The sequence below is a fragment of the Photobacterium sp. TLY01 genome (assembly GCF_021432065.1).
Lineage (GTDB): Bacteria > Pseudomonadota > Gammaproteobacteria > Enterobacterales > Vibrionaceae > Photobacterium > Photobacterium halotolerans_A.
Window position 1 is genome coordinate 1268515 of the sequence record NZ_CP090365.1, and the last position, 57671, is coordinate 1326185.

The 57671-nt window shown below is 50.2% G+C and carries 47 protein-coding genes (2 of these 47 only partly in view); 24 read left to right on the forward strand and 23 right to left on the reverse strand.

Features of this window, described 5'->3' with window-relative positions; all coding sequences use genetic code 11:
* The 5 genes in view from LN341_RS21425 to LN341_RS21445 are tightly spaced (at most 55 nt apart) and all read right to left on the reverse strand, a layout consistent with a single transcriptional unit that may run on beyond the window.
* Positions 1 to 471, reverse strand: the beginning of a protein-coding gene (locus LN341_RS21425; protein ID WP_234205764.1) for an XrtA/PEP-CTERM system-associated ATPase. It extends 696 nt beyond the left edge of the window; the window shows 471 of its 1167 coding nt (coding positions 1–471); its start codon is at positions 469 to 471; its stop codon lies beyond the left edge, outside the window.
* A gap of 2 nt (positions 472 to 473) precedes the next feature.
* Positions 474 to 1847 (reverse strand): TIGR03016 family PEP-CTERM system-associated outer membrane protein, encoded by a 1374-nt coding sequence (locus LN341_RS21430; protein ID WP_046220262.1) that lies wholly within the window; start codon positions 1845 to 1847, stop codon positions 474 to 476.
* Positions 1848 to 1902: 55 nt separating this feature from the next.
* Positions 1903 to 2904 carry an XrtA-associated tyrosine autokinase gene (locus LN341_RS21435; RefSeq protein ID WP_234205766.1) on the reverse strand — a complete coding sequence of 334 codons (1002 nt, stop codon included), beginning with the start codon at positions 2902 to 2904 and terminating at the stop codon, positions 1903 to 1905.
* Positions 2901 to 4457: an XrtA system polysaccharide chain length determinant gene (locus LN341_RS21440; protein WP_046220260.1), complete on the reverse strand. Its 1557-nt coding sequence runs from the start codon at positions 4455 to 4457 to the stop codon at positions 2901 to 2903. Before LN341_RS21440 ends, LN341_RS21435 begins: the two co-directional genes overlap by 4 nt.
* 11 nt (positions 4458 to 4468) lie before the next feature.
* Positions 4469 to 4993, reverse strand: coding sequence for an XrtA/PEP-CTERM system exopolysaccharide export protein (locus tag LN341_RS21445; protein ID WP_200896190.1), 525 nt, complete (start codon positions 4991 to 4993; stop codon positions 4469 to 4471).
* 252 nt (positions 4994 to 5245) lie between these two features.
* Between LN341_RS21445 and LN341_RS21450 the strand changes: the two genes are divergently transcribed.
* From LN341_RS21450 to LN341_RS21485, 8 genes are read left to right on the forward strand one after another with little or no spacing between them, the layout of a single operon-like run.
* Positions 5246 to 6724, forward strand: a complete 1479-nt coding sequence (locus LN341_RS21450; RefSeq protein WP_200896189.1) for a TIGR03013 family XrtA/PEP-CTERM system glycosyltransferase — start codon at positions 5246 to 5248, stop codon at positions 6722 to 6724.
* A 1-nt stretch (position 6725) separates the two neighbouring features.
* Positions 6726 to 7661 (forward strand): XrtA system polysaccharide deacetylase, encoded by a 936-nt coding sequence (locus LN341_RS21455; protein ID WP_234205768.1) that lies wholly within the window; start codon positions 6726 to 6728, stop codon positions 7659 to 7661.
* The gene (locus tag LN341_RS21460) at positions 7594 to 8637 is read left to right on the forward strand and encodes a FemAB family XrtA/PEP-CTERM system-associated protein (protein WP_234205770.1); all 1044 of its coding nucleotides are present in this window, start codon (positions 7594 to 7596) and stop codon (positions 8635 to 8637) included. Before LN341_RS21455 ends, LN341_RS21460 begins: the two co-directional genes overlap by 68 nt.
* Positions 8638 to 8656: 19 nt before the next feature.
* On the forward strand, positions 8657 to 9901 hold the full coding sequence (locus LN341_RS21465; protein ID WP_234205772.1) for a TIGR03087 family PEP-CTERM/XrtA system glycosyltransferase: 1245 nt from the start codon (positions 8657 to 8659) through the stop codon (positions 9899 to 9901).
* A complete protein-coding gene (xrtA, locus tag LN341_RS21470) occupies positions 9894 to 11339 on the forward strand; it encodes an exosortase A (RefSeq protein WP_234205774.1) in 1446 nt (481 codons plus the stop codon). The genes LN341_RS21465 and xrtA overlap by 8 nt, the downstream gene beginning before the upstream one ends.
* Before the next feature lie 22 nt (positions 11340 to 11361).
* Positions 11362 to 13245 (forward strand): XrtA/PEP-CTERM system amidotransferase, encoded by a 1884-nt coding sequence (locus tag LN341_RS21475; RefSeq protein WP_234205776.1) that lies wholly within the window; start codon positions 11362 to 11364, stop codon positions 13243 to 13245.
* Entirely contained in the window at positions 13245 to 14435 is a 1191-nt protein-coding gene (locus LN341_RS21480) for a glycosyltransferase family 4 protein (RefSeq protein WP_234205778.1), read from the forward strand. The genes LN341_RS21475 and LN341_RS21480 overlap by 1 nt, the downstream gene beginning before the upstream one ends.
* Entirely contained in the window at positions 14432 to 15595 is a 1164-nt protein-coding gene (locus LN341_RS21485) for a glycosyltransferase family 4 protein (protein ID WP_234205780.1), read from the forward strand. Before LN341_RS21480 ends, LN341_RS21485 begins: the two co-directional genes overlap by 4 nt.
* Before the next feature lie 72 nt (positions 15596 to 15667).
* Here the strand turns inward: LN341_RS21485 and LN341_RS21490 are convergent, their stop codons facing one another.
* The 3 genes from LN341_RS21490 to LN341_RS21500 all read right to left on the reverse strand — a co-directional run bounded on the left by LN341_RS21490 (position 15668) and on the right by LN341_RS21500 (position 19863).
* Entirely contained in the window at positions 15668 to 17011 is a 1344-nt protein-coding gene (locus LN341_RS21490; protein ID WP_046220252.1) for a putative O-glycosylation ligase, exosortase A system-associated, read from the reverse strand.
* A gap of 413 nt (positions 17012 to 17424) precedes the next feature.
* Positions 17425 to 18891: an oligosaccharide flippase family protein gene (locus LN341_RS21495; RefSeq protein ID WP_234205782.1), complete on the reverse strand. Its 1467-nt coding sequence runs from the start codon at positions 18889 to 18891 to the stop codon at positions 17425 to 17427.
* 12 nt (positions 18892 to 18903) lie between these two features.
* Positions 18904 to 19863 carry a hypothetical protein gene (locus LN341_RS21500; RefSeq protein WP_046220250.1) on the reverse strand — a complete coding sequence of 320 codons (960 nt, stop codon included), beginning with the start codon at positions 19861 to 19863 and terminating at the stop codon, positions 18904 to 18906.
* Between the two features lie 482 nt (positions 19864 to 20345).
* Between LN341_RS21500 and LN341_RS21505 the strand changes: the two genes are divergently transcribed.
* Positions 20346 to 21905 carry a right-handed parallel beta-helix repeat-containing protein gene (locus LN341_RS21505; RefSeq protein ID WP_234205784.1) on the forward strand — a complete coding sequence of 520 codons (1560 nt, stop codon included), beginning with the start codon at positions 20346 to 20348 and terminating at the stop codon, positions 21903 to 21905.
* On the opposite strand, the gene LN341_RS21510 is transcribed toward LN341_RS21505, so the two are convergent.
* Entirely contained in the window at positions 21814 to 22986 is a 1173-nt protein-coding gene (locus LN341_RS21510) for a GNAT family N-acetyltransferase (protein ID WP_234205785.1), read from the reverse strand. The genes LN341_RS21505 and LN341_RS21510 overlap by 92 nt on opposite strands.
* Positions 22987 to 23184: 198 nt before the next feature.
* Here LN341_RS21510 and prsT point away from each other — a divergent pair, with 198 nt between their 5' ends.
* The 5 genes from prsT to LN341_RS21535 all read left to right on the forward strand — a co-directional run bounded on the left by prsT (position 23185) and on the right by LN341_RS21535 (position 29773).
* Positions 23185 to 25953, forward strand: coding sequence for an XrtA/PEP-CTERM system TPR-repeat protein PrsT (gene prsT, locus LN341_RS21515; protein ID WP_234205788.1), 2769 nt, complete (start codon positions 23185 to 23187; stop codon positions 25951 to 25953).
* A 69-nt stretch (positions 25954 to 26022) separates the two neighbouring features.
* Positions 26023 to 26811, forward strand: coding sequence for a serine protease (locus LN341_RS21520; RefSeq protein WP_234205790.1), 789 nt, complete (start codon positions 26023 to 26025; stop codon positions 26809 to 26811).
* A complete protein-coding gene (locus LN341_RS21525; RefSeq protein WP_234205791.1) occupies positions 26808 to 27248 on the forward strand; it encodes a hypothetical protein in 441 nt (146 codons plus the stop codon). Before LN341_RS21520 ends, LN341_RS21525 begins: the two co-directional genes overlap by 4 nt.
* A gap of 82 nt (positions 27249 to 27330) precedes the next feature.
* A complete protein-coding gene (locus LN341_RS21530; RefSeq protein WP_234205793.1) occupies positions 27331 to 27813 on the forward strand; it encodes a CreA family protein in 483 nt (160 codons plus the stop codon).
* Positions 27814 to 28120: 307 nt separating this feature from the next.
* Complete coding sequence (locus LN341_RS21535) at positions 28121 to 29773, forward strand: AMP-binding protein (protein WP_234205795.1); 1653 nt, start codon at positions 28121 to 28123, stop codon at positions 29771 to 29773.
* Between the two features lie 91 nt (positions 29774 to 29864).
* Here LN341_RS21535 and LN341_RS21540 read toward each other — a convergent pair whose 3' ends face one another.
* On the reverse strand, positions 29865 to 31709 hold the full coding sequence (locus LN341_RS21540; protein WP_234205797.1) for a beta-ketoacyl synthase: 1845 nt from the start codon (positions 31707 to 31709) through the stop codon (positions 29865 to 29867).
* A 210-nt stretch (positions 31710 to 31919) separates the two neighbouring features.
* Here LN341_RS21540 and LN341_RS21545 point away from each other — a divergent pair, with 210 nt between their 5' ends.
* Positions 31920 to 32897, forward strand: a complete 978-nt coding sequence (locus LN341_RS21545; RefSeq protein WP_234205798.1) for a GlxA family transcriptional regulator — start codon at positions 31920 to 31922, stop codon at positions 32895 to 32897.
* A 170-nt stretch (positions 32898 to 33067) separates the two neighbouring features.
* The gene (locus LN341_RS21550; RefSeq protein ID WP_052729942.1) at positions 33068 to 33610 is read left to right on the forward strand and encodes a hypothetical protein; all 543 of its coding nucleotides are present in this window, start codon (positions 33068 to 33070) and stop codon (positions 33608 to 33610) included.
* Positions 33611 to 33713: 103 nt separating this feature from the next.
* On the opposite strand, the gene LN341_RS21555 is transcribed toward LN341_RS21550, so the two are convergent.
* Positions 33714 to 33941 carry a hypothetical protein gene (locus tag LN341_RS21555; protein WP_046220242.1) on the reverse strand — a complete coding sequence of 76 codons (228 nt, stop codon included), beginning with the start codon at positions 33939 to 33941 and terminating at the stop codon, positions 33714 to 33716.
* 294 nt (positions 33942 to 34235) lie between these two features.
* On the opposite strand from LN341_RS21555, the gene LN341_RS21560 reads away from it, so the two are divergent.
* From LN341_RS21560 to LN341_RS21575, 4 genes are read left to right on the forward strand one after another with little or no spacing between them, the layout of a single operon-like run.
* Complete coding sequence (locus LN341_RS21560; protein WP_234205800.1) at positions 34236 to 35765, forward strand: ABC transporter substrate-binding protein; 1530 nt, start codon at positions 34236 to 34238, stop codon at positions 35763 to 35765.
* Positions 35758 to 36711 carry an ABC transporter permease gene (locus tag LN341_RS21565; RefSeq protein ID WP_046220240.1) on the forward strand — a complete coding sequence of 318 codons (954 nt, stop codon included), beginning with the start codon at positions 35758 to 35760 and terminating at the stop codon, positions 36709 to 36711. Before LN341_RS21560 ends, LN341_RS21565 begins: the two co-directional genes overlap by 8 nt.
* Positions 36708 to 37505, forward strand: coding sequence for an ABC transporter permease (locus LN341_RS21570; protein WP_046220239.1), 798 nt, complete (start codon positions 36708 to 36710; stop codon positions 37503 to 37505). Before LN341_RS21565 ends, LN341_RS21570 begins: the two co-directional genes overlap by 4 nt.
* Complete coding sequence (locus LN341_RS21575) at positions 37502 to 38884, forward strand: ABC transporter ATP-binding protein (protein ID WP_234205802.1); 1383 nt, start codon at positions 37502 to 37504, stop codon at positions 38882 to 38884. The genes LN341_RS21570 and LN341_RS21575 overlap by 4 nt, the downstream gene beginning before the upstream one ends.
* Positions 38885 to 39020: 136 nt before the next feature.
* Here the strand turns inward: LN341_RS21575 and secF are convergent, their stop codons facing one another.
* The 4 genes from secF to LN341_RS21595 form a co-directional block, all read right to left on the reverse strand.
* Complete coding sequence (gene secF, locus LN341_RS21580; RefSeq protein WP_234205804.1) at positions 39021 to 39947, reverse strand: protein translocase subunit SecF; 927 nt, start codon at positions 39945 to 39947, stop codon at positions 39021 to 39023.
* A gap of 2 nt (positions 39948 to 39949) precedes the next feature.
* On the reverse strand, positions 39950 to 41797 hold the full coding sequence (secD, locus tag LN341_RS21585) for a protein translocase subunit SecD (RefSeq protein WP_370643773.1): 1848 nt from the start codon (positions 41795 to 41797) through the stop codon (positions 39950 to 39952).
* A 72-nt stretch (positions 41798 to 41869) separates the two neighbouring features.
* Entirely contained in the window at positions 41870 to 42337 is a 468-nt protein-coding gene (locus tag LN341_RS21590) for a hypothetical protein (protein ID WP_234205808.1), read from the reverse strand.
* 115 nt (positions 42338 to 42452) lie between these two features.
* Complete coding sequence (locus LN341_RS21595) at positions 42453 to 42908, reverse strand: potassium channel family protein (RefSeq protein WP_234205810.1); 456 nt, start codon at positions 42906 to 42908, stop codon at positions 42453 to 42455.
* A 362-nt stretch (positions 42909 to 43270) separates the two neighbouring features.
* Between LN341_RS21595 and ylqF the strand changes: the two genes are divergently transcribed.
* Together ylqF and LN341_RS21605 are read left to right on the forward strand one after the other, a co-directional pair.
* A complete protein-coding gene (ylqF, locus tag LN341_RS21600) occupies positions 43271 to 44218 on the forward strand; it encodes a ribosome biogenesis GTPase YlqF (RefSeq protein WP_046220291.1) in 948 nt (315 codons plus the stop codon).
* 731 nt (positions 44219 to 44949) lie between these two features.
* Positions 44950 to 46110: an MFS transporter gene (locus LN341_RS21605; protein WP_234205812.1), complete on the forward strand. Its 1161-nt coding sequence runs from the start codon at positions 44950 to 44952 to the stop codon at positions 46108 to 46110.
* Between the two features lie 673 nt (positions 46111 to 46783).
* Here the strand turns inward: LN341_RS21605 and LN341_RS21610 are convergent.
* Positions 46784 to 47689 carry an ROK family protein gene (locus LN341_RS21610; protein ID WP_234205814.1) on the reverse strand — a complete coding sequence of 302 codons (906 nt, stop codon included), beginning with the start codon at positions 47687 to 47689 and terminating at the stop codon, positions 46784 to 46786.
* Between the two features lie 91 nt (positions 47690 to 47780).
* Between LN341_RS21610 and LN341_RS21615 the strand changes: the two genes are divergently transcribed.
* On the forward strand, positions 47781 to 47996 hold the full coding sequence (locus tag LN341_RS21615) for a hypothetical protein (RefSeq protein ID WP_046220290.1): 216 nt from the start codon (positions 47781 to 47783) through the stop codon (positions 47994 to 47996).
* Here the strand turns inward: LN341_RS21615 and LN341_RS21620 are convergent.
* From LN341_RS21620 to LN341_RS21650, 7 genes are all read right to left on the reverse strand, one after another.
* Positions 47993 to 48619, reverse strand: coding sequence for a membrane integrity-associated transporter subunit PqiC (locus tag LN341_RS21620; protein WP_046220230.1), 627 nt, complete (start codon positions 48617 to 48619; stop codon positions 47993 to 47995). The two genes, LN341_RS21615 and LN341_RS21620, sit on opposite strands and share 4 nt — an antisense overlap.
* The gene (pqiB, locus tag LN341_RS21625) at positions 48619 to 50265 is read right to left on the reverse strand and encodes an intermembrane transport protein PqiB (protein ID WP_046220229.1); all 1647 of its coding nucleotides are present in this window, start codon (positions 50263 to 50265) and stop codon (positions 48619 to 48621) included. The genes LN341_RS21620 and pqiB overlap by 1 nt, the downstream gene beginning before the upstream one ends.
* Entirely contained in the window at positions 50262 to 51599 is a 1338-nt protein-coding gene (locus LN341_RS21630) for a paraquat-inducible protein A (RefSeq protein WP_234205816.1), read from the reverse strand. Before LN341_RS21630 ends, pqiB begins: the two co-directional genes overlap by 4 nt.
* Before the next feature lie 404 nt (positions 51600 to 52003).
* Positions 52004 to 53788 carry a class I poly(R)-hydroxyalkanoic acid synthase gene (gene phaC, locus LN341_RS21635; protein ID WP_234205818.1) on the reverse strand — a complete coding sequence of 595 codons (1785 nt, stop codon included), beginning with the start codon at positions 53786 to 53788 and terminating at the stop codon, positions 52004 to 52006.
* 71 nt (positions 53789 to 53859) lie between these two features.
* On the reverse strand, positions 53860 to 54207 hold the full coding sequence (locus LN341_RS21640; protein WP_046220227.1) for a phasin family protein: 348 nt from the start codon (positions 54205 to 54207) through the stop codon (positions 53860 to 53862).
* A 71-nt stretch (positions 54208 to 54278) separates the two neighbouring features.
* Complete coding sequence (locus LN341_RS21645) at positions 54279 to 55484, reverse strand: acetyl-CoA C-acetyltransferase (protein WP_046220226.1); 1206 nt, start codon at positions 55482 to 55484, stop codon at positions 54279 to 54281.
* A 24-nt stretch (positions 55485 to 55508) separates the two neighbouring features.
* Positions 55509 to 56249 carry an SDR family oxidoreductase gene (locus tag LN341_RS21650; protein ID WP_046220225.1) on the reverse strand — a complete coding sequence of 247 codons (741 nt, stop codon included), beginning with the start codon at positions 56247 to 56249 and terminating at the stop codon, positions 55509 to 55511.
* Between the two features lie 785 nt (positions 56250 to 57034).
* On the opposite strand from LN341_RS21650, the gene LN341_RS21655 reads away from it, so the two are divergent.
* Positions 57035 to 57671, forward strand: the 5' portion of a protein-coding gene (locus LN341_RS21655) for a MoxR family ATPase (RefSeq protein WP_046220223.1). 329 nt of this gene lie beyond the right edge of the window; only the first 637 of its 966 coding nucleotides appear in the window; the start codon lies at positions 57035 to 57037; its stop codon lies beyond the right edge, outside the window.

The following is a 57671-nucleotide window of genomic DNA, read 5'->3' on the forward strand; positions in this document are numbered from 1 at the left end:
CTGTAATAACGGCTTATCATGGAACTGAAAATTCGACAGCATTCTCAGCTCTTCGACGGTTTCCGGAGGCAGGTTCTGCGCTTCATCGACCAGCAACACGGCGCGTCGGCCTTGCTGCCTCAACCCATAGAGATGCTGTTCAAACCGCTTCAGTATATCGGCTTTGCTCATCCCTTCTGTGGGGACGTTAAACTTAGCGGCAACCAATTTCACCAGTTCATCTGGCGAAAGCCGGGTGGTGGCAATTTGGACCGCAGTGACAGATTCATCCAGGCTGGACATCAACCGATGAACCAGAATGGTTTTCCCTGTGCCTATCGGCCCTGAGACCACAATGAAGCCTTCTTCTAAAGACAGTCCGTATTGCAGATAGGACAACGCTTTCTCATGGTGCGGACTTGCGAAGAAAAAGCGTGGGTCGGGACTTAACTTGAACGGTTTATCCGTAAATCCAAAATGCGCTTCATACATAACTAAAACTCCACCCTTACATCGATGAAAATCCGGGTTTCATCGTAATCATTTACCGAGTCCGACGATGAACGCGTGTAATATTCCACCCCGGTCTGAGTGAACAGCTCAGGCCGGAAAAAATAGGTAGTGTCCAGACTGAACGTATGATAATCATCACTTTCATCACCGGTTGAAAGATACGTAAAGTCATAACGTTCGTAGGCATAGCCAATATGGCCGGACAACACACGAGACAACTGATGATTCACATCCAGTTCAATACCCCGGGAGTTGTCGTCTGTCAGATCAGACAACGACTCCAAGGTTTCCCTGTCTATCTGGTAGAGAGAGAAACTGTATAACGTGCGACGAAGTGTCAGTTCAGACAACCAGCGCGCCTCTTTTCTCAGATAGATTTCATCAATGCGCCCGCCATCAACAAATCTGTCCCTTTCATAGCTGTCCGGCGATTCCGTGTAAGTCAGGGTATTGGTCCAGCGCCGAGTGCGGTTTCGGATTTCAGCGGCATAGCTGTCCCCTTTAATTCGCTTGTCGTATTCGAAATAAAGGCGCGTTTTATCTGTCGGATTTAAGTTGATTGCACCGGCCCAGAAATCACTGTTCACATCGTCTTCTGAGAAGTTGTAACTCACTTCACCGTAGGAATAACGGTCGATAAAATAGCGGACACCGCCGCCCCAGTTGAAAATTTCATTCTCGGAGGAATCCGTTACACCGTCGTAATTCTCATAATTCAGTCGCAAAAAGGGCGAAAATCCGCTGATGGTCTGCAAGCCGATGATTTCATTCAGCCGGGTGAATTCAGTGGCAATACCATCATCACGGCCTTTCCGGTAGTCATAAAATGCCCCCAAACGCCAGAATGTATCCCGTACCGAACGGCCATTGGCGTATACAATATTTCCGCCCCAGCCCGTGTAGTTACCGATGTCATCTTCGTTATTAATCACATTGGTATAGATTCTGGAACGTAAATCCATGGTGCTCAACGGGTTGGTCTGATAGCTCAGGCCCACTTCGGCTTCATTGCTCTGTATCGTGTCCCCGCTGATCACATCGGCATTTGCATCGGTTGCAATGTCGCTGGCGATGTTATCGATAGACGCGCTGGCATCCACCTGAAACCCACTACGCCCCAGACCTTTGTAGGCAATAAAATCTAAATCCTGATACAGTTCATCGCTTTGTTCGCCCTCGGTGTAATACAGATACCCCAGCGCGTAATCCAGGCTGATTAATCCCCGATTCCCTTCGATGGTGCCTTCGATGCCAGCTTCCAGCTCAGTAATAAAACTGCTTTGCGGGTTGCTGGCGGTTCTGTCTACGTTGTCGGTAAAAGTGAATTCTGTTGCTGCGTATGGCGTTAACTTCACATCCGCCGCCTGACTGGGTTGCCCTAACAGTGAAAGGCTTCCCAGCAAATATAAACTAGGATTGATCCTCTGTAGCGCCATACTCATGTCCATGTCTGTATTGACCAAATACATTGCGCACGGCTTTGTTCATCACAAACCCGATTGCCATATCCTTATTCAGTTGAGACACCGCGACTTCTACATCGTCCAACCTTGATCTGTCCTGCTCCACCACAACCAGTGCCTGTCCCAGCAACTTGGACAAGGTCATGGTTTCCACAATGCCCAGTAATGGCGGGCAATCAAAAATCACCATCCGATCCGGATACCGGTGCGCCAGTTCATTCATCAGTTTTTCCATCTTATTACTGGCCAGCAACTCATTGCTCAGATGGTGCGGTTTACCGGCCGGAATCAGACGCAGATTCGGGATAGACGTCGGATAAATGATTTCCGACAGGTTCGTGACGTTCCCCTGCAAAAAATCGATTAACCCGGCCTGCGCCTGTATGCCCAGCATGTCACTCACCCCGGGTTTCAGCACATTGGCATCCACCAGTAATACAGTTTTGTCTTTTTCAGATGCCATGCTGAGCGCCAGATTAACCGCCGTAAAGGTTTTGCCTTCCCGCGGTGATGCGCTGGTCACCATCAATAAATTGGCTCTTTGCTGAAACTGAGCCCCACTGCCGAATGCGGTATGAAATATTTTTTGTTTTATGGCTCTGAACTCATTGGTGATCGCCGCATTAACCTGCTTGTCTGTATGCGAAACCATGCCCAAATCCCGAAGCCGCTCGCTATCGATTGCGATGGTTTCCGGCCGTCGCCAGGCTTGCGGAAATCCGTCTGACATCACGGGCTGATGAACCGGTTGATACAGGGCGTCCGGTGCCACTTTCTGACCCAGACTCTGAACCTTAGCTGAGTCGGTTTCATGGACGAGATCCTGAATCAGTGACTGACCAGACAGCAACTCTGCGCTCTCAGCCATGTCGTTTTCTGATGGTGTTTTTGCCGTTTTCTGATTCCGATCAGCCGACTTTTTCTCCATCGCTTTCTGAATAATACTCATATCCAACCCATCTCCTGCATGATCAGCGTATGAATTGAAGTCACGACATTCAACGCCATGAAACCCAGGAAACACACAACCAGCGCTGCACTCACCCAGACAAAACGCCATTTTTCTTTCCGTGCCACAGCGGCAAGGCCAGACTGCTCTGTCGGTGAAATACCGCCCAGTACGGGTAAGCCTGTCAGCTGATACAATTGGTTAGCAGAGCTGGCAACCGGGTAGAGCTGGCTGGTCAGGAAAGCAAGGCCTACCCCTACTCCCAGGCCCGCAATCAAAACCAGGGCTAAGAACAAGGGACGGATTGGCCCGGATGGCTTCAGCGGTGCTCGCGGCGGATCGACAACCCTGAAGGTGATGTCATCCGACGCCGCGCCCACTTTCTGGGATATCAGTGCGGATTCGCGCCGGGATAACAGTTCTTCATATTTATTTTTGGTAATGTCGTAACTGCGGGTCAGCCCTGTCAGCTGCGCTTCGACATCTGGCATACGAACCAGTTTATCCTGCAGGAACAGCGCTTTCTCTGTTTGCGCCTTTTCGCGAACCTGCAGCGAGGCCACTTCGTTCTCCAGCTGGCTGATCAGCAATTTCAGGTTCTGAAAAAATTCAGTGCTTCTGAAATCACTGTTGCCATCATCGGTGGACAAGGCCAGCCATTCGCGTTTTTGCCCTTCCAGCTCTGCGATCTGACGCTTGGTTTCTTTCACATCCGGATGCTTGTCTGTAAAGCGGAATAACAGACTGTCCAGCCGGACCTGAAGCGCATCCAGCCTGTCATCATATTCGGTACGCTGTGCCCCCTGATTTTTGGCAGCCAGTGCCATTTCCTCATTCAGCTTGCGCTTGGCCGTTTCCAGTTGCGTCTGACGTTCCTGCAATTCAAGCTGGGTGTCTTCGATGTCGCCGTTCACGGCATCTAACTGACCTCTGAAGCCCATTTCGGAGCTGGGTAAGTAACCGGCATGTTCCCGCTTGAATTCAGCCAGCTTTAACTCGGCATCCGCCAGCCGTTTCTCATAATCAGTTAACTGGCGCGCAATGAACTCACTGGCTTTATCCGTATCCTGCCGGTTTTTCCCCAGGGTATTTTCAACAAACACATCCAGGGCCGATTGCACGACGTTTTTGACATAAACCGGATCGGTTCCGCTGTAGCTGATACTGAACAGGTTTTCCCTGCCCGCGGACTTGATCTCTATGTTTTCTTTTAATTCGGCAAGAATATCTTCATATTCCTCGTTGGTGGTGGCTTTTAAATCGGCATCGGTATAGCGGGCAATGGTTTCCAGGTTCTGCCGGCTCAGCAAGGTTTGCACCATCAGGCTCAATTCCTGATTCGAATCATTCGGTATCGCCAGGCCTTTCAGCAAAGGTTGCAAGATCGAGCGGGTATCGGCATACACTCTGGCTTCAACTGTGTATTGGTTTGGCCACAAGGTCACCACAGCCCATCCAAGGGGACAGATGACCCAACTGGCGATGATGATCCATTTGCGGCGTAGCCACACACTGTGCAGATACTCAATCAGGTTCTGAAATTGTTCCTGCATGTAACCTCCAGTTAGAACCAGGCTTCCGGAATAATAATGATGTCACCCGGCAGTATGTCGACGTTATCCCCAATCTCGCCGTCACGCAGCAAGTTCCCCAGATTCAGCCCGTAGGCCCTTTGCTGACCATTCACCACGCGGATCAAACGTGCGTCATTGCCGTCTGCGAAGTCTGTTAATCCGCCAACAGCCACCATCACATCCAGTAGCGTCATGTTTTCCCGATAGTTAATCGCCATGGGGCGCTGGGCTTCCCCAATCACGCGCACCTGTTCACTGTAAGGCCCGACAAACCCTTGCACGATCACGCTGACGATCGGATCCCTGACATATTCCGCCAAACGGGCTTCAATGCTACCTGCCAGTTCTGTGGGTGTACGCCCGGACGCCGGAATGTCATCCACCAGAGATGTGGTTAACATGCCGTCAGGACGAACCGTGTAGGCACCGGATATCTCCGGATTCCCCCAGACAAAAATATTGAGGGTATCGCCGGGGCCAATCAGGTATTTGTATTGATTGATGTTTTTTGTCAAAGAAGGCTGAGGCGTAGCCTTAGGTAAAGAGGGCAACGAATTTGACGTACAGCCAGTCACTAGCACCATCGCGGCAGCCGTCAAACAGGTTAACTTCAATCGGTGACCACTTCTTGTCATATCAGCATCCATCCTGCGTATAAGTCCGTGTCTCACATACCTTTTCCAAGGTTCAGAAGCGTCCAACTAAGTTGCAATTACAGCAGGCAAAAACGTCATTGAACTAATTTAACTATATATGATTTTTTTATTTTGCAGATTTTTTATGCTTGTCGATACTCAATACAGGAAGGGGCATTTTATTTATTTACACCTGGGACAAGGGTGATTATGACTTACTCAAGATTTCACGACTTAAATTTAAGCAACGCCGTGCTTATTTTTGCAGATATATTAATGCTTTCTGCTACTTTTGCAGGGACACAACTATTTCTTTTTTATTTCAATCCGGCCTATTTACAGCATACCGACATTCTAATAAATGTCCTGAATCTCATTTATTATACACTTCCAATACAATTAGCTCTGCTAGCTGTCGGGCTTTACAATGAAAAACTCCGGGAGTCACACAGTGGCATCACAGTCAGAATATTGGTTGCCATAAGTTTGGCGTATATGCTGTCCACCAGCCTGTACCTGATCACGCCCCTGCCTTTTCCTGCCGGTTTTATCCGTGAATGGATGTATGGCAGCGCACTGGTCGGTTTAATGATCGTTCGTTTTATCGCAATCCGATCCCGCTATCAGATGCTGGGCAGACTGAAAGTACTCATTCTGGGCGCAGGCGAACGGGCCAGTCTGATCAATCGTTGCATGAGACGGCAATCTGACCGGGTTCATGTTGAGCTGACCGGGTATGTCCCCATGCCCGGTGATCACCGTGAAAATTCTAATGTCAGCCCGGTGCTTGACATTTCAGGCTCGCTGGAAGCCTTTGTACAATCCAACCAGATTAAAGAAATCATCATTGCTGCGGATGAGCGCCGCGGGAACCTGCCCACCGACAGTCTTTTCCAGTGTAAAATGAATGGCGTTCAAGTGATTGATATTATTGATTTCATTGAACGGGAAACCGGACAAGTTGCTGTCAGCCATATCCATCCCTCCTGGGTGATCTTCAACCCGCATGCGACCAGCAACAAAGTGGGACGCTGTTTATACTGGCTGTTTAACTGCACCATTGCCATGTTGCTGTTACTAATCACCTGGCCGATACTGATCGCCATCATTGTGATGATCAAATGGGAAGACGGGTTCCGCGCGCCGGTGCTTTACTCCCAGGTCCGGGTCGGGCTTAAAGGAAAACACTTCTCTATCTATAAGTTTCGCAGCATGAAAACTGACGCCGAGTCGCAGGGTGAACAAATGGCAAGCCGCCGCGATCCCCGCATCACGCGCGTTGGCCATGTCATCAGAAAATACCGCCTTGATGAACTTCCCCAGTTACTCAACATTGTGAAAGGGGATATGAACTTTGTTGGTCCACGTCCGGAACGCCCGAGTTTTTCCAGCCAATTTGAACAGCAGATTCCCTATTATAATCACCGCTTATATGTAAAACCCGGTTTAACGGGCTGGGCCCAGTTAAAATACCCATACGGTGATAACCTTGAAGATACCATTGAAAAGCTCAAGTTCGATCTCTATTACATCAAACATAAAAGCGTAATACTCGATATATTAATACTGATCAGAACCTCTGAAATTGTCTTGTTTGGTAAGGGGCGATGACATGAAAAAAATGAATTCTCTGATGCTTACGCCACCAGTTAATGCAATGACGGTTGATGTTGAAGATTATTTTCATGTCTCTGCCTTTTCATCCATTATTCAGCAAGCACAATGGGGGAAATCCTACCCTTTGCGCGTAGATTACAGCACCCGGAAAATAATGGATATTTTCGCTGAACATGATGTGAAAGCGACTTTTTTCATACTCGGCTGGGTGGCTGACGCTTGCCCTTCCCTGATAAAAGCCATTGCAGATCAAGGTCATGAACTGGCATGCCATGGCTATCATCATGTCAAAGCAAACCAGCAAACGGAGAAGGAATTTTTTCAGGATGTCAGCCGCAGTAAGTTTTTGATCGAAGATCTTTCGGGAAAATATGTCAACGGTTACCGGGCACCCAGCTTTTCAATTGATGACACAAATCTGTGGGCATTCGATATTCTTCATCGCCTGGGTTTTACGTTCAGCAGCAGCACCTATCCTGTCAGGCACGATCATTACGGGAATCCGGACTGGCCACGCTTTATTCATCAAAGAAATGAGGGTTTGGTTGAAATTCCCATTCCAACCTATCAGGCATTCGGAACCAATTTTCCGATCGGTGGCGGTGGTTATTTCCGGCTCTATCCTTATGCGCTCAGCAAACACCTGATCCAGCGTTTTATGAAGCAATACCAGCAGCCGTTCTGCTTTTATTTTCACCCCTGGGAAATTGATCCGCAGCAACCCAGAATCACTGAGGCACCGTTCAAATCGCGCTTTCGCCATTACCTCAACCTAGAACAAATGACAGCACGACTTCACCATTTGCTGCAGGATTTTCAGTGGAGCACTGTCAGCCAGGCCTATCAACTGAATGGACATGACGATGAAACAGGAATTGACGATCCGCAAGCTGAACCGGAACGACTGCACAGCCTGGGACCAGTACGTTGATGCACATCAGGACGGCAGTTTTTTCCATTTAACCGGCTGGCTGGATGTCATCAAAGAGGTGTTTGGTCATCAGCCACATTATTTACTGGCAGAACAGTACGATCAGCTGGTTGGTGTGCTGCCATTGTTTGAGCAGAAAAGCGCGCTGTTTGGTCATGCGCTGATTTCAACGCCTTTCTGTGTGTATGGCGGTGTATTGGCCAATGATGATGATATCCGTTGCCAGTTAGAAGCGGCGGCCTTCGAGTTAGGCTGCTCTCTTGAGGTCGATTACATTGAGTTGCGGGATCGCGAGGAAAAATCTTGTGCTGATCCCTGGTTTCGTCATTGCCAGCATGCCACGTTCAGAAACACGCTGGCCGACAACCCGGAGGACGTTCTCTCCGGCATCAAGCGCAAACAAAGGGCCGTTATCCGTCATGCAATGAACAACAGACTCAGTTGGGACGAGCAGGATAACCCGGATCTGTGTTTTGATCTCTACGCGGAAAGTGTCAGAAACCTGGGGACACCCGTGTTTCATCCCGCCCTGTTTCAAAAGCTCAAGCACACCTTCGGACGGCGCTGTCACACACTGGTGATCCGTGATGCAGCCGGGCTGCCTGTTTCCGGGGTGCTGAGTTTTTACTATAAAAACCAGGTGCTTCCCTACTACGGTGGCGGCACGCAAGCTGCCAGGGAATTAAAAAGTAATGATTTCATGTACTACCAGCTGATGCTGCTGGCCCGCGCCAAAGGGGCTGAAGTGTTCGACTTTGGCAGAAGCAAAATTGATTCGGGTGCTTATCACTATAAAAAGCATTGGGGCATGGAAGAGCAGCCGCTGCACTATCGTATCGCGCTGGTGAACGCAAAGCGGCCACCCAACCTGTCCCCCAATAACCCAAAATATCGTTATTTAATCAGGGCCTGGCAAAACATGCCTGTTGGCATCAGCAAGCTGATCGGACCGCGTATCTCGAAATACCTTGGCTAAGCGACCATGGAGCACGACAATGAAACCCGCAGTGTTATATCTTTGTCACCGGATTCCATATCCCCCCAACAAAGGCGATAAAATTGCCAGCTATCATTTGTTGAAGTTCCTCAGTCAGCACTTTGATGTTTATCTGGGTTGTTTTATCGACGATAAGCATGATCAGCAGTATCGCCATAAGGTAGAAGCACTGTGCCGCGATGTGTGTTTCATTACCCTTCATCCGACGCTGGCCCGCCTCAAAGGCCTGCAAGCGCTCTATAAAGGACAACCCATTACACTGCCCTATTACTCTCATCCGGCAATGACTGACTGGGTGCAGCGCACCCTGAACCAGCATCCCATTGAGCGCGCCCTGGTGTTTTCCAGCAGTATGGCGCAGTATTTGCTCAATGCGCGTCCTTCGCTGCATAAAGTCATGCATTTCGTGGACGTGGATTCTGAAAAATGGCGCCAGTATGCCCAGAAAAAGCAGGGTGTGGCCAGTTATCTGTATCAGCGTGAATACCGGACACTCGCAAAGTTTGAAAAAGCGATTTGCGCCGATTTTGATGTCAGCTGCTTTGTCACAGAAACAGAGCGGCAGTCGTTTGCGGCCATGGTTGAACCCGCCTTACACAATAAAATTCATACGCTGGAAAACGGCATCGACAGCGGCTACTTCTCGCCGAATGCCGATTTCAGCCCGGTGACCGAACATCCGATTCAACACGATAACTATGTGGTTTTTACCGGGGCTATGGACTATTGGGCCAATGTGGATGCCGTGACCTGGTTTGCCCGCAAAGTCTGGCCAAAGGTGCTTCAGGAACATCCTCACAGTAAATTTTATATCGTCGGTTCATCGCCTTCGGCCAGTGTCAGGGCGCTGAGCAGGCTGCCGGGCATCGTCGTCACCGGCCGGGTTGCTGATGTGCGCCCGTATCTGTTTCATGCCAAAGCCGCTATCGCACCAATGCAAATCGCACGCGGGATTCAGAACAAAATCTTAGAAGCCATGGCGATGGAAAAGCCGGTTCTGACCACACCACAAGGTATGGAAGGGCTGGAACACTACCCGGGCAATGATCCGGCTCAGAACAACTTCATGGGACAGACACTGTATGTGGCAGAAGACCCGAAGGCGGTCACCCACTGGGTATGCGAGCAATTAGCGCGCCCGGTTCGTGCGGCCACACAATCAAGACAGTGGATTGAGGACAACTTCAGCTGGGATGCCAAGTTATCGCCCGTACTCACCTATCTTGAGGCGCAACATGTCTGACCGGATTGAATTTCGCCTCGCCATTCCCGTCATTGGCTGGTTATGGCTGTTCTGGCCGTCACTGAGCAATATGGTGTCTGTCTGGGCCAATTCGAAAACCTATGAGCATTGCTTCCTGGTGGTGCCCATTTGTCTCTGGCTGGTATGGCGAGAGCGTAATGCCGTCAAATCAGTGCGTCCGTCGATCAGCTGGACGGCAGCCGCATTCCTTATCTTCTCATGCTTGCTGTGGCTGTTGGGCCGGGCAGCAAGTATTGGTTTATTTGAACATATTGCCGCCATCGTCAGCCTGCAGTTATTGCTGTGGGCGGTCTTGGGCACCGCTATCATTCGCCGGTTCTGGTTCCCTTTGCTGTATTTACTCTTTGCTGTCCCCTTTGGTGAAAGCCTGATTCCCAAACTGCAGATCATCACCGCCGATCTTTCCGTCTGGCTGCTCAATCTCAGTCAGATACCTGTCTACCGGGAGGGCTTATATCTGACCATTCCCAATGGCCGGTTTTACGTCGCCGAAGCCTGCTCAGGGATCCGTTTTCTGATGTCCAGCGTGGCATTAGGTACACTCTTTGCCTATCTGCAATTCAGCAAAGTCTACAAGCGCACCCTCTTTGTCGCTTTTTCGTTTATCTTCCCGATCCTTGCCAATGGCATCAGGGCCTATGGCATTGTGATGATCGGTTATTTCAGCAACATGGAATATGCCGCCGGGGCGGATCATCTGGTTTATGGCTGGCTGTTTTTCAGTGTCGTTATACTGGTGATCTTTTTCACCGCCAGTCTGTTTTCAGACCCGCAGCCCCTCTTTAGCAAACGGCCAAACCAGCAGCCTGTGGCATCATCTCGTCAGGCATGGGGCGTCGTTGGCATGATTTCTCTCATTTTTATGTCTGCCGCCTTGTGGGCAAAACAGCTTGAGCAGGACCGGCTCCAGCTGTCAGATCAGCAAAATCGCATCAGCCAGACGCAAGCCGCTCTGCTGACCGACTGGGGTATCTCCTTTCCGTCCGCGGAACACAGCCAGCGCCAGAGCGCCGCTGACGGCAAAGCGGAATTCTATACCGCCCGCTATAACATCTGGCAGCGTGACGGCGAATTAATCAGCAGTAGCAATCAGCTGTTCAATAAAGACATCTGGTCTGTCGATGCCAGCCAGCCGGTAACCTTACCTTCAGGCATTGATGCTCAATCAATGACAGTGTCCAATGCGAAAGGAAGCCGTATGCGGGTGGTCTATTGGTACTGTGTGAACGCGTTTTGCAGCAGTAATCCGCTGGCGATCAAGCTGGTTAAAGCCTCCTATCGCCTGGCCGGCCAGCAAGGTATCTCAGATGTTTTTGCCATCGCGAGCACGGAGCTGAGTGATAACCAGATCAAAGACATCATTGATGTTGGCAACAACAAGCACAAGGTCACCTTAAAAAACAGCCACCAGCGGTGATAACAACACCAGGGAGAGGGTTATGTGTGGTATTGCGGGCATTTTCAACGTGCAACATTCAGGCATCATTGATACGCGGCTGCTGCAACACATCAACAGGATACAGCACCATCGCGGCCCGGATGATGAAGGCTATTTCGTTGATGATCTGGTCGGGCTGGCCCATCGACGCCTGTCGATTATTGACCTGTCCGGCGGGCATCAGCCGCTGTTCAACGAAGACAACACAGTCGCAGTTGTCTTTAATGGCGAGATTTACAATTTCAAAGCCCTGGTCAAAACGCTGAAAAGTCTGGGGCATCAATTCCGAACCGTGAGTGATACTGAGGTGATTGTTCATGCCTGGGAGCAGTGGGGTAAAGACTGCGTCAGCCATTTTCGTGGCATGTTTGCTTTCGCCATCTGGGATCAAAACACCTCGACCCTCTTTCTTGCCCGCGACAGACTGGGCAAGAAACCGCTTTTTTACAGCCAGACAGCCAAAGGGCAACTGGTATTTGCCTCCGAACTGAAAGTGCTGCTTGCCCATCCCGATGTGTCCCGCACCCTGCGCAACGAAATGGCCGAAGAATACCTGATGTTCGGGTATGTGCCTGACCCGTTTACCGCTTATCAGCACATCTTCAAGCTGCCTGCCGGGCATTTTCTGCAGCTGACGCCGGGTGCCAAACCGACGACCAAAGCTTACTGGGATCTGAGTGCGCCTGCGACGGCACTCAGCTGGCGCGATACTCAGGAAGCTCTGGTCGACAAACTGCTGGAAGCCGTCAGAATCCGCATGGTGTCGGATGTGCCCCTCGGCGCCTTCCTGTCAGGAGGTGTGGATTCCAGCGCGATTGTGGCGCTGATGTCAGGACTGCAATCCAATCCGGTCAACACCTGCGCTATCGGGTTCGATCAGGCCCAGTTTGATGAAAGTCAGTATGCCCGCCGTATAGCAGCGCAGTATCAAACTCAGCATCTGGATCGCCAGATCAACGCCGACGACGTCAGTTTAGTGGAAGTGCTGGGGCGACTGTACGATGAACCTTTTGCGGACGATTCAGCATTGCCGACCTATCTGGTCTGCCAGCTGGCCCGACAGCAGGTCAAAGTGGCTTTGTCCGGCGACGGGGGAGATGAACTCTTTGCAGGCTACCGTCGTTACCGGTTTCATCTGGCCGAGCAGAAAGTCAGAGGGATGATTCCCGCTTCAATTCGTGAACCTGTATTTGGCATGCTGGGCCAGATCTACCCCAAAGCCGACTGGGCGCCACAGCGTTTCAGAGCCAAGACAACCTTCCAGTCGCTGGCCATGAACAGTGTCGATGCATATGCCAATACGATCTCAAAACTCAGGTTCGCTGACAGGCAGCGACTGCTCAGTGCAGCCTATCGTCATCAGCTCAGTGGTTACACAGGGAGCGAAATACTTCGCCAGCATGCCCTCAACGCCCCCACCGATGATCCGCTGAAATTGATCCAGTATCTCGATCTGAAAACCTGGTTACCCGGCGATATTCTGACCAAGGTAGATCGCGCCAGTATGGCCAACTCCCTTGAAGTACGGTCGCCATTGCTTGATCACCAGTTGCTGGAATGGGCGTTTCAGATTCCGGGTCAGCACCTGATTCGCAAACAGGAAGGAAAATTCTGCTTCAAAAAAGCGCTGGAGCCTTACCTGCCCAAAGAGATTCTATACCGCCCCAAAATGGGATTCAGCATGCCGCTGGCCCACTGGTTTCGTACCCAGCTCCGCCCGATGCTTCATGCGCAGATTTTGTCTTCCACCATGCTGGACTGTGGCTATTTTAATCCGCATCAGCTGCGAAACCTTGTGGCTGAGCACGAAAGCGGCCAGCGCGATCATGGTGCCGTGCTCTGGAGTTTACTGATGTTCACCCAATTTATGGAGAGGCAGGCATAGTGAAAATTCTGACCATTTCAACGCTCTACCCGAATGCGAGCAATCCCAGACACGGCATTTTTGTCGAAACCCGGCTGCGCCAGTTAAAAAAACATTACCCGCAGACAGAAATCACTGTGATAGCGCCTGTGCCCTGGTTTCCATTCAGTCATCCCGTGTTTGGACAATACAGCGAATATGCGTCTGTCCCCTTCACTGAGAGCCGTTATGGCATCCGTATTTATCATCCGAGATATCTGGTGATCCCGAAACTGGGGATGTCTCTGACCCCGTCGACGCTGGCCTACTCCCTGCGCAAGCAGATTGAATACTTAACACGACAAGGGTTTGAATTTGATCTGATTGATGGTCACTATTTTTATCCCGACGGAGTCGCCATCGCTGCCGTTGCCAGCACAGTCAAAAAACCCTTTACCATGACGGCAAGAGGGACAGACATCAATTTGATCCCCGCCTACCCCAAAGCGCGAAAACGGATTCAGCAAGTGCTGTCGGTCAGCAACCATAACCTTGCGGTATGCGAAGCGCTGCGACAAAGCATGATCGAACTCGGGGCTGCGCCGGACAGAGTCAGCACACTGAGAAACGGAGTGGATTTAGAACTGTTCAGTTTCAGCGATGAAAGCCAGCAACCCGCGCTCAGACAGGCCCTGAACCTGCCGCTGAATGTCCCTGTCATCTTATCGGTTGGCCTGCTTGTGGACCGAAAAGGTCACCACCTGGTCATCGAGGCGCTGCGTCACATTCCGGACGCCCTGCTGCTGATTGCTGGTACAGGCCCGAAAGCAAAAGCACTGGCCGCTCTGGCCAAGCAACAAGGTGTAGACCAGCGGGTCCGTTTTCTGGGCAAACTCAGTCAGGAAGAATTATCCGCCTATTATGGCGCGGCAGACTTACTGGCGCTGGCTTCCGACAGAGAAGGCTGGGCAAATGTCTTACTGGAATCCATGGCTTGCGGCACACCCGTTGTGGCGACCAATATCTGGGGAACCCCTGAAGTCGTCCGTAAACCACAGGCCGGCACTTTGGTTGAGCGGAATGTCACCGCCATCGCCGACGGTATCCGCCAGTTGCTCAACAAACCCTTTTCCCGTGCGGAAACCCGTCATTACGCCGAGCAATTCGACTGGTCTGCCACCTCTGAGGGGCAGTATCAGCTCTTCAACCGTTTGATCAAGGATGCCTCATGAAGATTCTCTATCACCACAGGGTCGCTTCCAAAGATGGTCAGTATGTCCATATCGAGGCCATTATCGGTGCCCTTCGCGAGCAAGGCCACGAAGTGGTTGTGGTGGCACCGGCTGTGTCCGATCAAGCGGCATTTGGCGCGGACGGCGGCTGGGTCAGCAAAGTGCGCCGCATGCTGCCCCGTTTCTTATCTGAGATCCTGGAGTTTGGCTACAGCGCTTATGATTTTGGCAAGCTGTGCATCACTTTATACCGGGAAAAACCGGATGCCATTTACGAGCGCTACAACCTGTTTCTTCCCTCAGGGATCCTGGCGAAACAATTGTTCAATGTGCCACTGATATTAGAAATCAACGCCCCGTTGTTCGATGAGCGCAATGCCTACGGCGGATTGTCACTCACCTGGCTGGCCCGCTGGTCTGAACTGTTCACCTGGCGTAACGCCGATCATACCCTGCCGGTCAGCCATGTCCTGGCCAGTTATGTCCGGGGGGCTGGCGTCCCTGAACCTGCCATCCGTGTGATTCCCAACGGAATCGACAGCCGCTTGTTTCATCCTGCTGTGAGCAAAGAAAAAAAGCCTGAATTCGCAGATAGCCTGGTGGTTGGATTTGTCGGCTTCTGCCGCGAATGGCATCAGTTAGATCACGTTTTATCACTGATTGTTGATTTCAACCGGCAGCGGAACCCTGACGACCCGGAAGTGAAACTCCTCATCGTCGGTGACGGCCCGGTTCTGGATGACCTGAAAAAACAGGCGCGCGCGCTCAAAGCCGAGCACCAGATTCACATCACAGGATTGATTGATCGCGAGCATATCCCAGAATGGTTATCTCAAATCGACATCGCCCTGCAACCGGCGGTCACCCCCTGGTGCTCACCGCTCAAGCTGATCGAATATCTGGCGTGCGGTAAAGCCATCGTCGCGCCAGACAGCAAGAACATTCAAGAGCTGCTGAGAGATGGTGAGAATGCTCTGCTGTTCCAGGCGGATCATCTACCCGATATGCTGGAGCAGATTAAACGTTTGTTGTCCGATGAGGCACTGCGTCAGCAATTAAGTGACAATGCGGCAGCCAGCATTGCCAGACAGCAACTGACCTGGTCGGACAATGCCCGAAAAATCGTCAGTATTTTTGAGTCTTTGATCAGTAAATCCTGATCGTGGCCAGAGGAAGGGCACATGGGGGCACAACGTATCGCTCTGAGATTCCGGACATCAGGTCGACATGCATCAGAGCGAAGAGAGACCTTGCAGCCCGGACATCGCTTTACGCCGTGCCCGTCGCTGGCTGACCATGACTTTCACCTGCATGCTTAACGCCGCCATCGCCGCGGCCAATACCCAGAAAAGCTCAAGATAAGCCAGGGATAGCGCGGCCCCTGCCGTACAGTAACCCAGCAAAGACACCTGCATCATGCGCGCCAGATCAATCTGCCAGTGGTGAGTGTCATTCCATGGCGGTCGGCTCAGTGTCACAATGACCCAGCGCATTTTCAAAAACAACAGCAGGATAAGCAGCATGAACAGGGAGAACCCGACAAAGCCATGATCCCCTAACACCTGAAAATAAATACTGTGCGCGGCCCAGCTTTCTTCTCCGGGGGGCGGCGTTTCAATGATATCGATTTTATAAATATCCAGCGCGAGCCTGTCCCACACCGGCTGAAAATAAGTGGCTTTAAAGCCAGCGCCCAACACCGGTCGTTCCAACGCCATCAAAGTGTGGATTTTCCACGACGTCAGACGGTTGGTGAAAGAAGAATCCTGAGTGGCTGTTTCTATGGTTTCCATCCTGTCATACCACTTATCCGGTAGCAGCAAGACAGAGAGTGACACGATCATTGCCACACCCAATAACGTCAGAACTTTCTTATTGCTTCTGAACCAGAAATAACAGCCGATCACAGCCAGAGCAAGTACACCGCCTCTGGAATAGGTCCCCAGTACCGACAGAACACACAGCACTAACATGCTGATCAGCCCGATACGAATCCACTTTTCCTGAACGGACTTCAACTGATAAATGCACAAAGGGATCACCATACATAAAGCAGCGGCAAGGTGGTTGTTGTCTGAGATCAAATGGCCGGATGGCCCCTGGATTTTATGTCCGCCTAAGCTGGCCAGAAACTTCAGCCCTTCCACGGCACCAAAGAAGCCCACTGACATTAAGATCCCCCAAAGCAGCATTTCGAACTCATGCTTTTTCCGGATGATGAGTGCAATCATGATGAACAACAGGAAAATCTTGGAAAATTTTTCCCATTCCGGCCACACCAGTTCAGGAAAAATAATGGTGTTGTAGGTGGTTAAACCGGTATGGAGCCAAAACAAGACAGCAATGAAGACAACCCCGTCAAATATAACCGCGGGTTTCTTCCTGGAAAAAAGGTAAGTCATCAGCGTCAGCAAGGCGAACACAGTGTTGTAGCTGATCGGCTTGGCAAACCCGTAAACCCAATAAGCAGGCACAAATAAACCCGACCACAACCAGAGAGAGACCGCAATGTAAGAACGTCTCAGCGCAAAACAAGCCAGGATCAGAAAAACGCTGATTAAGACGACATCTCTCATATTCCTGCTCCCTAACGCCGATGCTTTGACTTATTTTGCGGCTTTTTTGCGTCGCATGCTTTGTCCTGTCTGATTGAACGTATGCAAAGATACACCAAGATAAACAGACCCGTTGCGAAAAGGATTGATTCCACGGTCCAACTCCTTATCTGAGCATGTGAAAGGCTCAGATGACCTGGGCTTCCAGCTGGCATTTTTAACAGGAATGTGATTTTTTTAACCCCTCCTTTCACTATAGATCCTGATGATGGAAGCAACAAAATTTTGACTATGAATCATTTGTCATCGGATTTTTCATCTGTCTGCCGAACACTGGCTCCAGAAGAGCGGTGCAATGAGAAAATATGCAATCAACTTAATACAATTCAACCGGGACCATAAAATAGCCGGTATCTCGGCCACAGAAAAACACATCAATCAAACATAGGTATTCTGATTATTTTTCCTAATTTCGTTTGTATACTCCGATATTCAGGAATCACCCGGATTAACACAGGCAATAATCCCAGTACAGAAACCGCATACACGAACACGCCGGTTGCGATACCCAAGAGCAATCCCCATAAATGGCTCTCTATTTCAGAGACCACGGCCATGACACAGAAATACATCCATAAAGAAATAAAAAACGGCACCAAAATAGCAGGGAGTACACGGCTGGTCTGCAGCCGGATAACCAGTAAGAAAATCAGGATTACGCAAACCAGAAATAAACCGCCAACCACTAAACGTACAAAAGACAGGCTGTCGGGGTCATCGTATCCGGTCCCATAAAAACTGCCGATCACCAACAAAATCGCCAGACAATCACATTGAAATAACAGCGGCATTCTGGATTTTAAGATCAATACCGTTTGTATCAGCATGTACAAGGTCATCACTATCATTAAAAATGACAAATTCTGCATGACTGGAATCACGCCAATCCATTTTTCTCCCAGCACAACATAGACAAAGTCTTCCGCAATGGCGCACACACCAAAAGAGACAGGCATGGCAAGAAACATGAGCAAGGCCATTTGTGAGTACAGCCGCTCTTTCAGTAAATTGTCCTGATCTTTCAGTTTAGAAAACACGGAAAATGCCCCATGATTCATCGGCGCAAGAAAATCAGTAAACGGGAGCCAGGAAAATTCCTGCCCCATATTATAAAAACCGACATTTCGGCTGTTCAGAATATTACCCAGCAGCAACATATCGACCCGGGATCGCAGATACCCGGACACAGAGACGAGATACAACCACTTGGATATGATCCACTGTTCTTTCCAGTACTGTGTGCACCACCGGGGCCGAAACGGGCAAAGAATATAACTGGTGATCACTTCAATGACGGCCATCAGAATTACACCCGCAATGAGTGCCCAATAATTTCCAATCACCAATGCAACGGCTATGGTACACACACTGCCGAGGGTTTTCGCCACCATCAGCATCATGGTTTCCATTTTAAAGTTGAAGTTTTTTTCGAACAGATCCATGCCCACATTATGGAAAGCAAGAATCAAGGGAATCATGCTGACGACACGAATCACAGTCGCCATCTCTGGCTCGCTGGTATAAATGGCGACCCAATCTGCCGACAGAAATAAAAAAGACGCAGATACCAGACGAAACAACAAATTCAAAGACCAAATGCTGTGCAGTTTATTTTCATCTGTCATATCTTCCATCAGCACATATCTTTTTGTGCCCACAGTCGACAGCGCAATGAAAAAATACACAAAAAACATCGTGAAACCGGCAATCCCATAGTCTTCCGGCGACAGTAAACGCACCAGAACCAGAGTACTGATCAGCCCGATACACCGGTTATACCAAATCGTCATCATCGACCACTTGGCCCCAGAAAATATCGCTTGGGAATACTGATCGGCCATACTTTACTGCCCTTATCCCTGACTGAGCGCCATGTCTTTTGCCAAAACAACTTCGCCATTCAGCTCACGCTGAAACCAGTCGATATAACGTCGCGTGGTATTTTTTAATCGCTCACAGTCTTCGCCTGTAGGCACATAAGGCGTCATGCCAGCCACCAGGCTGGGAGAGTGAAATGACAACACAAACACATCCTGGCCTATCGCCATCTGAGCCTGAGTGATCGCCTGAAGCTGAGCAAGATCATTACCTTCCGGTGACAGACGGTGCCGGCTGAGACGCAGCAACTTACCAAAAATGCGGCTGAGCCCGTTACGATTGACTGTCCGGCACCACGCCGGACACTGATTGGCTTTCTTTTCAACCCGCCTGGAAACCGATAGCCAGGAACTGGTATGGGGAATATGCCGAATTGTATTGTCGACAAAAAGGGCATTGGTATAGTCACTGAAATCCGGCCCTTGCTGATGGCTGAAATCACAGTAAGCACTGATACTGAGATCAACCTGATAGCCCAGTGCTCGCAGGTGCTCACTGGTCCATCGGCCATAGCCGTAGCGTCCCGCAAGATACGTCACCGGAGAGGCGCCTGACACGGCATAAATTCTTTCTGTCAGCCGGCTTATTTTTTCATGCTCAAGTTCGGGTGCCAGATTACAGGGGTAGGATTCAAAATCCGTGACGGCCTGATCCTGAACAATCCCGGGTGGGTTCACCCAGGGATGCAAATGCGCCGCAAATTCAACAGATTCAGCCCCGTTTTCTTGACAGTGGGCGATCACTTCCCTGCCTCCGGCACTGTCAACAAACGGATAGTCCATGGCCAGCGTGATCTTCGCGCCACGCTCAATCAGCTCCCCCATAAAAGGGATCAGAACGTGATGGTGCGTCACAGCCGTATTGGTGCTGTGAAATCCCTGATTCCAGTCAAACTCTTCCTCAGCATGGATCACAACCAGTAGTTTCACGTCCATCGTTTCTCCTGATTCACTGCAATGCCAGCCTGCAACGACACCATTCTGAACTTCTCCCCGAGACGGGATTGTGCTGATGTTGTACGGTCTGCTCAGGTGTTTCTCCAGACAGCCACCCAAGATCAGTTACCATCAGCATGATTTATTTGTGATGTCTCTGTTAAAAATGGCACATGAACCCCAGTGCCACCATGCCAGATCATAAAATTGTCTTACCCGTTTTCAGAATCCATTCATGCCAGCTATCGTCATTTCACCTTCTGCCATTGCGCTAACTGCTTATAATTTCATTTTTTTCTGTTTCCATTCCTGCGGTGATTACGCCAACACGGCACACAGGCTCTGCCGGATCACACAGCTGAGTTATGGTTAATTTGTGGAACTTGCTTCATCTTGTCTCAACATTCTTACCTATACTCGATCTTGAATATTGTTTGATGTTAATCACACTTTTAAAGCAGATATGAGCCGGGAGCGGACTGATGATTTCGAAAGGAATAAAAACCTATTTTGCGACAATCGGTGTTCTCGCTCATGTCGTGATACTTGTCGCCGGTGTGTTTCTGGTGAAACACTGGAGCGCACAAAACCAGACTCTGCCCGCTGCTTTGCGCCAGTCAGCCAGCCATATTGAACAAGCATTTCCAAAGCTGGCACCTGTCAATCAGGCCGTTGCCAGTGTAGCCGGTAACCTTGCCAGCCCTTCATACTTCTGGCGTGAATTTGATACCAGATACTGGCCATCCGTCGGGCCTGAATGGTCATCAGCCGGCCCTCAGTCAGAAACCAGTCAGCCCGCACCGCTCGGCACCCTTTGGGTATCCGATGAACAAAGTTTTGAAAAAGCGTTGGAAGAAGTGTTACCCGGCCAGGACATAGTGGTGAAAAAAGGAACTTATTTTTTCAGCAGCAAACGCCTGAATATCAGCCAGGTTACCCCCTCTGCATCGCGCCCTGTGGCCTTGCGGGCAGAAGAGCCGGGCACAGTGCTGCTGCAGCTCGACGGGTTGGAGGGCATCGTGATTAACCAGCCCTACTGGACAGTCTCCGGGCTGACCTTTCAGGGTGTTTGTCCAACCCCTTCTGATTGCGATCATGCGCTGCACATTGTTGGCGATGCCGACCACAATCTGATTCAGAACAATGTCTTCATTGATTTCAACGCCGCCATCAAGGTCAACCGGATGGCGGATAAGTTTCCCGATCACGGCACGATTCAACGCAACCACTTTTATAACACTCAGCCGAGAGACACCTCGCGATCCGTAACGCCCATCAACCTTGACCATGGCAACGCCTGGACGATCAACCGCAACATCATCCGTGATTTCATCAAATCCGGCGGTAATCAGGTCAGCTACGGCGCTTTTATGAAAGGTGGTAATGAACACGGGATCATAGAAAACAACCTGGTGATCTGTAACAGCACCAGCCGCAAATATGAGGGTTATCAGATTGGTCTGTCACTCGGTGGCGGCGGTATGGAGCAGGAAAACCGGCGAGGACAAACAGATCTTGAAGGGGTCAACCACACGGTCCGTAACAATATCGTCCTGCATTGCAATGACGTGGGGCTTTATATTAATAAGTCTGCCAATTCCCTGATCAACAACAACATTCTCTATCACACCTCCGGCATCGACGTTCGTTTTCCGCAATCCAGTGCCGAACTGGTCAACAACATTGTGAGCGGCAAAATACGGGAACGCGATCAGGGCAAAGCGTCTGCCTCACACAACCTCATTCTTTCCCCGGACTATCTGACCGAAAAACAGCAGATGGACGATTGGTTTACCTCACCAGCAATCGGCAATTTTTCACCGAAAGACGATGAGATCAAAGCAAAACTGACCCGCAGTGCCACTGGCTATCCGGTCGCAACACAGGAAAAAAATCTGTCGGACTTCTGTGGCAACCCGATCAGTGCACAAGATACATTTGCCGGCGCCTTTAAGGACAGTCAGCACTGCTTTCGGACAAGGCCCGACGCTTCAGGGCTCGTCGCTTCAAAGCACGAATCGCTTTCTTCACTGAATAAGTAAAATGCGGATAGCGAAACTGATGGATCGCCAGCCGGCATTCTCGGTTGGCGAACGTTTTTTTGTAGCGGGCAATCCCGCCCATGAAATCGTATCCCAGCGCCCCTTTCTCCCAGGCATCCTGGATCAACAGATAGTGGGCAACCAATCCGGGTTTGAGATGATTATCCCCCGGGCCATAATTGAGCGCACTTAAGTAGAACAGCACCCAGTGGCCATAATGAAAATTATAAATCACCCCCAGATCTTGCTCGCCGGCCTGCAGGTGATGAATCGCAACCTGCCCTTCCGGCAGCCCACGCCGGATCAGTTCGTGATGAAAATGAAGAAAACCGGGATTCGCAAAACCACTTTGTTCTGATTTATTCCCCCACCGACTCATATGGTAGTCCGCCGCATGATTGAAAAATTCAAGCCCCTGGGCGACTGAAACCGCCGTGGTGATTTTCATTTCGCCCAGCGCCCTGTACTTGTTCAGGCTGCGTTTGATCTGATAACGGGCATTTCGCGATAGGAAGCTATCCAGCGTCTGTTGTTGCTCCTTGAGCGGTGCAAAATCCAGCGCAAAAGCCACCGATTCCCAGACCACTTCCTTCTCGATGGCGGCTAAACCCGGACTGGCCGCCGCGGGCTGAGGCAGGTTCATCACAAATTCCACGTCCAGACTGGCGCCAACCTCGAAGGAATCTGTGCCATTCATTTGCGACATCACACAGGCTGTCATCAACGGGCGAACGGTATCAGCGACTGTCTTGTCCATCAGGTAATCGTTATATTCAATCCAGATTTGATCCTGCGCGGGAATACCGGTCCGGTGAAGGCAGAACTGTCGTCCATAAGACAGCCCGGCGATCTTTTTTTCTTTCATGACGACAATGCCCAGGCCGACAATCTTTTCATCTTGCTTAGCAAGAACAACACAAAAATTGTCCACAAAACAATCCAGCCAGGTGCCTATCCAGAGCCAGGATAAAAACAGATTCGGTTCAGCCCGCGCTTCAAGCGCACGCCAGTGTTTTTCTAACCACTTTTGATCGGGGTTCACCATCCACTCACACTGTATCAAGCTGTTTTTACTTTCCATTTCTTGTCCTGCGCCCTAATTGTTCCGTTCGCATCAAGCATAGCAGAGCAACCGGCAACGCACTTTTCAGCGGGTTTCATGGCTGTTTTTTACTGCCACGATGCGTACAACAAACTTTTATGTCAAAGCGATTCGTCGCAGTGTCAAAAATGTGACTATTCTAAAAAAGTCCATCTGAAAATTCTGACAGGGATGATTATGGCTTTTTTACCTCGCACCACCTTTCATGTGCTGGCACTTGCTGGTGTTATCGCTGTCACACTCACTGCCTGCGGCGAGCAGTCTGTCGATGAGTACATGACCAAAGCCGAAACTTATCTCAGCAACAATCAAATCAATGCTGCGGTGATTGAGCTGAAAAATGCAATCCAGCAGCATCCTGATGCCAATCAGGCGCGGCTGATGCTGGGTCAGATTTACCTGGATCAGGGCGATTATGCCAGTGCCGAAAAAGAATTGTTTAAGGCACTCAGAAGTTCAGAGGAAAAAGACAGTATCGAGCCCTTGCTGGCTCAGGCCTATCTGGGACAGAAAAAAACAACCGATATCATAGATCTGGCCCAACATCCACAAAGCCGGCAAGCTGAAGCACTGGCAGACATTTACGCGATTGAATCTCTGGCTTTGCTGCTCGATGACGATCCGGATGGTGCTGAGCAGGCTTACCAGCGGGCTGAAAACACCGGACAAATCACCCTCTATACCCGCCTTGCCAGAGCCAGCTTAGATGCCACCAGCGAGCTCAATGACACGGCGCTGAGCCAGGTCAGCAATATCGTTCGCGTGTATCCCGCCAGCAGTGACGCCTGGCTGCTGAAAGGCCATATCGAAACCAGTATGGGGCATCACAAAGACGCCGCTCAGAGCTATCGAAAAGCCGTAGATACCGCCCCGAAAGCCATACAAAACACCCTGTTTCTGGCACAGGCACTGGTGAAAACGGAACAATACAAAGAAGCAGAAAAGTATGTCGATCATCTGCTGACGGTGTTCAGTGGTCACGTCCTGAGCAATGAACTGAAGGCCACCATTCTTTACGCCGAAGAGAAACAGGCAGAGGCAAAAGTCCACGCCGATCTGGCGATCAGAAACGGCTCCAGAAACCTGCCCACTTACCTGATCTCGGGAGTCGTTGCTTATCATCAGGGCAATTTTGAACAGGCCAATGAACGATTTGAAAAAGTCGCACCTTTTGTCTCGCAAAACCACATGATTCAACGCCTGTATGCGTCCAGCCAGCTGAAACTGGGCGACATTGAAGGCGCCTTGCAAACCATGAATCAGTTTGACGCCACGGACAAAGCAAGCAGTGACTTTATCTCCGATATGAGTCTGGAGCTTGCCAAAATCGGCCGCAAAGATGCCGCGATGTCTCTGGCAGAAAAAGCCAATCACAGTCCGACCACCAGCAAACAGCTCCGTCTGGGGCTGCTTCAGTTAGCCAGTAATGACACCACCGGGGTCGACACTCTCCAGCAGATTCTGGAGACAGACCCAAACCTGACTGAAGCCAATTTGGGGCTGGCCTATTATTACCTGAAACAAGGCCGGATAAACGACGTTCAACAGATTGTCTCGACCTGGCTTGAGCGTAATCCGGACGATCAAACGGCTCAGATGCTGAATGCTCTGGTGCTGCAAATTGAGAAAAAGCCCGATCAGGCGCAAGCCATCTATCAGCAGGTACTGGCAAAAGACCCCAAGAACTTGCAAGCCACGTTGGGGCTTGGCCAAATTGCCGCCAGCCACAATGATGTGGCCACCGCGTTCGGGTATGCCCGCACTGCCTATTCCCATGACCCGGGGAGAAACCTGACCACCCGGGCATTGTACAAATATGGCCAGCTTAGCGGTCAACTGGATGAAGCTGTGTCGCTGGTCGCTTCTCAGGTCGAGGCCCACCCGGATGATACCGCACTGAAATTAGATCTGGCCCGCGGCTATATGCTGCAAAAAAAACCAGATCAGGCACTCAGCCTGATGACGAGCCTGACGCCGCAGCAGCAAACGGCCCAAAGCTGGCGACTGCTGGGTGATATTTATTTCAGTCAGCGAGATTACCGACAGGCCGAGCAGGCTTATGCCCAATGGCTGGCGCAGGATGTGCTCAGCCAGCAAGCCTATATGCGTAATATTCAGATCAAAGAACTGAACAATAAAATGAGAGACAGCCTGCTTCTGGCCGAAAAAGCCGAGCAGTTATTTCAGAACACGGCGGTATTTTCGCTGATGAAAGCCGGGCTTCAGCTGAAAATGGACAATGCCAGCGCCAGTCAGGCCACACTGGATGCATTGCCGGACAAGGTCAAGGCACAAGCTTATTTCATGCGATTACAAGCGCTGAACTACCTGCGGCGCAAAGACTTTACCCGAGCGATTGAATGGCAACGCAAACGCTATGATGCTTCGCCCGGAATCGCCAGCGCCAATGATGTCGCCAGTGCTTATTCGCTCAACCAGCAAACCGACGAAGCTATCAAATTCCTGCAGGGGGTCATCCAAGAGTACGGTGATAAGGCCGCGCCCTTGCGCCTGACACTGGCTCAGTTGCAATTTGAGCAGCAACCTGAACAGGCTATAGCGCAATACCGGCATATTCTGGAACAGCAGCCTGATAATGTCGTGGCTTTGAATAATCTCGCCTGGCTGTACTTGTCTCAGGAAAAGTATCCGCAAGCCTGCGACAGTGCCTCGAAAGCCTTAGGTTTAGCACAGGAGCATCCGCAGATTCAGGATACCTACGGTTATTGTCTGCTGAAATCAGGTCAGGCAGCCACTGCGCTGCCCATGCTGGAAAAAGCCTACCGGCAGGCACAGACTAATCCTGAAATTGCCCTGCACTATGCCGAAAGCCTGCTGGCAAACGACATGAAGGAAAATGCGCGGGAAGTCCTCATTGGTGTGAGCACCTCTGACCCTGAACTGCAGACACTGAAAAACAAACTGGAAGAACAAATCCGGCTGTAAACTCACTGCCCCGCAATGCGGGGCGATAGGTTCATCCTCTTTTCTGCCAGCGTGTAAGGACCCAAAATCATGCTTTTCTGTAGCCGCCGAATCCTATCGACCCTTGTGCCTGTGCTGCTCTGCCTTGGCGGCATGCTGCTGACTGCCGCCAGGGTACAAGCCGCATTACCTGACGTGATTGCGAAAATTAAACCATCAGTCGTCGGGGTCGGGACTTACAACAAACTGGCGACACCGCGGGCAAATTTAATCGGGACAGGTTTTGTCGTCGGTGACGGCACACTGATTGCCACCAATAATCACGTTGTGCCGGCGATTATCGAAGTGGACAGAAATACCGGGTTTGTTGTCTTTGTCGGGACAGGCGCTTCACCGGATGTCCGCACCGCAACCGTGATTGCGCGTGACAGCGAGCACGATCTGGCCTTATTGAAAATCACGGGCAGCCCCTTACCCAGCCTGTCGCTTTCCCCCCGCCCGGTGCGTGAAGGCGAAATATACAGCTTCACGGGCTTTCCAATTGGTGCCGTGCTCGGCCTGTATCCGGTGACACACAGAGGCATGGTGTCCAGCATCACGCCGGTTGCCGTCCCGGCCCGCACAGCCAAAGAGCTTTCAGTTGCTCGCCTCAAACACCTGAAAAATCCTTTTGTCGTCTACCAGTTTGATGCCACAGCCTACCCCGGAAACAGCGGCAGTCCGGTCTACCATCAGGACACAGGTGAAGTCATTGCCGTCATCAATAAAGTACTCGTACAAACCAGCAAGGAAAATGCACTGAGCCAGCCGAGTGCCATCACATATGCCATACCCATCCGGCATCTGAATCAGCTGTTAAGCGCACGCAATCAACCATGAGCCAGCATGCGGAACCGATCGCACTGTATGTTTTACTGAAAGAGCGGCAATTACTGATCTGGACATGGCTGCTCTTTGTTTTATATGCCTTATTTATCGCAGGGCTGACCTTAATGCCGGCTGCAGAGAAAGGCTCACTGGCCGATCTGGACAGTTACGGTATCTCCGGTCTGGACAAACTGCTTCATGTGCTGACCTATCTGCTTTTCGCCATGCTGGCACTTTGTGTCAGCCGGCAATACCGTTTTTACATGAGTATGCTTATCGGGCTGATGCTGTTTGGCAGTTTACTCGAAGTTTTTCAGGGCATTCTTCATCTTGGGCGCGAGAGCTCTTTTTCCGATGCCGTGGCAAATCTTTCTGGAGTCATACTGGGCGGGTTGCTATCTTGTTACCTGGAACGGCATGCTGCCCAGAAAAGCAATCGAAATCGCTAACTGAATGCACACACCGGGAGAACGTCCTTATTTTCCGGACGACGTTCCACTCACGATTCTTACAAAACAATGGAGACTTTGAATGAAGCGCGCTCTGCTCTTTTCTGCCATGATCGCAGGAGCATCCTTACTGGCAGGCTGTTCAGACAACGAAGTCGGTGACGTCAGTCTGGGCGTATTTACCACAAAAGACATCAAACTGAATGTACTCAGCGATCCGCTGGTCCCTGGTGTCACTTGCCACATTGCCAGCATCGAAGCGGATCTGGATTTTTCCGATCCCAGTGACTCATCCATTTCCTGCCGGCAAACCGGCGAAATTACCCCCGAAATGATCGCCGCAATTGATAAATCGAAATCGGGTGATGTGGTCTTCAAGAAGTCAAAAAGTGTCTTTTTCAAAACCATGAAAATTCGCCGGGTCTTTGATCACGACAGCCAAACCCTGATGTATTTGTCTTATTCCACCAAAGAAACATCAGGCAGCTATAAACACAGCCTGTCCACGGTGCCACTGTGGGGAACGAAAGCGTATCAGGCGCCTGCCGCGCCACAAGCACAGTAACGGATCACCCTCATTCAGGTTACTGTTTACATTCAGTAACAAAAACACATGCATACTGCATCGCAGCTCTGATCATTCACAGAGCTGCTGCAGGTGTGCGCCCAGCCAGTCTCTCTTCCCGCTTTCTCAACCACTTAAGTCGCTATTTTCGATCACTAAGTTAGATTTTTACCGCAAATACAATACAGTGATATCTTGACGCTCCACCTAAAGCCGCATTTAATTATTTAACAAGATAATAACAACCACGGAATGGAACATTACAATGACTTTGCCTTTACAGCCAAACACATTAAGGGATTCGCTCATGACGCAAGCATTACCTCATGAACGCATGTTGAAATGGGCAGAAGAGCGCCCGGATGACATTTTTCTCCGCCAGATCATCAACCGACAGTTTACCGATTTTACCTACGTTGAAGTCGTCGACAAGGCGTTGCGGCTTGTCAGCGCGTTACGTGCTCAGGGCCTCATGCCTGGCGACAAAGTGGGTTTGATCTCAAAAAACTGCGCAGAATGGTATATCTGCGATCTGGCCATGATGCTCGGCAGTTATATCAGCGTGCCTGTCTTTCCGACAGCCGGCGCAGACACCATAGAACACTGCCTGACGCACAGTGAAGCCAAGCTGGTTTTCATTGGAAAACTGGATGATAACCGCGCGATCAATACCGTCTGTCAGAACCTGGAAGAGCTTATCACGGTCAGCTTCCCGTACCCGAATACCCCCGAGTGCCATCATTCATTCAATGCGCTCATCGACTCGCACGCACCGAGTGAAGAGCGCCCGTCCCATCAGGACGAGGATGTGATGTCGCTGGTGTACACATCCGGCACATCAGGTTTACCCAAAGGGGCCATTCTCTCTTATGGCGGCTTTGCTTTTTCAGCGCAAAACCTCATAGAGCACATCGGTATCGTCGACAACGAACGTCTGTTCTCCTACTTGCCTCTGGCGCACATCACCGAACGTGTTTATATTCTGGGCACATCAATGATGGCCGGTGTACAGGTGGCTTTCCCTGAGTCACTGGATACTTTCATTGAAGATGTGAAAATGCACCGCCCGACATTATTTATCTCCGTCCCCCGCCTCTGGACGGTCTTCCAGCAGCGGATTCTGGAAAAACTACCACAGGCAAAACTGAACATTCTGCTGAAAATTCCTTTTGTGTCTGGTCTCATCAAACGCAAACTGGCAGACGGTTTAGGCCTGAATGAAGCACGCGTGCTCGGCTGCGGTTCAGCACCAGTTTCACCGGCACTGTTGCGCTGGTATGAAAGCATCGGGCTCAATATCACTGAAGCCTGGGGAATGACGGAAAACTATGCCTATGGCACGCTCAATCTGCCATATCGCAGCGACAAAATCGGGACAGTCGGCAGCGCGGGTCCGGGCGTAGACATCAAGATCGCAGAAGATGATGAAATTCTGGTGCGCAGCAAAGGCCTGTTTTCCGGTTACTACAAAAACGACATTGCGACCAAAGAAAGCTTTAATGATGAAGGCTGGCTGCATACCGGTGATCTGGGCAGTCTGGATGAAGAAGGCTTCCTGACGATTCAGGGCCGCAAAAAAGACAATTTCAAAACTGCAAAAGGCAAATTCGTTTCACCGGTTCCGATCGAAAAACGCCTCTTTGAACTCTGTGGCATTGAAATGATGTGTGTGGTGGGTTCAGGGATGCCCGCCCCTATTCTGCTGGCGGTCGCACATGCTTACCCTAATTTTGACCGGGACAGATATGCGAAAAAAGTGAGCCGGGCAATCGAAACCATCAATAAAGAATTGGAATCACACGCGAAGATCAAAGGCGTGCTGATGATCAAGGAACCCTGGAGTATTGAGAACGGTGTTTTGACCCCGACACTGAAGATCAAGCGTCATCTGCTGGAAAAACAGTATCACGATACCGGCTGTAACTGGCCAAAAGATCAACTGATTCAGTGGGAAGAATAAACACGGCCGCCGTGACAACAAGTGGTCTTTTACATATGTAAATAAACGGGCAGCTCAAAGCTGCCCGAATTTTTTGCAGAGAACGAATGGGTTATTCGTAATCGGCGTACGGATTCACTGTTGGCAATGCAATGGCTTCACCAAAGGCTGACAATGTCAGGCTGTCTTGTGTCATGGTTACCGAGGTTTCATCCATCACAGACTCACCAAAGGAGTAACGAACTTCTTCCTGTCCCTGACAAGCCTGTCGATCTCGCACAGTCGTCGCTTCCCGTACCTTCACATTACGTGCAAGATACTCAGCAATCGCCAGCTGACCGTATTTCTTTTGCAACATCGCCAGCGTTTTCTGTGGCGACAGCACCAGCGCGGACGCGTTGTTGCCACCAAAACCTTTGGCGTTAATAATCACGCCCTGCATATCATCACCGGCTGTGCCGGCAAAGTAATGATCCATCAAGATATTCAGATTGGACTGGTGCACATCATCGGCAATATGATCAATGGTTTTGATGCCCGGAATCCAGCCGTACTGCCAGACCCCCAGCGAAGCAATCAGCTGATCGCCGGCCGCCGCACTCATAGAATGACCGACATAAGATTTAATCGCCGTCACCGGCCAGTTTTCAATGCCGAAGGTCTTCGCCACCTCATTGAGTATGTGGCTTTCTGTGACGCGGTTTTGCGGTGTGCCTGTACCATGTGCCTGCACAAAGGTTTTCTTCACACCGTCCGGGCCGAGAATAGCCTGTGCCAGTGCCGCAGCCTTAGCCACAGTGACATAGTTGCCCACACCCGGCGCAGAAATCGATTTTTTATTGCCGTCAGCGTTGATAAACACATCGGCAGCAGAACCATAAATGTTCGCCCCCAGCTTCAGGGCCAGTTCTTCTTCCATCAGCACCACAAACTGGGCGGACTCGGCCATGGTAAACCCGGCATTATCAGAAAACGGACGGCAGGCCCGGCGGTTATCTACGGTTTCACTGTCATCCAGTGCGCAGAGCTGAGCGTCTTCAGCTAACGCACCCATCACGCGAAATCCTTCCATGATTTCAGACACCACTGGCGCTTCGGCGTTTCCGACAATCGCCACTTTGGCCGCACCACTTTGGATGTCTTGCATGCCTTGACGCAAATTGTACAGGAAGGTTGCACAAGCCCCCATATTGGTGCCTGTTGTACCCACGCTGTTAATCACATAGCCATTGATGAAATCGGCTGGCATTTCAGCCAGCGATAAAGCCATCATTTTTGAGCTGACCCGACCGCCCGTAAGTGGTGCGGCAACCATACCGGCTATGGACTGATCATCAATTTGCGCCAGCGCACTACCGGCATATACAGCAACTTCGTCAGGACGGATATGGGTCAGTATTTCCGACCAGTCAACACCCAGGGAATTGAGCGCATCGGAAGCACCGTAAATGGTCAGTTGCAACCCGCGAGGGTGGAACCGAGAGTTATACAATTTACCCGGTTCAAAGCCACGGGGAATATTGCCGCCGCTGCTGACAGGGAAAGTGACATAATCGGCCAGCAGTGCATCCAACTCACCCGTGACGGTAATATGAACTTTGCTACCCTCTTCTTCCAATTGCCAGCTCTCCGGCACGTGCGCGGGCAGCTTAGATTTGCGCAGCGTGAAACAGATCTGTTCCTGACCGCCTGAAATCGCAGCTTTATATTGCTGCAGTACACGATCAGGATCGAAGGTTTCAATGCGACGAATTAAGGTGCCGTCTTTGATCGCCTCAATCACAGTGTCAGTGATGTCACCGTCTGCCAGCCCCATTCGGTGCGCCAGATCCTGCCAGGTTGAATGCATATCGCTGGCCGGCAGTATGTCTGCCAGCATGCGTTTATAACTGTGAAAACCTGAACTACGACCTGCGGCATTGATACCGCCCATTCCGACAATCAGAGGTAATTTCATTGTATGCTTCTTGCTTCATGATTTATTTGTCTATCAGATTACCAAGTTCCACTGGCATTTCACCTGGCTTTTACGCCATAATTACTGACATCAACGCCAAAACTGCTCAAGATGACAAATTTGTGTCTGGATGAACTGCCGGCTTCAGCTCAGGTTCAGAAAATATCGCCCCGTTTCATTTGCCATCATGTTTAAAACAGAGTGCTGACCATGAAGATTGCCTTTGTCCTGTATCCACGTGCGTTAATCACGGGTATTTCTCTTGCTGCAGAGATGCTGAGCAGTGCTGCCAGTCTGAGACCCAAACAGGATCAGAGGTCAAAACCTGTTTCAATTTCCGTTGTTGCAGAGAGCCTTTCGCCACCAGCGGTCAAATCCGGGTTGCGGTTACAACCGGATCTGACCCTGAAAGCATCCGGACAGTTCGATTTTGTGATTCTGCCGCCTATTTGGGGCAATCCGATTTCTGCGCTGAAGCAATGTCCGGGGCTGGTGCCATGGCTAACTCAACAGTATCAGCAGGGCGCTAAAATTATCGCGACTGGTACCGGTGTCTGCTGGCTGGCCGAAACCGGACTGCTTGATCAGCAAGTTGCGACCACGCATTGGTATTACTACGATAAATTTGCCGCGCGCTACCCGGCTGTGGTGCTGAACCGTCAGGCATCCATTACTGTGGCGAATGGTTTGTATTGTACTGTTAGTATCAACTCGCAATCAGAGCTGATTCTGTACTTAATCCGTGAGCATTTTGGCCAGAGTGTGGCAAAAACGGTTGAAACACATTTCGGGCACGAAATTTCTCAGTCAGATCAGCAACCCTTCTATCAGATAGGGGGAGAAGTTCAGTTTGATGAGTCTATCGCGCTGGCGCAAGACTGGCTCAAACGCAACTTATCCCGGCCTATCACCGCAAAAGACGTGGCTGAGCAGTGCGGCCTGCCATTGCGGACATTTCAACGCCGGTTTAAAACCCAGGTCGGCCAGACCCCGCATGAGTATTTACAGTCTTTGCGCATGGAAGCGGCACAAATCTTATTACGTGATTTTGGACTGTCGCTTCAGGATGTCGCAGAACAAGTCGGTTACCGCGACGCCCATCATTTCAGTACCCGGTTTCAGCAGCAGTTTACATTGAGCCCGTCTCAGTACCGTCACATGGTCAAAGCGAAGATCTATCAGGCCTGAATTCCTCAGTTCTGAGATTCAGCATCACTTAATTGCCGGATCAATCATTTAGCCTGCTTCTCTGCCCCACTGATAGTCACCCAGTCGCTATGCTATGAGTAACTAACAACTCAATAAGATCTCGGGTTCAACTGGGTAATGTCTGTCTCGATGAACTGGAAAATCAAGTGATGTATGGTCGTCTCCCAGTGTTTTTCATGCTGTTTGTCGCCTGCTCTGCTGCCAGCGCCCCCCCACAGCCGTTGCCGACCAGCACCACAAAACTGGATGACCGCTCCTGCCGGTTAGACCTGTACCATCTGGCCAGAAATCAGGACAACAACATTGAACCGGACTTTCAGATGGCGCTCGTCGCGGATCACGGCTTTAACCGGCGTTATGTCGCGCTGAAAGCTGACATCTCTTATCCGCATGGCTTCGAAAATTTCAGTTATTTTCGAACCGGTCAGCCTGTTGAAATTTTCACTGCGGACTGGAAGAAGTATTACGGCAGTCTGAACCTGTCGGACACCTCCCGCAGCTACAGCATTTCCCATTTGGTCAGATTGGGCAGCACAAACCCAAGACAAGCATTTGATCTCCTGGTCAGACTAATCGTCGAAGATGAAGGTCGTTTCGAGTTCCACAGTGCCAACAAGCACTATCGGTTCTATCTGGAGGAAGGGCACCTGGATGATTTTTTACAGTGTCTGAGCAATCAGGTGACAAAATAATAAAAATCAACATGATGTTGTCTCAAACACAAAGGTTACAGCCACAGAAATAACAAACGCCAGCACTGTGTGCTGGCGTCCGGTATCTGGCATGGGTCGAGTTTTATCGGCTTTGAACCGGCTCGTATTCCCCTTCAATGACACGCCCTTTTGGCGTCATCTCATCCGTTTGCGCGGCATTGAACGTGGCAAATTCTTTCGCGAGTTTGCGCTTGAGAAACGGCTGAGCAATCAATGCAATCAACGCCATGGTCAATCCCATGACTGCCGCAAAGGTCAACGCAAAGAAACCGACAACCAGTGCAATCACACCAGTAAGGATATTTTTCATCAGTCACCTCATTATCAGGTACAGGACACAGGAAAATACCTTTATCCAGGCGCCCAGCCTCGCACAGTAAAGTTGAATGTAACTTGAACGGACGACAAGTTATCAGCATTTTTTCGCTTCTCGTGAAGTGAAATAGGGAGCTATTTCCAGGTTACTGATGACACCCCCTCTGATTTCACCTGACAGTCTTCGAGATGATTCACTTTTCTTGGTCACCAGAAAAAATCCGCTGGACATGAGAACCTTTCTCATGCTGGAATATTGTTATGTTATAACAAATCATTTTAAAGGCACATGAAAAAGATCTTATTGCTCGTCATCGTGGTTGCTGCTGGCGCCCTCGTCTTTTGGAAACCGTCTTCGCCGGCTTCCCAGACGCTGGCCATTTCAGGCCCATTTGAATTTAATAGTCAGGATATGTCGAAAGACGGATTCCTGTTTTCCCGTCTGCAAGTGGTGGAGTCACTGGTTGGCATCAATGAACAGGCAGAGCTCTCCCCGTTGCTGGCTGAAAGCTGGCAGCAAAGTGCAGACGGCCTGAACTGGGTATTCAATATCCGCCCGGGCGTCAAATTCCACGACGGCAGCCTGCTCACAGCCGAAGCAGTTGCTCAGTCACTCAATCTGGCGCTTAGCAAACCAGGTGTCATTCGCCAGGTGCCTGTCCAATCCATTCAGGCGAGGGAGAACCAGGTGATCATCACGCTGGATCGCCCATTCCGCGCGCTGCCATCTGTGCTGGCACACTACTCAACCGCGATTGTGATCCCCGGCTCTTTCAGCGAGAACGGTCAGATCGTGGCGCTGCAAGGGACAGGTCCATATCAGATTGACGCGTTACAGCCGCCGCACAAAGCTAAAGCCAGCCGTTTTGCCGACTACTGGGGCCAGAAAGCGCACATTGAAACCATTGAATATCTGGCGGGCCACCGTTCTGAAAGCCGGGCTTTGCTGGCGCAAAGTGGTCAGATGGATCTGGTCTACACGTTGGACCCGATCAGTATTGACAGCCTGAAAGCGGCCAACAATCTGCAGCTGCATGTCGAGTCTATGCCGCGTACTGTGCTGGTAAAACTCAACAACGCCCATCCGTTTCTGAATCACAAGTCGGTGCGTCAGGCATTGAGTCTGGCGCTGGATCGGGAAGGAATTGCCCAATCGGTACTTCGTTTACCGGGTTCGGAAGCCTACCAGCTTTTTTCCCCGGCCTTAGGGGCCTGGCATATCAACCGGCAAGACACAGCTCAGCGTAATCTGGAACAGGCCAGAGCACTGCTTGCTGAACAAGGCTGGCGCGCGAACGAGCAGGGTCTGCTGGAAAGAGACGGCAAGGTTTTTCGCATTCAGCTTGTCACTTACGCCGATCGCCCGGAACTGCCACTGATCGGCACAGCACTTCAGGCACAATGGCGTGAACTGGGGATCGATATTCAGATTTCGATTGATAACTCCAGTGCAATTCCGGCCAAACATCATGACAACAGTCTGGAAATGGCCCTGATCGCCCGTAACTTTGGTACTCTGGCCGACCCACTTCCTTTGCTGATGAATGACTTCGCCACTGAAAAAGGCTCAGACTGGGGACCAATGCACTGGTCTTCGCCCACCTTCAGCCACCTGCTGGCACAACTCGCGGCAGAGCCGGACTCAGTGAAATACCGCCAGCTGGCCCGGCAGGCAGCCGGATTACTGGCCGATGAAATGCCGCTGATCCCGGTGACTTATTATCGCCAGATTGTTGCGGTAAACGACAAGGTCAGTGGCTTCACATTCGATCCGTTTGAAATCAACTACCGGGTGTCGGAGATGCAGTTCAATGATTAAAATTCTGTTCTCCCGGCTCTGCCAGGCGCTGTTTGTCGCCTGGTCTGTCGGCACACTGACTTTTGTGCTGATGCGCCTGATCCCGGGTGACATCGCTTATCGTATTGCAGCGGGACGCTATGGCTACGACTACGTCGATGCCGAAGCGGCGCAAGCTGTTCAGACTGAGCTGGGGCTGGATCGCTCCGGCATTGAGTTGTATTTCAACTGGTTGTGGGATTTGCTGCACTTTAATCTGGGTCATTCTCTGGTCAGCGGAGAACCTGTTATACAGGCCCTGTCTCACCAGTTAGGTCACTCATTGCTACTGGCCGCCGCCGCCACGGGTTTATCGCTGCTCATTGCCATTCCGGTCGGCCTGTATTGTGGCCGCCGCGTCAATCAGTGGAGCGACCATGCTGCGCTGTTCAGTGCCATTATCATCAAGGCCCAGCCGGTCTTTCTGATTGGTCTGTTGCTCGTGCTGGTGTTTGCCTTACATTTCAACCTGTTCCCAGTGGCAGGTTTCGGCGGTCCGGAATATCTGGTGTTGCCCGCATTGGCGCTGGCACTCAGTATGGCCGCCATGTCGAGCCGGATGATCCGCAACGCAACCCATCAGGTGCTGAACGCGCCCTACTTTCAGTTTGCCCGGCTGAAAGGACTGAGCCACGAGCAGGCTTTTAGCCGCCATGGTCAGCTCAATATCGCACTGCCGGTCATGGCTTTCGTCGGCATCCAGGCGGTCAGTCTGGTGGAAGGTATTGTCATGATTGAATCACTGTTCTCCTGGCCCGGTATTGGCCATGCTTTATCCCACGCGATTTTTCGTCGCGATATTCCGGTGATCCAGGGTGCCGCCCTGATGATGGGGTTGCTGTTTGTGGCCATCAATACACTGGTCGACATCTCCCAGTACCTGCTGGATCCGCGCCAGCGTCTGTCGAAGCAAGAGGTGATGGCATGACAGTATTTACATCACTTTCCCGCCGTCAGTGGCTGGGTCTTTGTGTGCTTGCCACTCTGGTACTGTTCACCGCCATCGAAACCCTGATTTACCAAGGCGATCCGGCGCAGCAGTCGCTGTCTCAGGCATTTGCGACGCCAAGCTGGCAGGAGCCGCTGGGCCGCGACCATTACGGGCGCAGTAACTATGCCCGCCTGGGCAGCGCGATTACAACATCCTTGCTGATGGCACTGGTGAGTGTGGCAACCTCGGCGGCACTCGGCCTGCTGACTGGCATCATCGCAGCCTGGAAAGGCGGCTGGTGGGATAAAAGCCTGTCCTGGCTGGTGAACATCTTGCTGTCACTGCCGGGTTTGATTCTGGTACTGCTGTTTGGCGCGATGGTGCCGGGCTCCTTTATGATCCTGTATCTGGCGATCTCACTGATGCTTTGGGTTGAATATTTCCGGGTGGTTCGCAGCCGTACGCAGGTGCTGCTGCGCTCTGCGGAGATCGAAGCCTCCCGGCTTTATGGTTTTGGTGCCTGGTATCAGTTCAAACGCCATCTCTGGCCGGAGCTGAAAACAGATCTGTTCACGCTGGGTTGTTTTGGCGCCGGCAATGCCATTCTGGCACTGGCTTCCATCGGTTTTCTCTATGTCGGACTCAAGCCGCCCGAAGCCGAACTGGGCCTGATGATGGTCGAATTGTTCCGTTACTACCAGCAAGCGCCCTGGGTGCTGATGCAACCCATCGCTGTGGTCTTTTTACTGGTGATGAGTTTCCACCTGCTGGCACAAGGTAAACAGTCATGAACGTACTCTTAAATGTCGAACAACTCTCGGTACAGGCGCAGCAGCAGATGCTGGTCAATCCGCTGTCCTTTGAATTGCGCCAAGGTGAGGCCGTCACGATTCTCGGTGAAACCGGCTCAGGTAAAAGCCTGTTAGCCAATGCCATTATCGGCACCCTGCCCGACACACTGTCGATGCAAGGGCACATTCATCTGTTCGGACAGGCGCAGCAGGATCTGAGCCTGTCTGAGCGGCAGAAATTATGGGGGAAAAAACTCTCGGTACTGCCGCAAGAGCCATGGTATGCGCTCAGCCCCCTGATGGCCGTGGGTGATCAGGTCCGTGAAGTGCATGAGATCGTCAACAATGATAAAGCGCAGGCACAGGCCCATACCGAGCGCGCGTTCACCAGCGTGGCGCTGAAGCAGGATATGGCGAAATACCCGCATCAGCTCTCCGGGGGCATGGCGCAGCGGGTGGCGTACCTGTGTGCAACGCAGGCAGGCGGTGAGCTGCTGATCGCCGATGAACCGACCAAAGGGCTGGATGCCAGCCGTAAAGATCAGATCATCGAGCAACTCGTCAGCCACAAACAACGCGGCGCTGTTCTGACTATCACGCACGATATAGAAGTGGCTCAGCGGTTAGGCGGTGAAATCATCGTGATGAAAAAAGGCGTCATTCAGGAACGCGGTCCGGCCGAACGCCTTCTGCAACAGCCGGAATCGGCATACGCCAAAGCATTGATCGCCGCCGATCCCCGTTTCTGGCCGCAGGCAACGCTGCCAGACACAGATCAGCCGCTGATAGAAGCCGAATCACTGACGATGCAGTTTGGCGATAAAACGCTGTTCCGCGATCTGAGTTTTACGCTGGCAGAAGGTGAAATTCTCGGCATCAGCGGCGACAGCGGCTGTGGCAAGTCAACCCTCGCAGATCTGATCCTGGGTTTACAGAGCCCATCGGCGGGCCGCATGGTGAACAAACAGCAGCTCAAAACAGGTGATGCCCTGAAACTGTATCAGGATCCCCCCAGCGCACTTGCCAAAAGTGCCACACTGCAGACGCTGCTCAATGATTTGTGCCGTCACCATCAGCTGGATACCCGTCATATTCAACCGCTGATGCAACGGCTGGCACTTTCTGAGGATCTGCTGAGTCGTAAAGCCACTCAGGTTTCTGGCGGTGAACTGCAGCGCTTTGCCATTCTGCGGGCATTGCTGATGAAGCCCAAGCTGCTGATCGCCGATGAGCCGACATCACGTCTCGATCCCATTACGGCAGCCAGTACGCTCCAACTGATCGTGGAACTGACTCAGGAGATGGGATGTGCTTTAGTGCTGATCAGCCATGACAAAGTGGCGCTGGAGAAAACCTGCCACAAGATCATTCAGCTGTAGCGATCATCTGACTGAAGCAGATAATGATGAGCGCTGGAACTGGCCCATCAAGAAAAACTGACAAGCCTGCTCATTCTATCGATAACGAGCAACAAGAAAGAGGCCGGCATAAACCGGCCTCTCTCAACCAGCGAAATTAAGGTGCTGAATCGACCTCGGCTGGCAGGTAATGTTTCGGCTCCAGCTTTAACCATTCAGGCAATACAGTCCCGATCGAAATCGATGACCAGGTCCCGGAAATGATGCCGATAAACATGGCAGTCGCGAAACCTTCTAACGCTGCCCCCCCCATCAGCCACAACGCCGCAACGGTGATCAGCGTGGTACCAGAGGTCACCATGGTGCGTGAAAACGTCGCGATCACCGCCTGATCATTAATCTCTGCCGTCGGCGTGTGCTGTTTCGCAACCAGCATTTCCCGAATCCGGTCTGCAATAATGATCGAATCGTTAAGCGAGTAACCCAAAATCGCCAGCACAGCCGCGAATACCGTGAGGTTAAATTCCATCTGAGTCAGCGCGAAAAAGCCCAGAACCAGTACGACATCGTGAATCAGCGCCAGTAAAGCCCCGCTGGCCAGACGCCATTCAAAACGGAAGCAGAGGTAAGCCAAAATACACAAAACGCTCACCAGCAGTGCGAGTCCGCCCTGCTCGACCAGATCCTGACCGACCTGAGAGCCCACCATGCTGTTACTGATGATGTCGACATTGTCGGATACCTGGTGCAGCAACTGCGCGACATCGGGCGCTGTCTGGCTTTGTTCTGCCCCTTGCACCGTTGCTTGTTCAGGCAACGCGTAGCGAATCATCCAGCGCCCGTCAGCACCGGATGTCGTCACTGAGGTGGACTCACCCAGTGCCGGTTTCAGTACGTCCAGCAGTTGATGGCTGGTCACCGTCGGGCTGATGCGCATTTCGGTCACCATCCCCCCGGTAAAATCCAGTCCCATATTCAAGCCTTTGACAGCAAAGGCTGCCAGCGAAATGACCATCAGCGCCACAGACACGACGCTGGTGATAAAACGGATTTTCCGAATCCTGGATGTCAAATAACACATCATCTTTATACCCTCACATCACGACGGTTGTCGCGTCCCCAAACCAGATTAATCAATGCTCTCGATGCAAATACGCCGGTAAACATGCTGGTCAGCAGTCCCAGCCCCAATGTCAGCGCAAAGCCCTGAATGGGCCCGTTTCCGATCGAGTACAGAATCAGGGCAGTAATCATAGTCGTGATATTGGCATCCAGTATGGTACTGAATGCACTGCTGAAGCCCAGATCGATGGCCTGAGCAAAGCTCCGGCCTTCTGCCAGTTTGTCTTTGATTCGCTCAAAGATCAGCACATTGGTATCCACTGCCATGCCCACCGTCAGTACCAGCCCGGCGATCCCCGGCAGCGTCAGCACCGCACCTGGCAGTAAGGCAATCAGGCCCAGCAGACACACCATGTTGGCCATCAGCGCGACATTGGCCACCCAGCCAAGACGGCGATACCACAAGGCCATAAAGGTCAGCGTCAGCGCCATACCTAATGCCAGTGCTGCAAAACCGTTTTCTATGTTTTCCGCGCCCAGCGATGCGCCTATGGTACGCTCTTCGACAATCGTCACCGGTGCGGTCAGCGAGCCTGCACGTAACAGCAAGGCCAGTTGCTGCGCTTCTTCAGGGGAACCCGCTCCGGTAATGCGGAACTGGTTTCCCAGCTGCGACTGAATGGTCGCAACACTGATGACCCGCTCGCTACGCTCGGTGTCACCCCGGGCATTGGTTTTGTATTCGCGGTAGACGGTCGCCATGGGTTGCCCGATATGTTTGCCTGAGAACTCACTCATGATCTTGCCACCGGCATGATCCAGCGAAATGTTCACTTCCGAGAAGCCCATCGGATCCATCCCTGCCCGCGCATTGACAATGTGCTCACCACTCAGGACCGGACGTTGATTCAGAATCACGGTTTGGCCATTGTTATCTTTCAGCCGGATCACCTCACTGGCGCCGGCTTCAGAACCCGATTTCACTTCATAGAATGCCAGACTGGCGGTGGCACCAATCACATTTTTAGCCTGCGACGGATCTTGCACACCCGGTAGCTCAATGCGAATGCTGTGCTCGCCCTGCCGCTGAACCAGCGCTTCGGTAATGCCCAGCTCTTCAATACGATCACGCATGATCTTCAGGTTCTGCTGTAGCGTCGCCGACTGGAAATCAAGCTTGTTTTGTTGGGTCGGTGTTACGCTCAGGCTATCTGCGCCCCGTTTGACTTCCCAGCCCGGATAATGCTGTTTCACATACTGGCTGACCTGACGCAACACAGTATCGCCTTTCGGCTCAGCTTTGGTTTCGACGCTGAAACCATCCGTACCTTGCAGCCTGATGCGTACGCCGCGCAGGTGCTCACTGCGCAGCATCTGCGTGACATCATCCACGATGGCGGCGCGCTGTTCCTGAAACGCGGTATCAATATCCACATTCAGCAGAAACTGCACGCCACCACGTAAGTCCAGGCCGAGCTGAATCGGGCTGAAACCCATTTTTCCGAACCACTCAGGTGCCACGGAGACGTATGAATAGGTGATGCTATCGCCTTCTTGCACCCGCTTATCCAGCGCTTCACGTGCCTGAGACTGATCCGTTTCGTTATCAAAAACGATGGTCATCTGGTTGTTTTGCTGCGTAATTTCCTGCGCCTCGATCCCCTGCTGTTTCAGGTATCGGTCCACGCTGACCACATGATTCAGCTCACTGTCGACGTTGGCTGACTGGATCTGAATAGACGGCTGCTCGCCGTACCAGGTTGGAATGGCACTCAATGCCAGTATCACCACAGTGACCACCAGGACCAGATACTTCCAGGCAGCATAGTGATTCAGCACCCGAACGGATGCTCTCGAATGATTTTTCTTCATCAATATCCCCTCAGCGATGTGCCGAGTTAAAAAACAATAAATGTGACAATGTCACTCAATGACGAGGGATAATCAGATGAAGTAATGACTGTTGAGTGCCACATACATGGCGTTGGTCTCTTTCCAGCCGGAAAGACGATAAGAAGGGCGAAAATCCTGATAAGCCACGTAATCAGGCGGCTGAACAAAGCGCTGTGTCAGGCGGCTATCGCTGACGGGATACAAAAGCGATGTCAGATCCAGCCGATCCGGATCACCGTCGTGAACATGGTAACGCTGCGGGATGTTCCAGCGAAAAGAATGGAGAATAGCGACGGCAGAACCCGATTGCTGCGATTGGGTTACCGGTGCTGAATCCGATGATTGTTTATGGCGGGCAGAAGGTTCGCAGAGAGCAGCATTGATCAGGCGGGATTCTGCAACGACCTGGTATTTGACCGCCGCTCCAGTGTCTTGATCTTCCGGACACGCCATCGCCTGCGCAGAGAAAAACAGCGCAAAAAACGAGAACCAGAACATGCGAATCATCTGCCAGGACATAAGATGCCAACTCAATAACCAACACCGCACTATAAGTCCGAGTGTGACGGTGCTCAAGTAAAATGTGAGCAAAACAGGTTCGTTGGATAACTGATTCGGGATTCTGATCGTGCGGCTAAGACTTACCCCTCGACTCAGCTGGCTTATTCTTCTGATTCATGACGCGCAGTGTGTCCTGCAGTGTCCATAACAGAGCTGAGGTGGAGACCCCCACCATGACAATCCCGTTTAACGATTCAATTGGTCCGAGTAAACGCCAGCGCTCGGACATCACAATATCGCCATACCCCAGGGTGGCGAAGTTCACACAAGAAAAATAATAAGCTGTCGCAAAGTCAGTGAACTCATCTAATCCGTAAAACAGCCAGGCCCAGACACCTATCTGTACGAGGTTACCGATGAGCAAAAGCGTCATCACACTCATCAGCAAAAGCAGTCGCGACCCCAGCCGCGGACTTTCGACCCAGGCATGATGACTGACATAAAATGACAAAGACACAACCAGCAGTACGCTTTGGAACATCAGGCAGATGAACATGACGCTCAGACCCAGAAAAATGTTGATCAGCATGTGGTATACCTCGCCCCGTTCGGACCGGTCAGTTACACTCAGGTTCACGATACAAGCACCGCTGATCCCCTGATGCGATGTGCAAGCAATCAGCTTCGCCGGTTGCCAAAACGTTGACTCAGCGGCACAGCACTGAGATCAATTGAACCAGTGGCATCAGATAAGCCTCTCCCGTCAACCGTCTACCACGTTTCGCCGTTATAGTGTTAAGATCACAGCAATTCATTGTGGCTTTGAGTGTGGTTTTCTGCTCGGTGAACCACCCTCAGAAACATCCGTTTTTGGGTGTCAATGACCTGATATTGAACCAAAGCTTTCAAACTCAAAGCACTGTCAAAACAAGTAAAAGGTTTATATTTTTAATGTCTAGCACAAGTATCCAATGGTTTCCGGGCCACATGCACAAAGCCCGCAAAGAAATTGAAGAAGCCATTCCAAAAGTCGACGTCATCATTGAAGTGCTTGATGCCCGTATCCCCTTCAGCAGCGAAAACCCGCTGATTGCCTCTCTGCGAGGCGATAAACCCGTGATTAAAGTGCTGAACAAACGCGATCTTGCTGATCCCGACATGACGGAGTTGTGGATTGCGCATCTGGAAAAAGAGCACAATGTGAAAGCCATGGCCATCACCACAGAAAACCAGAATGAAGTGAACAAAATTCTGGAACTGTGCCGGAAACTGGCTCCAAACCGTGAGGAAATGGGCAAAAACATCCGCACCATGATCATGGGAATTCCCAATGTCGGTAAATCAACCATCATCAATACCCTCGCGGGTCGATCCGTTGCCATTACAGGGAACCAGCCTGCCGTTACCCGTCAACAGCAACGCATTAATCTGCAAAACGGCATCGTGCTGTCAGACACCCCGGGGATTTTGTGGCCAAAAGTAGAAAACCCGCACAGTGGTTTCCGACTGGCCGCGACCGGTGCCGTCAAAGATACCGCCATGGACTATATTGATGTGGCTTTCTTTACGGTGGAATATTTGAAAGACGCCTACCCGAACCTTTTACAGAAGCGTTACGAGCTGGAAGATGAATTACCGGAATCTGAAATTGAGCTGATGGAAGCGATTGGCCGTAAACGCGGTTGCTTACGTTCAGGCGGCAAAGTCGATTTACACAAAGCGTCTGAGATTCTGATCAACGAACTGCGCAATGGTACACTGGGGCAAATCACCATGGAACGCCCTGAAATGATCACGCAGGAACTGATTGATGTGGCTCTGGACAACGAACGTAAAGCGGCCGATAAAGCCAAAAACAAAGAAGAAAGACGTAAGCGCTATCTGAGAAACAAGCGATAATCGCCACATAAAAAAAGGTGCTGTTCCCCCGCTACGCGGAACAGCACCACAGTCAATCACGACAAAATGTACCTACACTCAGTAGTCTGCAGTGGCTTGGAGATCGCTTGTCATCAATGACCTGAAAGATGACAAGTTTTCACCACCACAGCCTGACTATAACAAAGCACACATCGTGCCAACTTTTTAAGCTATTGATTTGTAAGCGGTTGATATAATTCCTGCCGCTTGTTAGCCAAAAACAACCCTAAAAATTTGCACTGGATAAGTGAATCTTTGCACCAAAAAGAACTACCGGGCCTCTTTTCACGAGACGAACGCTGACAATGAGATATAAAAGAAATAATTTTATGCTGCCAGCTCATGAAAGGTTAAAAATTAACCAAAATTATTTGATAGACAACAAATATTTACACATCTAAATAACTAGCTAATATCTATTTTACGAAATTATAAATACCTGAATAATAACAACTAACATTATGGTTAACACCAATTTAACCTAATTAAACACTAATAGCTCTAAATAGCCAATTTTCCATATAATATGTGTGAGAAAAACCGACTCTGGATATTACTTTTTCTCATTTTACCTTCACCGTTTTTCAGTCCATATTCTGCGCAATATACACAGGCATCCCCTGTAACGTCTTTGCGCAGGCCACCTCAAAGCTGTTGACCCAAACGGCTCCCCTGCAAGGCCAGCACCCTTTAATTTGGAGATTTGTGTAGTGAGTCATATCACTGCGACACGTCAGTCCGGCGGTATTTTTGTACCGGTTGTCGGCCTGGCGATTTTTGCTATTGCATCAGGTTATCTCATGAGCCTGATCCCACTGACATTAAGCTTTTTTGCGCTGCCAGCTTCTCTGGCAAGCTGGCTGGCCAGTACGTTTTATTTGGGCTTGCTGATTGGCGCTTTGCTGGTCGAAAAAGTCGTCGCACGTATCGGACACAGAATGGCGTTTGTCAGCTTTTTGCTACTGCTGGCAGTCACGATTGTCATGATGCCGCTAGTTCCTGAGCAATTGACCTGGCTGATTGCACGCTTTGTGGCCGGTATCGCTGTGGCAGGCATCTTTGTGGTCGTTGAGTCCTGGCTACTGATTGGCGATAACAAAAAAGAGCGAGCCAAACGTCTGGGCTTGTACATGACAGCCCTGTACGGCGGCGGTACGCTGGGGCAGTTTGGCATTGGCTTTATTGGGGTGGAAGGATTGCTGCCATTTGCCAGTATTCTGGGGTTGATCGCGTTGGCGACACTACCCGCGCTGGCATGCAAGCAATCACAACCGGCTTGCGAACAACATATCAGCCTGTCTGCCCGCCAGATTTTTGCATTGAGCAAACCTGCGGTGCTGGGCTGTTTCGTCTCAGGTATTGTCATGAGTTCTGTCTATGGGTTGTTACCCATTTCATTGCAGATGCAAAATCTGACAGCAGAACAAATTGGTGGCTTGATGGCATCAACTGTTCTGGGCGGCATGGCCATTCAACCTGTCGTCAGCGCATTGTCCTGTAAGATGAGTAAAACCCTGCTGATGGCCGCAGCCTGCCTGTTAGGGATTTTTGCAACCGGACTGATGAGCCTGATTCCTGGTTACAGTATTATGGTGGTGGGCTTAGCGCTGCTGGGGATGTCTTCTTTTGCGCTGTACCCGATTGCAATCTCGCTGGCATGTGATGAGCTGGATTCATCAGTGATCGTTTCAGCCACACAGATCATGCTCTTCAGCTACAGCTTCGGCTCTGTTGCCGGTCCACTGGTTGCCGGCACCTTTTTGGAACAAGAGCACGGACTGAACAACTTCTTCTTTGTTGCTCTGGCCAGCACGGCAGTTTATATGCTGATGGTCAGTCTGAAGCAGAAGCCACAGATTGTGGCGGGTTGACAGGGCTTTTTCGGGAAACAAAAGTTTCTGGCTGTAAAAAAGAGCGGGCGCAACTTTCGTTGCGCCCTTAGGTCTTACTTGCAGCAATCCAGCTACTTAGGTGCTCCCTGCATCATTCCTTGATATTGCTGTATCCTTCAGCGTTTCCCTAAAACTCCTTCCCGGAGATGTTCCACTTGGTCTTTCCTGACCCATTGCAACGTCCTGTTACAACTCTCTTCTCCGTCCTGGAGGTGTCCCTGACTTCTTCCTGAAGTGGTCCTTTTGTCATCCTGACCAGTAAGTTTCCTACCTACTGTATCGAATCCATCCGATTGTTCCCTTCACAGTCCTTGTCGATACGCCGTCCTGATGTACCGGTCTCATCCTGAGACTGCCAAAATCCGTGGCCTGTTCCTGTTCCGTTCCGTCAGTTCCTTCCGACGCGGTACAGATTACTCGATTCAGGATTCTGCGCAACGAACGAAGATCACACTTTACATGTCAATTAAAGCAACAACTCAGTAATTTAACCTATCAGATTGAATGATAAAGATTAATTTATTTTCCATGAGAATTAACAGCATTAAAATAAACGTAATCTCCCACGTCATTGTGAGATATCTCTTACAAGAACCGAGGAGGATATCTCAATTCATATCATTATCTTGCTGTCTGGCAGAAAGCAGTTGGCTTATTTCACTAACATCGCAGCACCAAAAACGCCTGCGCTATCCCCTAAAATCGGTTTCACAACAGGCGTTTTTAATACGGAATTAAATAAATGTGGCATGATCGCCTGCCTGCCTGCATCGTATAGCTTGTCGATATTGCCCACACCACCACCAACGATAATCACATCGGGATCCAGAATATTCACCACCTGCGCAACGGCAAGGCCAAAATAGTGGATTAATCGCTCCTCCACAGATCTGGCATCCAAATCGCCCTGCTGAGCCAGTTGCATGATGTCACTTAAAGATAAGTGATTACCTGTCCTGTCATGATAAGCTTGCTCCAAACCCGGCCCGGATATCACGGTTTCGAGACAGCCGTATTTTCCGCAATAACACGCGCGTCCTTGTGGCTCGATAACATTGTGTCCCCACTCACCGGCTATGCCATGCAAGCCGTGAATAATTTTTCCATTCACCACAATGCCAGCGCCCACACCAGTCCCCATAATGATGCCAAAAACGACTTCAGCATCAGGATTGATCTGTTTCACCACACCTAAATGCGTTTCTGCCAGCACCAGACAATTCGCATCGTTCGCCAGCCGGACTTCAACATTCAGCAACTCAGCCAGATCAGCATCCAGTGGCTGCCCGTTTAAGGCCGTTGAATTACAGTTTTTCATGACGCCTGTTGCCTGGTCCAGCACACCCGGCGTTCCAAAACCAATCGCTTTCGGGTAACAATCCAGCTGTTCTGCGCAGCGATCCACCAGCAGCTTGATTCGCTGCAGCAAATGTGTGTAACCTTGCTCAGCCTGACTGGGAATACGTTCACGAAGTATGCAGCGATTATCAGAACGCGCCATCACGGCGCACTCAACTTTGGTGCCCCCAAGATCAATGCCCCAATAATACGAATCCATGAACAACCGTCTCCTTTTCCACGCCTGAGATAAAATCGACCATAATTAGAATACCCTTTCCAAGACCTGATGAATGCCGGAGGTCGGTATTATGTTTTTGAAAGAAGCGAAAACCGGGGATCTGGTTGATGTGGTCGACATGGCCTCACTCACCAATCCTTTTAAGCGTCATGTCACTGTACAGTTTCAATCCGGTGAAGATTTGGCAGACCCTGTCTCTGTAGACAAACAACAGCTGGCTTTTCCCTCTGGTGAAGGGCTGCCCGAGTGCTGGATGAACGGATACTACCGCTTACAACAACGTTAAAGGCTGCTGCGCTCTCCGGAATACAAAGTGACCGCTGACACACGCTGAGCGACCTGAGTGGTCAACCGGTTCACCGCTTCCGACAGGGCATCCACCTGCGCACTATAGCCTGGTTCTTTTAAGGGGACCTGAAAGTTGAATGGTTGCACCGTTTTCAGGTCACCGGTTTGCCCGGTCAGGATCCACTCACCACTGAAGTAGGCAGAACCGCTGAAATGACCATTGAACGCATTAACCCTGACTTGCAACTTGGGCACATTCGTCGTTTTGATCGCTGCAGATAACTCTGTCGGCCAGTAACGTGACTGCTTCAAACGCAGATCGCCGTTAATGCGCCGTGTGAGTTGCCGGACAATATCTTCAGCCCACAAATTTTGCTGTGCCTGGACTACAGCCGTACTACTGGTTTGGTATACCAGGCCCGTGCCCGTCAAATGCAGCGCCATCTCAACCGGTAATACGACCAATATTGGTTGCTGCGTCACCAAGGCCGGTGCCGATTGCTCTGGGGCCTGGGGCAGCAGGTAAGTGGTGATATCAGATTCTTCAGGCTGACTGCTGCAACCTGCCAACAATAAGCCAGTGAGCCAAATAACAGAAAGTAAACCATGACGAAAATGCATTATTGTGCTCCTGCTGCGGGTATTGGATCTTTGCCTTTACTGTCTGAAAAGATCAGTGAATTCGGTTTGTCGTTTACTTGCCTCAGTACAGGTTGTAACTCTTTCATCACCTGCTCAAACCGGATCAGCACCTGCTCGAGATTGCGGTAAGTGGCACCTTCGGAGCCATAGCTGTTTAATGTTGCCTGAATCTGAGCCAGACTGTTTCGCAGCTCCGCTGGTATGGCTTTGGTGTCCTGTTGTGCAAGCAGCACATTCACACTTTTTGCTGCTTGCTCGGCGGCTTTCAAGGTACGCTCAGTTGCAACCAGCGTCTGATTCAACCCGTTCAGGGTATTCTCCACCGGCAAATTGTTTAATTTATCAAGCAAAGACGCGACCTGTTTCTGAATTTCAGCGAACCCGCCGGCTTTTGTGGGAAAGACATCATATTCCTGATAAGTCAGCAGCCTGGGATCCGGCTCCTCCGGGTAAAACTCCACATCTACCATGAGTTGTCCGGTCAGGAAGTTCGCTGTTTTTAATGAAGCACGTAAACCTTCCCGAAACTGATGGCTGAGATCTTCCTGTAAAGCCTGCAGGTTTTCAGTCCCTACATACTCCTGCACCCGCGCGAGCTCTAACCGGGCAAGCACCGGAATTTGCTGATTGGAGAAACCACGAGTTTGATTGGGTAAACGTAAAGGCACTTTGGACACAGTCCCAATACGGATCCCGCGATATTCTATCGGCGCCCCTTCACTCAACCCACGGACTGATTCGTCAAACAGCAATACATATTCAAGGTACTGATCATAAAAGCGCTCACGTACTTCATTCTGATTGTTATACAACCGGAATCGGCTGAGCTGCTTGGTGACGAGTTCGCCAGGCTCAGCGCCTTGCTGAACATTAAAACTCACGCCACCTGTGATCAGCGATTCCACCGAGCCGATTTTGAGGTTAAACCCCTCAGCTGACATATTCAGTTCAACACCAGAGGTTAACCAGAACCGGGTCCGTTTTCGAATCAGGCCATCATAGGGTTCGAAGATAAATAGCTGATAATTTGCTTTTTTAGACTGGGTATCAAAGCTGACCTGCTCTACCCGACCGACAGTGAACCCTTCATACAGAACAGGATCACCAACGCTGAGCTTTCCTGCTTCCTCATGGGTCAAAATCAAACGTAAACCTTTCGCGTCCAGCGGCGCTACCGGAGGAATATCCAGAACGGTGAATGTTCGTTGCTCATCATTTTCTACACCAGGCTGCAACTCGATATACGCGCCGGATAATAAGGTTTCTAACCCGGAAATCCCTTCTTTACCGATACGCGGTTTCACCACCCAAAACCGCGTATCGGTTTTGAGCATTCTTTCCGCGTCCTTATCTAACTGCGCCGTCGCTAAAATTGAATTGTAATCATCACTGAGTTTAACCTTGGTGATGACACCCACTTTAACATTCAAAGCTTTAATTTCAGTTTTGCCCACTTCAAGACCTTCGGCGGTATTGAGCTTGAGCGTCACCTCCGGACCTTTACTGGCCAGAAACTGAATCAGCATCCAAAAACCGATTAATACAGCAACAATCGGAACCAGCCATATCAGCGATAGCTGTCGAATCTGGCTGACTTCAGCCTTTGGTGGCGTTTGATCACTCATGAATGGGGCTCCTTCTGAATCGTGGTCGGTTGTTCTGACAACCGCTCTGTTTTCTCTCCTGGCTGCAGGTTTTGCCAGAAAACACGCGGATCAAACACCATCGCCGCTAACATGGTCAGCAGGACCACTGAAGCAAATGACAAGGCAGCCGGTCCCGGATAAATCGCCATCAAATTCTGTAACTGCACCAAAGCAACCAGAAGCGCTACAACAAAAATATCTATCATCGACCACCGGCCGATGAACTCAGCCATCCTGTACAGCTTCAAGCGCCGGATGGCTTTTCTGTTTTCATCGTCTATGTTTCGCCCTGCAGCATAAAAGAGCCACCCCAGTGCAACAATCTTCGCCAGAGGAATCACCACGCTGGCGATAAAAATCACCATAGCAATGGGATAGGAACCGTGATGCCAGAGCAGCACAACACCGCCAATGATGGTTGACCCTTCCGATTTTCCCAAGCTGACCGTATACATCATCGGGTACAGATTCGCCGGGAATAAAAAAACGGCTGAAGCCAGCAATAACGCCCAGGCATATTGCAGATTTTTAGCCGGATGATACGGATGCAATTTTCCGCCACAGCGTATACATCTTTGATGATGACCTTCAACAACAGGATTGAGCTGCGCACAAGTGTGGCAGGAGATATGGTTCCGCGAATGATGACTGTCACCCGCTTTTACTTCAGGCAAGGGCACCATAGGTGCAAACTGTAACCAGAGCCATGTTCGGTCGACCATGGCGACACATTTCACAACCAGCACGGTATAGAGACAAAATGCCCAAAATGACATGCCCAATCCGACATCAGCCAGCGCAGCAATTTTGATCAGGCTGACCAGAATGCCGATCAGGAAAACATCCACCATGAGCCAGGGTTCAATACGAAGCGTCAGCCGGCATAAACTTTTGACTCTGTGGCTGACACTATCACTCTCAATTTTTCCGTGCTCCGTACTTACCCAGTACAGATATAGCACGGAGGTGATATAGCAAGCCGGTAAAATGACAACTGTCATTAACAACAACAGGCCTAATAAACTATTCTCGAACTGAGCAAGCATCTGAGCAGAATGCATCAGAGTAATTTCTTGCTGAATACCTTGCACACTGAACGACATAAACGGGAAACTGACACTCAGAACCAGCATCACCAGACAGGCAAACCCATAGGCCAATGTTCGCTGTTGAGGATGCTTAATGGTTTTCATCAGCAGATGCCCGCAGCGCGGACAAGATGCACGCTGTCCCGGCTCTAACTCTGGCAAAGCAACCACCAAGCCGCATTCCTCACACCCTGTTATCCCCACTGTTTGCTGCTCGTGTTGCATCCGATCTTTACCTGTTCGGTCGTCATAAAACCAGTATAGATAGGGACGCTTTGGATGAGGGGGATTTCTTCAGAGATAAAACGTTCAAATACAGTGGGATGAAATGTAATGACGCGTATTATCGGGACAGACACTTTAACAATCGTCCCCCAGAAGGGGCTGTTGGGACAGGCACTTTAATTCTGGCCTCGACCAAACTTGGGATCTGCATACTGGCCAGTACTGTCGGGACAGACAGTTTAACACCACGAATGACGTTGATTATCGGGACAGGCACTTTAATCTCTGTCCCAGGACAGGCACCAATGTTTCAGACGAATAAACACGCTTGTGTTTCAACCATAAAAAAACCAGTGGCGAGCCACTGGTTTTTACAATACTGATATTGGCGTTCAACTAAATAATCAATTCGGGCTTGAAAACTCAATCGGTAATGTTTGCTTCACATAGTCACCAGGCGCTGGGCCTGTCGGCGGGAAGCTTTCATTGCCGATGTCACGAGCAGGCACCGGTTCTTCAGAATTAAAGCCATTCAACCAGGTATTCCAGTGATTCCACCATGACCCGTCGTGGTGAGTTGCCCCAGCCAACCAGGCTTCAGGATCGGATTCAGCGCTATCGTTGGTATAAAAACCATACTTATTTTTTTCAGGATGATTAATGATACCAGCAATATGACCAGACTCGCCCAGTACGAAGACTGAATCTCCTTTCAGGACTTTCGAACCGCGATAAGTCCCTTGCCACAGAGCAATATGATCTTCCTGAGTAGAAATAAAGTAAGTTGGTACTTTGATTTTCGACAAATCAATGTACACACCACCCACTTTGTACCCTTTCGGATCCATCAGCTTATTTTCCAGATAGAACTGACGCAGCAATGTACTGTGGCACGCTTTAGCCACATTCGTGCTATCACCATTCCAGAACAGCAGATCGAAATCGATTGGGCTGTTTCCTTTCAGGTAATTATTAACGTAATAGTTCCAGTACAAGCTGTTTTCACGCAGCAGACTAAAGGTCACACTCAATGAGCGACCGTCCATATAGCCTTTCAGTTCATTCTGGGCTTCAATGGCCGAAATAATCGGATCATTAATGTAAGCACCAATTTCACCTGGCTGGGAGAAATCGAGAATCGTGGTAAAGAAAGTGGCAGATTTCACACGGTTACGCATACGTTTCGCAGCGCTGTAGGCCAAGGCTGTGGCCAATAATGTCCCGCCAATACAATAACCGACCGTGTGAATTTGCTTGTCACCTGCAACATTTTCAACGACATCCAATGCTTTCAGCGCACCTTCCAATACATAGGTATCAAAATCCACATCTTGCATTGTTGCATCAGGATTACGCCAGGAGATCATAAAGACAGTATGCCCCTGCTCCACCAGCCAGCGAGCCATCGAATTCTTCTCTCGCAGATCCATGATGTAGTATTTATTGATAAACGGCGGAACAATCAATATGGGAGCCGCATTTACGGTTTCTGTCAGCGGTTTATACTGAATCAGTTCAAACAAGTCATTCTTAAAAATAACTTGTCCTGGTGTATTGGCGATATTATCACCCACCTGGAATGCATCACCGTTTGTCATGCGGATTTTCAGCACATCCGCGCTGGATTGCATGTCTTCATGCAGCAGTTCCATTCCCTTGATCAGGTTCTGACCGTTGGTTTCAACCGTCAGTTTTGCCAGCTCGGGATTGGTCGTAATAAAGTTGGTCGGCGATAGTGCATTGATGGCCTGGCGCGAGAAGAAATTCAAACGTTCTTTCGCTTTCTCATCCAATCCTTCTATCGAATCAATGGTCTCTTTCATCTTATTGCTGAACAGCAAGTAAGACTGTTTGATGCAGTTATAAAAAGCTTCGTTTTGCCAGGCAGGATCGATAAATCGTTTATCATCATGTGCCGGCGTAACAACATCCTGACTATCACCCGTCAGAGTGACGTTCTGCAAAATCTTCATCTGGCTTTCAAACCAATCCATCTGAATTTTTGCAATCACCGCAGGCTGGGCAGATGCACTTTCCAGCCAAGCCGTTGTGTCTTCCAGATTCAACTCACTCAGCGCTTTGTTGAGCGGAATATTAATGGCTGCCTTGCCGGAATCAAACTCCTTCCACCACGCTTGGTTCATTTCCTGGAGTTTAGCAAAGTAGTCCGTGAAAAAATTCGGGTTCATCGCGATGACCTCAGCTTTTGGACTAAAAATGCCGTCCACAAGACGGGACGGCATAAAGACAGGAAAAGAACTTAAGCTGGTGTAACTTGCTTTACATTCTCTGCGACCAACTCTTCAACTTCAGTTTTGAAGCCTTGAGCCAGTGCAGAAAACTTGTTGCTGTCATCAACCAGTTGCTTAGACAGGTTCGTCAGGTTTTCCAGCTGTTGGCTTTGGAAAGACGTCAGTGATTGCAGATCCTTGATTTCACTGATTGCTTTGAGCTGAGACAAACCCAAATCGCTGTAAGCACGTACCGCTGCCAGTTGAAGCTCAGTCAGCTCTTCCACGTTCTTCGTGAACAGCTTGTTGAATTTCACATAAGGTGCCAGAGATTTTTCAGTTTGCTCAGAGAAAGATTTAAACATTTCCGTATACATAATATGTTTCCTTAATTTAAGTGCTATTTTCAGCGCCAGTGGATACTGACGCCAGTTAGTTAACGAGTCGTTTAGACACTTTTCAGTACAATAGCTGTACCCATACCACCACCGACACACAATGTGGCAAGGCCATACTCTGTTCCACGGCGGCGCATCTCGTGCAGCAGACTGACAATAATACGGTTACCCGATGCACCCAGAGGATGACCCAGGGCAATCGCACCACCATTCACATTGCTACGTTCGGCCAAATCTTCGACCTTGGTATTCAAGTTGTCAGCCAACTCATGCAACACGCCCAATGCCTGACCGGCAAAGGCTTCGTTAAACTCAAACAGACCCACTGAATCAATGTTTAAATCGGCTTTCTCCAGGGCTTTCATCACCGCTGGTACAGGGCCAAGACCCATGACCTCAGGGGCAACACCCGCTTGTGCATAACTTTCGATTTCTGCCAGCGGTGTTAAACCATATTTTTCTACGGCGGCAGCAGAAGCCACGATGATGGCGCTCGCACCATCATTAATCCCGGATGCATTCCCTGCGGTTACCGAACCTTCAGGTTTAAATGCCGGACGCAGTTTCTGCAAGCCTTCCAATGTTGCATCGGCTTTCGGATATTCATCCGTATCAACCGTTTTCGTCTCACGACGCTCTTTCACTTCAACAGCCACAATTTCTTCAGCGAATTTACCCTGCTCAATGGCAACGACCGCTTTCTGCTGACTTGCCAGCGCAAAATTGTCCTGCTGCTCACGGGTCAGACCCACTTTTTCAACGACATTTTCAGCCGTCACACCCATGTGGTACTGGTTAAACACATCGGTCAGACCGTCGTTAATCAGCAAGTCAGTCAGTTGCAGATTACCCATTTTCTGTCCGTCACGGATAGAAGCAGGCACAGTGAACGGAATTTGCGACATGCTTTCCGCACCAGCAGCAACGATCAGTTCAGCATCACCGGCTTTAATGTGCGCAGCGGCATCCATAACGGCCTTCATACCACTACCGCATACCATGTTCAGGCTATAAGCCGGTACCTGCTCTGGAATACCTGCATAAATTGCAGCTTGTCGACCAGGTCCCATTCCCTGACCGGCACCCACAACATTTCCTAAAATCACTTCATCAATTTTAGCGGGGTCAACATTTGCCTGAGCCAGTGCACCTTTAATAGCAACAGCAGCAAGCTGCGCGGGCGGAACAGATTTCAGTGCGCCATTAAAGCTGCCGATCGGTGTACGTTTGGCTGCAACAATATAAACTTTGGTCATGTGTCGAGTGTCCTTACTTCTTCATTAGTGCATGTATAAACCGCCATTTACCGAGAGGGTCTCTCCGGTAATATAGGCTGCAGCATCACTGGCCAGGAAGTTCACTGATGCTGATACTTCATTCGGTTGTGCCAAACGCTTCATAGGAATTTCAGCCTTAATCGCGTCCAGCACTTCTGGTTTAATTGCTTCAACCATAGGTGTACCTGTGTACCCCGGTGCAATCGCGTTAACAGTAACACCGTAACGTGCGCCTTCTGCCGCCAGTGCTTTGGTAAAACCAATCATGCCAGCCTTAGCTGCTGAGTAGTTTGCCTGACCGAACTGCCCCTTCAGGCCATTCACAGAAGAAATATTGATGATTCTGCCGAACCCGTTATCACACATTGAAGCAAACAAAGGATGAGTCACATTAAACAGGCTGTCCAGATTCGTGGACATCACCTCTTTCCATTGCTGGACCGTCATACGTTTGAACGTACTGTCACGGGTAATCCCTGCATTGTTAACCAGCACATCAATCTTACCCTCTTCTTTTAAAAGAGTAGTCAGTGCCTCTTCACAGTATGCAGCATCCGTAACATCCAGAGGGAGTAAGCGGACTTGAGAATCAGAGTAATTGTTTTCAGCAAACCACTCTTTGGCTTTTGCTTCACCTGTTGGGAAATAGGTGGCAATCACACGATAACCTGCATCTACTAAACCCTGAGTAATTGCAGAACCAATACCACCTTTAGCGCCAGTTACTAATGCTACCTTTGTCATTTACCAGACTCCTTTCCATCCGTTACCAATACAAAACACACATCTCGCTTATATTACTGATGGACATTTTGTATTTTTTCTGAAGAGAACCTGCTGCTGTACATCTGAACCAGACCTGTTCCCTGCACCACGATTACGCAGCGTATCCACCCCACAAGTCACTTGTGTGACGCCTACATTGCATAATTATTATAAGAACACAGACACATATAGATATCAATATAGGGAATTCATCTTCTTCATAAAATCCCTCTATGGAATCAACCACGTATCAATTAATCGATTACATAATAAGTTCAATTTGTTAACGGAATATTTCAATGCATGAGGGATGCCAAGTTTACAAAATGCTGTGAATCAAGCGATTTCCTACTTCCGGATTCATATTCTCGCCGCAAAACTCAATGCTTCGCACTTGAATGGTGCAGGGTTGCACCATATTTAATCTGATCAATAAATCGCTTCAGGAAATTTTATTTTTAGTGGGAAGGTGATGAAGCGCAGCATAACTGCAACAAAAAAAACACATCTGACCTCACTGGAAAATTATTTAGGGGGATCAATCTTTTTGTTCTTTTTTCAGTTTTCATCAGATTGGTGACCTCAGTCACTTTGTCATGTAAAAAAGAAAAATTACATTTATCATTTGCTTGATATTTGTTGTGAACTTCATCAGCTGAACAAAGTCGAAGACCAATAACGTTATGCTTTTGAGTACGTTATTCGTGAAAACGACACGCTTCAGAGCGTGCAGGAAAAACAGTGGCTCCAAGGGATCAAAACACATGCTTGCAAAGACCTTCCAACAACTCGATCAATACCTACAACAGCAGGTCATCGGCCAGGCCGAAATGGTGCAACAATTACTCATTGCACTGTTAGCAGACGGGCATATCCTCGTAGAAGGCCCTCCAGGGCTAGCCAAAACACGTGCGGTCAAAACTCTGGCCGACTGTATTGAAGGTGATTTCCACCGTATCCAGTTCACACCGGATCTCCTGCCCGCAGACCTAACAGGAACCGACATTTTCCGTCCCGAAACCGGCGAGTTTGTATTTCAGCCCGGCCCTGTTTTTAACTCGCTGTTACTGGCCGATGAGATCAACCGCGCCCCGGCAAAAGTTCAGGCAGCAATGCTTGAAGCGATGGCAGAAAAACAAATCACTGCAGGCAGGAACACGTATTCGCTGCCGGCATTATTTTTGGTGATGGCAACACAAAACCCGATTGAGCAGGAAGGGACTTATCCGTTACCAGAAGCTCAGCTGGACCGTTTTTTACTGCAACTGAACGTTGACTATCCCAATGCCGACAGTGAATTGGCTATCTTACGGCTGAACCGCGGTGAGGCACTGGAAGAGCTCCAGCCCAGATCATCTGAAGCCGTACACATCAGTCAGGCTGATATCTTCAGTGCCCGCA

Bases quoted from the DNA above. Each gene is read 5' to 3' on its own strand.
- LN341_RS21490 (WP_046220252.1), bottom strand. From the start codon at position 17,011: ATGAGAGATGTCGTCTTAATCAGCGTTTTTCTGATCCTGGCTTGTTTT.
- LN341_RS21435 (WP_234205766.1), bottom strand. From the start codon at position 2,904: ATGAGTATTATTCAGAAAGCGATGGAGAAAAAGTCGGCTGATCGGAAT.
- LN341_RS21550 (WP_052729942.1), top strand. From the start codon at position 33,068: ATGTATGGTCGTCTCCCAGTGTTTTTCATGCTGTTTGTCGCCTGCTCT.
- secF (WP_234205804.1), bottom strand. From the start codon at position 39,947: ATGATGTGTTATTTGACATCCAGGATTCGGAAAATCCGTTTTATCACC.
- LN341_RS21595 (WP_234205810.1), bottom strand. From the start codon at position 42,908: ATGCTGATCAACATTTTTCTGGGTCTGAGCGTCATGTTCATCTGCCTG.
- LN341_RS21560 (WP_234205800.1), top strand. From the start codon at position 34,236: ATGAAAAAGATCTTATTGCTCGTCATCGTGGTTGCTGCTGGCGCCCTC.
- LN341_RS21540 (WP_234205797.1), bottom strand. From the start codon at position 31,709: ATGAAATTACCTCTGATTGTCGGAATGGGCGGTATCAATGCCGCAGGT.
- secD (WP_370643773.1), bottom strand. From the start codon at position 41,797: ATGAAGAAAAATCATTCGAGAGCATCCGTTCGGGTGCTGAATCACTAT.
- LN341_RS21645 (WP_046220226.1), bottom strand. From the start codon at position 55,484: ATGACCAAAGTTTATATTGTTGCAGCCAAACGTACACCGATCGGCAGC.
- phaC (WP_234205818.1), bottom strand. From the start codon at position 53,788: ATGAACCCGAATTTTTTCACGGACTACTTTGCTAAACTCCAGGAAATG.
- LN341_RS21525 (WP_234205791.1), top strand. From the start codon at position 26,808: ATGAGCCAGCATGCGGAACCGATCGCACTGTATGTTTTACTGAAAGAG.
- ylqF (WP_046220291.1), top strand. From the start codon at position 43,271: ATGTCTAGCACAAGTATCCAATGGTTTCCGGGCCACATGCACAAAGCC.
- pqiB (WP_046220229.1), bottom strand. From the start codon at position 50,265: ATGAGTGATCAAACGCCACCAAAGGCTGAAGTCAGCCAGATTCGACAG.
- LN341_RS21590 (WP_234205808.1), bottom strand. From the start codon at position 42,337: ATGTCCTGGCAGATGATTCGCATGTTCTGGTTCTCGTTTTTTGCGCTG.
- LN341_RS21485 (WP_234205780.1), top strand. From the start codon at position 14,432: ATGAAGATTCTCTATCACCACAGGGTCGCTTCCAAAGATGGTCAGTAT.
- LN341_RS21440 (WP_046220260.1), bottom strand. From the start codon at position 4,457: ATGCAGGAACAATTTCAGAACCTGATTGAGTATCTGCACAGTGTGTGG.
- LN341_RS21465 (WP_234205772.1), top strand. From the start codon at position 8,657: ATGAAACCCGCAGTGTTATATCTTTGTCACCGGATTCCATATCCCCCC.
- LN341_RS21565 (WP_046220240.1), top strand. From the start codon at position 35,758: ATGATTAAAATTCTGTTCTCCCGGCTCTGCCAGGCGCTGTTTGTCGCC.
- LN341_RS21500 (WP_046220250.1), bottom strand. From the start codon at position 19,863: ATGGACGTGAAACTACTGGTTGTGATCCATGCTGAGGAAGAGTTTGAC.
- LN341_RS21505 (WP_234205784.1), top strand. From the start codon at position 20,346: ATGATTTCGAAAGGAATAAAAACCTATTTTGCGACAATCGGTGTTCTC.
- LN341_RS21650 (WP_046220225.1), bottom strand. From the start codon at position 56,249: ATGACAAAGGTAGCATTAGTAACTGGCGCTAAAGGTGGTATTGGTTCT.
- LN341_RS21615 (WP_046220290.1), top strand. From the start codon at position 47,781: ATGTTTTTGAAAGAAGCGAAAACCGGGGATCTGGTTGATGTGGTCGAC.
- LN341_RS21620 (WP_046220230.1), bottom strand. From the start codon at position 48,619: ATGCATTTTCGTCATGGTTTACTTTCTGTTATTTGGCTCACTGGCTTA.
- LN341_RS21545 (WP_234205798.1), top strand. From the start codon at position 31,920: ATGAAGATTGCCTTTGTCCTGTATCCACGTGCGTTAATCACGGGTATT.
- LN341_RS21575 (WP_234205802.1), top strand. From the start codon at position 37,502: ATGAACGTACTCTTAAATGTCGAACAACTCTCGGTACAGGCGCAGCAG.
- xrtA (WP_234205774.1), top strand. From the start codon at position 9,894: ATGTCTGACCGGATTGAATTTCGCCTCGCCATTCCCGTCATTGGCTGG.
- LN341_RS21460 (WP_234205770.1), top strand. From the start codon at position 7,594: ATGAAACAGGAATTGACGATCCGCAAGCTGAACCGGAACGACTGCACA.
- LN341_RS21630 (WP_234205816.1), bottom strand. From the start codon at position 51,599: ATGCAACACGAGCAGCAAACAGTGGGGATAACAGGGTGTGAGGAATGC.
- LN341_RS21530 (WP_234205793.1), top strand. From the start codon at position 27,331: ATGAAGCGCGCTCTGCTCTTTTCTGCCATGATCGCAGGAGCATCCTTA.
- LN341_RS21570 (WP_046220239.1), top strand. From the start codon at position 36,708: ATGACAGTATTTACATCACTTTCCCGCCGTCAGTGGCTGGGTCTTTGT.
- LN341_RS21495 (WP_234205782.1), bottom strand. From the start codon at position 18,891: ATGGCCGATCAGTATTCCCAAGCGATATTTTCTGGGGCCAAGTGGTCG.
- LN341_RS21535 (WP_234205795.1), top strand. From the start codon at position 28,121: ATGACGCAAGCATTACCTCATGAACGCATGTTGAAATGGGCAGAAGAG.
- LN341_RS21475 (WP_234205776.1), top strand. From the start codon at position 11,362: ATGTGTGGTATTGCGGGCATTTTCAACGTGCAACATTCAGGCATCATT.
- LN341_RS21455 (WP_234205768.1), top strand. From the start codon at position 6,726: ATGAAAAAAATGAATTCTCTGATGCTTACGCCACCAGTTAATGCAATG.
- prsT (WP_234205788.1), top strand. From the start codon at position 23,185: ATGGCTTTTTTACCTCGCACCACCTTTCATGTGCTGGCACTTGCTGGT.
- LN341_RS21640 (WP_046220227.1), bottom strand. From the start codon at position 54,207: ATGTATACGGAAATGTTTAAATCTTTCTCTGAGCAAACTGAAAAATCT.
- LN341_RS21510 (WP_234205785.1), bottom strand. From the start codon at position 22,986: ATGGAAAGTAAAAACAGCTTGATACAGTGTGAGTGGATGGTGAACCCC.
- LN341_RS21610 (WP_234205814.1), bottom strand. From the start codon at position 47,689: ATGGATTCGTATTATTGGGGCATTGATCTTGGGGGCACCAAAGTTGAG.
- LN341_RS21555 (WP_046220242.1), bottom strand. From the start codon at position 33,941: ATGAAAAATATCCTTACTGGTGTGATTGCACTGGTTGTCGGTTTCTTT.
- LN341_RS21520 (WP_234205790.1), top strand. From the start codon at position 26,023: ATGCTTTTCTGTAGCCGCCGAATCCTATCGACCCTTGTGCCTGTGCTG.